The organism is Rhodococcus sp. NPDC054953, from assembly GCF_053609225.1.
This window is the reverse complement of record NZ_JBSGXD010000002.1, coordinates 221,400-275,462: the sequence shown is the minus strand read 5'-3', so window position 1 is coordinate 275,462 and position 54,063 is coordinate 221,400. Positions and strand designations below refer to the sequence as shown.

The 54,063-nt window shown below is 69.9% G+C and carries 49 protein-coding genes, 4 tRNA genes and 1 pseudogene; 25 read left to right on the top strand and 29 right to left on the bottom strand.

Annotation, left to right across the window (positions count from 1 at the left end):
- Positions 1–273 precede the first annotated feature (273 nt).
- Entirely contained in the window at positions 274–2,502 is a 2,229-nt protein-coding gene (gene katG, locus ACWF62_RS02960) for a catalase/peroxidase HPI (RefSeq protein ID WP_378570156.1), read from the top strand.
- A gap of 68 nt (positions 2,503–2,570) precedes the next feature.
- On the opposite strand, the gene ACWF62_RS02955 is transcribed toward katG, so the two are convergent.
- The 5 genes from ACWF62_RS02955 to ACWF62_RS02935 form a co-directional block, all read right to left on the bottom strand.
- Positions 2,571–2,647 (bottom strand) — tRNA-Phe (locus ACWF62_RS02955).
- A 36-nt stretch (positions 2,648–2,683) separates the two neighbouring features.
- Positions 2,684–2,757: transfer RNA gene (locus ACWF62_RS02950), tRNA-Asp, on the bottom strand.
- Positions 2,758–2,852: 95 nt separating this feature from the next.
- Positions 2,853–2,925: transfer RNA gene (locus ACWF62_RS02945), tRNA-Glu, on the bottom strand.
- Positions 2,926–3,006: 81 nt separating this feature from the next.
- The gene (locus tag ACWF62_RS02940) at positions 3,007–3,705 is read right to left on the bottom strand and encodes a ScbR family autoregulator-binding transcription factor (RefSeq protein WP_378570155.1); all 699 of its coding nucleotides are present in this window, start codon (positions 3,703–3,705) and stop codon (positions 3,007–3,009) included.
- A 246-nt stretch (positions 3,706–3,951) separates the two neighbouring features.
- Entirely contained in the window at positions 3,952–4,965 is a 1,014-nt protein-coding gene (locus ACWF62_RS02935; RefSeq protein WP_378570154.1) for a magnesium transporter CorA family protein, read from the bottom strand.
- Between the two features lie 94 nt (positions 4,966–5,059).
- On the opposite strand from ACWF62_RS02935, the gene ACWF62_RS02930 reads away from it, so the two are divergent.
- The 3 genes from ACWF62_RS02930 (at position 5,060) to ACWF62_RS02920 (ending at position 6,359) form a co-directional block, all read left to right on the top strand.
- Positions 5,060–5,135: transfer RNA gene (locus ACWF62_RS02930), tRNA-Lys, on the top strand.
- Between the two features lie 268 nt (positions 5,136–5,403).
- A complete protein-coding gene (locus ACWF62_RS02925; protein ID WP_378509056.1) occupies positions 5,404–5,793 on the top strand; it encodes a hypothetical protein in 390 nt (129 codons plus the stop codon).
- A 110-nt stretch (positions 5,794–5,903) separates the two neighbouring features.
- Positions 5,904–6,359 carry an SPW repeat domain-containing protein gene (locus ACWF62_RS02920; RefSeq protein WP_378509057.1) on the top strand — a complete coding sequence of 152 codons (456 nt, stop codon included), beginning with the start codon at positions 5,904–5,906 and terminating at the stop codon, positions 6,357–6,359.
- 13 nt (positions 6,360–6,372) lie between these two features.
- Here the strand turns inward: ACWF62_RS02920 and ACWF62_RS02915 are convergent, their stop codons facing one another.
- Positions 6,373–6,960, bottom strand: coding sequence for a hypothetical protein (locus ACWF62_RS02915; RefSeq protein WP_452629366.1), 588 nt, complete (start codon positions 6,958–6,960; stop codon positions 6,373–6,375).
- Positions 6,961–7,089: 129 nt separating this feature from the next.
- Between ACWF62_RS02915 and ACWF62_RS02910 the strand changes: the two genes are divergently transcribed.
- The 6 genes from ACWF62_RS02910 to ACWF62_RS02885 all read left to right on the top strand — a co-directional run bounded on the left by ACWF62_RS02910 (position 7,090) and on the right by ACWF62_RS02885 (position 14,026).
- A complete protein-coding gene (locus tag ACWF62_RS02910; protein ID WP_452629365.1) occupies positions 7,090–7,692 on the top strand; it encodes a DUF937 domain-containing protein in 603 nt (200 codons plus the stop codon).
- 188 nt (positions 7,693–7,880) lie between these two features.
- Positions 7,881–8,840, top strand: coding sequence for an acyl-ACP desaturase (locus tag ACWF62_RS02905; RefSeq protein WP_378570152.1), 960 nt, complete (start codon positions 7,881–7,883; stop codon positions 8,838–8,840).
- Between the two features lie 92 nt (positions 8,841–8,932).
- The gene (dusB, locus tag ACWF62_RS02900; protein ID WP_452629363.1) at positions 8,933–10,087 is read left to right on the top strand and encodes a tRNA dihydrouridine synthase DusB; all 1,155 of its coding nucleotides are present in this window, start codon (positions 8,933–8,935) and stop codon (positions 10,085–10,087) included.
- A gap of 116 nt (positions 10,088–10,203) precedes the next feature.
- Complete coding sequence (locus ACWF62_RS02895; RefSeq protein WP_378570151.1) at positions 10,204–12,192, top strand: LCP family protein; 1,989 nt, start codon at positions 10,204–10,206, stop codon at positions 12,190–12,192.
- A 104-nt stretch (positions 12,193–12,296) separates the two neighbouring features.
- Positions 12,297–12,968: a phosphate signaling complex protein PhoU gene (phoU, locus tag ACWF62_RS02890; RefSeq protein WP_378509063.1), complete on the top strand. Its 672-nt coding sequence runs from the start codon at positions 12,297–12,299 to the stop codon at positions 12,966–12,968.
- Between the two features lie 98 nt (positions 12,969–13,066).
- The gene (locus ACWF62_RS02885) at positions 13,067–14,026 is read left to right on the top strand and encodes an endonuclease/exonuclease/phosphatase family protein (RefSeq protein ID WP_452629362.1); all 960 of its coding nucleotides are present in this window, start codon (positions 13,067–13,069) and stop codon (positions 14,024–14,026) included.
- A gap of 71 nt (positions 14,027–14,097) precedes the next feature.
- Here the strand turns inward: ACWF62_RS02885 and pstB are convergent, their stop codons facing one another.
- The 7 genes from pstB to ACWF62_RS02850 all read right to left on the bottom strand — a co-directional run bounded on the left by pstB (position 14,098) and on the right by ACWF62_RS02850 (position 20,650).
- Positions 14,098–14,874: a phosphate ABC transporter ATP-binding protein PstB gene (gene pstB / locus ACWF62_RS02880; RefSeq protein ID WP_378509065.1), complete on the bottom strand. Its 777-nt coding sequence runs from the start codon at positions 14,872–14,874 to the stop codon at positions 14,098–14,100.
- Between the two features lie 48 nt (positions 14,875–14,922).
- Positions 14,923–15,825, bottom strand: a complete 903-nt coding sequence (gene pstA / locus ACWF62_RS02875; RefSeq protein WP_378570149.1) for a phosphate ABC transporter permease PstA — start codon at positions 15,823–15,825, stop codon at positions 14,923–14,925.
- A 1-nt stretch (position 15,826) separates the two neighbouring features.
- Positions 15,827–16,876 carry a phosphate ABC transporter permease subunit PstC gene (gene pstC, locus ACWF62_RS02870; RefSeq protein WP_378509067.1) on the bottom strand — a complete coding sequence of 350 codons (1,050 nt, stop codon included), beginning with the start codon at positions 16,874–16,876 and terminating at the stop codon, positions 15,827–15,829.
- 55 nt (positions 16,877–16,931) lie between these two features.
- A complete protein-coding gene (gene pstS, locus ACWF62_RS02865) occupies positions 16,932–18,056 on the bottom strand; it encodes a phosphate ABC transporter substrate-binding protein PstS (RefSeq protein WP_378570148.1) in 1,125 nt (374 codons plus the stop codon).
- A gap of 183 nt (positions 18,057–18,239) precedes the next feature.
- Entirely contained in the window at positions 18,240–18,965 is a 726-nt protein-coding gene (locus tag ACWF62_RS02860; protein WP_378509069.1) for a lysophospholipid acyltransferase family protein, read from the bottom strand.
- 2 nt (positions 18,966–18,967) lie between these two features.
- Positions 18,968–19,882, bottom strand: a complete 915-nt coding sequence (mshD, locus tag ACWF62_RS02855; protein WP_378570147.1) for a mycothiol synthase — start codon at positions 19,880–19,882, stop codon at positions 18,968–18,970.
- Entirely contained in the window at positions 19,883–20,650 is a 768-nt protein-coding gene (locus ACWF62_RS02850; protein ID WP_378570146.1) for a winged helix-turn-helix transcriptional regulator, read from the bottom strand.
- A 184-nt stretch (positions 20,651–20,834) separates the two neighbouring features.
- Here ACWF62_RS02850 and ACWF62_RS02845 point away from each other — a divergent pair, with 184 nt between their 5' ends.
- The 7 genes from ACWF62_RS02845 to ACWF62_RS02815 all read left to right on the top strand — a co-directional run bounded on the left by ACWF62_RS02845 (position 20,835) and on the right by ACWF62_RS02815 (position 26,149).
- Positions 20,835–21,614: an LmeA family phospholipid-binding protein gene (locus ACWF62_RS02845; protein WP_378509072.1), complete on the top strand. Its 780-nt coding sequence runs from the start codon at positions 20,835–20,837 to the stop codon at positions 21,612–21,614.
- The gene (locus ACWF62_RS02840) at positions 21,611–22,090 is read left to right on the top strand and encodes a thioredoxin family protein (protein WP_378570145.1); all 480 of its coding nucleotides are present in this window, start codon (positions 21,611–21,613) and stop codon (positions 22,088–22,090) included. Before ACWF62_RS02845 ends, ACWF62_RS02840 begins: the two co-directional genes overlap by 4 nt.
- A gap of 209 nt (positions 22,091–22,299) precedes the next feature.
- A complete protein-coding gene (locus ACWF62_RS02835) occupies positions 22,300–22,791 on the top strand; it encodes a DUF4395 domain-containing protein (RefSeq protein WP_452629360.1) in 492 nt (163 codons plus the stop codon).
- Positions 22,792–22,861: 70 nt separating this feature from the next.
- Positions 22,862–23,695 carry a sulfurtransferase gene (locus ACWF62_RS02830; RefSeq protein ID WP_378509075.1) on the top strand — a complete coding sequence of 278 codons (834 nt, stop codon included), beginning with the start codon at positions 22,862–22,864 and terminating at the stop codon, positions 23,693–23,695.
- Positions 23,696–23,700: 5 nt separating this feature from the next.
- A complete protein-coding gene (locus ACWF62_RS02825; RefSeq protein ID WP_378509076.1) occupies positions 23,701–24,006 on the top strand; it encodes a DUF1416 domain-containing protein in 306 nt (101 codons plus the stop codon).
- Between the two features lie 203 nt (positions 24,007–24,209).
- Complete coding sequence (locus tag ACWF62_RS02820; RefSeq protein WP_378509077.1) at positions 24,210–24,920, top strand: FABP family protein; 711 nt, start codon at positions 24,210–24,212, stop codon at positions 24,918–24,920.
- Between the two features lie 188 nt (positions 24,921–25,108).
- Positions 25,109–26,149: a hypothetical protein gene (locus ACWF62_RS02815; RefSeq protein ID WP_378570143.1), complete on the top strand. Its 1,041-nt coding sequence runs from the start codon at positions 25,109–25,111 to the stop codon at positions 26,147–26,149.
- Positions 26,150–26,474: 325 nt separating this feature from the next.
- Here the strand turns inward: ACWF62_RS02815 and ACWF62_RS02810 are convergent, their stop codons facing one another.
- The 6 genes from ACWF62_RS02810 to ACWF62_RS02785 all read right to left on the bottom strand — a co-directional run bounded on the left by ACWF62_RS02810 (position 26,475) and on the right by ACWF62_RS02785 (position 34,820).
- The gene (locus tag ACWF62_RS02810; protein ID WP_378570142.1) at positions 26,475–27,692 is read right to left on the bottom strand and encodes a lipase family protein; all 1,218 of its coding nucleotides are present in this window, start codon (positions 27,690–27,692) and stop codon (positions 26,475–26,477) included.
- 90 nt (positions 27,693–27,782) lie between these two features.
- On the bottom strand, positions 27,783–29,495 hold the full coding sequence (gene cydC / locus ACWF62_RS02805; protein WP_452629359.1) for a thiol reductant ABC exporter subunit CydC: 1,713 nt from the start codon (positions 29,493–29,495) through the stop codon (positions 27,783–27,785).
- Positions 29,492–31,210 (bottom strand): thiol reductant ABC exporter subunit CydD, encoded by a 1,719-nt coding sequence (cydD, locus tag ACWF62_RS02800; RefSeq protein ID WP_378570140.1) that lies wholly within the window; start codon positions 31,208–31,210, stop codon positions 29,492–29,494. Before cydD ends, cydC begins: the two co-directional genes overlap by 4 nt.
- Positions 31,207–32,250: a cytochrome d ubiquinol oxidase subunit II gene (cydB, locus tag ACWF62_RS02795; protein WP_378509082.1), complete on the bottom strand. Its 1,044-nt coding sequence runs from the start codon at positions 32,248–32,250 to the stop codon at positions 31,207–31,209. Before cydB ends, cydD begins: the two co-directional genes overlap by 4 nt.
- A gap of 9 nt (positions 32,251–32,259) precedes the next feature.
- Positions 32,260–33,756, bottom strand: a complete 1,497-nt coding sequence (locus tag ACWF62_RS02790) for a cytochrome ubiquinol oxidase subunit I (protein ID WP_378570138.1) — start codon at positions 33,754–33,756, stop codon at positions 32,260–32,262.
- A 191-nt stretch (positions 33,757–33,947) separates the two neighbouring features.
- Positions 33,948–34,820: an aminodeoxychorismate lyase gene (locus tag ACWF62_RS02785; RefSeq protein ID WP_378570137.1), complete on the bottom strand. Its 873-nt coding sequence runs from the start codon at positions 34,818–34,820 to the stop codon at positions 33,948–33,950.
- 52 nt (positions 34,821–34,872) lie between these two features.
- On the opposite strand from ACWF62_RS02785, the gene ygfZ reads away from it, so the two are divergent.
- From ygfZ to ACWF62_RS02765, 4 genes are all read left to right on the top strand, one after another.
- A complete protein-coding gene (gene ygfZ / locus ACWF62_RS02780) occupies positions 34,873–36,000 on the top strand; it encodes a CAF17-like 4Fe-4S cluster assembly/insertion protein YgfZ (RefSeq protein WP_452629358.1) in 1,128 nt (375 codons plus the stop codon).
- Positions 35,997–36,656 (top strand): MOSC domain-containing protein, encoded by a 660-nt coding sequence (locus tag ACWF62_RS02775; protein WP_452629357.1) that lies wholly within the window; start codon positions 35,997–35,999, stop codon positions 36,654–36,656. Before ygfZ ends, ACWF62_RS02775 begins: the two co-directional genes overlap by 4 nt.
- Positions 36,653–37,612 carry an asparaginase gene (locus tag ACWF62_RS02770; RefSeq protein ID WP_452629356.1) on the top strand — a complete coding sequence of 320 codons (960 nt, stop codon included), beginning with the start codon at positions 36,653–36,655 and terminating at the stop codon, positions 37,610–37,612. The genes ACWF62_RS02775 and ACWF62_RS02770 overlap by 4 nt, the downstream gene beginning before the upstream one ends.
- Positions 37,613–37,751: 139 nt before the next feature.
- Complete coding sequence (locus ACWF62_RS02765; RefSeq protein ID WP_378509088.1) at positions 37,752–37,958, top strand: DUF3073 domain-containing protein; 207 nt, start codon at positions 37,752–37,754, stop codon at positions 37,956–37,958.
- Between the two features lie 159 nt (positions 37,959–38,117).
- Here ACWF62_RS02765 and purM read toward each other — a convergent pair whose 3' ends face one another.
- The 8 genes from purM to ACWF62_RS02725 form a co-directional block, all read right to left on the bottom strand.
- Complete coding sequence (purM, locus tag ACWF62_RS02760) at positions 38,118–39,203, bottom strand: phosphoribosylformylglycinamidine cyclo-ligase (RefSeq protein WP_378570133.1); 1,086 nt, start codon at positions 39,201–39,203, stop codon at positions 38,118–38,120.
- Positions 39,204–39,306: 103 nt separating this feature from the next.
- On the bottom strand, positions 39,307–40,896 hold the full coding sequence (gene purF / locus ACWF62_RS02755) for an amidophosphoribosyltransferase (RefSeq protein ID WP_378509090.1): 1,590 nt from the start codon (positions 40,894–40,896) through the stop codon (positions 39,307–39,309).
- Between the two features lie 119 nt (positions 40,897–41,015).
- Complete coding sequence (locus ACWF62_RS02750) at positions 41,016–41,402, bottom strand: sterol carrier family protein (RefSeq protein WP_378509091.1); 387 nt, start codon at positions 41,400–41,402, stop codon at positions 41,016–41,018.
- Entirely contained in the window at positions 41,399–42,103 is a 705-nt protein-coding gene (locus ACWF62_RS02745; protein WP_378570197.1) for a CPBP family intramembrane glutamic endopeptidase, read from the bottom strand. Before ACWF62_RS02745 ends, ACWF62_RS02750 begins: the two co-directional genes overlap by 4 nt.
- Before the next feature lie 35 nt (positions 42,104–42,138).
- A complete protein-coding gene (locus ACWF62_RS02740) occupies positions 42,139–43,920 on the bottom strand; it encodes an alpha/beta hydrolase (RefSeq protein WP_378570196.1) in 1,782 nt (593 codons plus the stop codon).
- Between the two features lie 73 nt (positions 43,921–43,993).
- Entirely contained in the window at positions 43,994–46,273 is a 2,280-nt protein-coding gene (gene purL / locus ACWF62_RS02735) for a phosphoribosylformylglycinamidine synthase subunit PurL (RefSeq protein WP_452629355.1), read from the bottom strand.
- Between the two features lie 201 nt (positions 46,274–46,474).
- Entirely contained in the window at positions 46,475–47,845 is a 1,371-nt protein-coding gene (locus tag ACWF62_RS02730) for a DUF4185 domain-containing protein (RefSeq protein WP_378570131.1), read from the bottom strand.
- A gap of 204 nt (positions 47,846–48,049) precedes the next feature.
- A complete protein-coding gene (locus tag ACWF62_RS02725) occupies positions 48,050–49,336 on the bottom strand; it encodes a M18 family aminopeptidase (RefSeq protein ID WP_452629354.1) in 1,287 nt (428 codons plus the stop codon).
- 132 nt (positions 49,337–49,468) lie between these two features.
- Here ACWF62_RS02725 and ACWF62_RS02720 point away from each other — a divergent pair, with 132 nt between their 5' ends.
- From ACWF62_RS02720 to ACWF62_RS02705, 4 genes and pseudogenes are all read left to right on the top strand, one after another.
- Positions 49,469–50,425 (top strand): Dyp-type peroxidase, encoded by a 957-nt coding sequence (locus tag ACWF62_RS02720; RefSeq protein ID WP_452629353.1) that lies wholly within the window; start codon positions 49,469–49,471, stop codon positions 50,423–50,425.
- 114 nt (positions 50,426–50,539) lie between these two features.
- Positions 50,540–50,914, top strand: a pseudogene (locus ACWF62_RS02715) (5'/3'-nucleotidase SurE); the annotation flags it as partial.
- Entirely contained in the window at positions 50,841–51,443 is a 603-nt protein-coding gene (locus tag ACWF62_RS02710; protein ID WP_452629352.1) for a 5'/3'-nucleotidase SurE, read from the top strand. The pseudogene ACWF62_RS02715 and the gene ACWF62_RS02710, both read left to right, overlap by 74 nt.
- Before the next feature lie 96 nt (positions 51,444–51,539).
- The gene (locus ACWF62_RS02705; protein WP_378570127.1) at positions 51,540–52,262 is read left to right on the top strand and encodes a DUF1361 domain-containing protein; all 723 of its coding nucleotides are present in this window, start codon (positions 51,540–51,542) and stop codon (positions 52,260–52,262) included.
- Here ACWF62_RS02705 and ACWF62_RS02700 read toward each other — a convergent pair.
- Together ACWF62_RS02700 and ACWF62_RS02695 are read right to left on the bottom strand one after the other, a co-directional pair.
- Positions 52,259–52,738 carry a carboxymuconolactone decarboxylase family protein gene (locus ACWF62_RS02700; protein ID WP_378570126.1) on the bottom strand — a complete coding sequence of 160 codons (480 nt, stop codon included), beginning with the start codon at positions 52,736–52,738 and terminating at the stop codon, positions 52,259–52,261. The genes ACWF62_RS02705 and ACWF62_RS02700 overlap by 4 nt on opposite strands.
- Entirely contained in the window at positions 52,735–53,874 is a 1,140-nt protein-coding gene (locus ACWF62_RS02695; protein WP_378570125.1) for an NAD(P)H-dependent amine dehydrogenase family protein, read from the bottom strand. Before ACWF62_RS02695 ends, ACWF62_RS02700 begins: the two co-directional genes overlap by 4 nt.
- Between the last annotated feature and the right edge of the window lie 189 nt (positions 53,875–54,063).

Here is a 54,063-nt window from a genome sequence, read left to right as displayed (position 1 = left end):
GGGGGGGGGGGGGGGGGGGGGGGGGTGGGGGGGGGGGAGGGGGGGGGGCGGAGGAAAGGGGGGCGGGGGTCGGGGGGGGGGGTGGGCGGGGGTGGGGGGGTGGCCCCGCGCCGTTTCCGTGACCTCCCACGGCAGAACCGTTCCGCTCCGGGCCGAGACGACTGTTGACTGATTCCGGAAAAGTGCCATTCTGACTAGGTATCCACAACGTCTCGAAGGCCCCGCTCGCCTTCGTGAGCACGGGTCGATTCATCCGCTCCGGGAAGGAACGCCGTGTCCGAAGAACGCACGCCGAACGCCAAGGAACGCCGGTCCGAGGGTAGCGACAGCGAGAATCCGGTGATCGCCGCACCAACCCCCCGAGCACACCGCCCGTACACCAACCAGGACTGGTGGCCGAATCAGCTGGATCTGTCGGTCCTGCACGCGCATTCGTCCCGGTCGACCCCGCTGGGCGAGGACTTCGACTACGCGAGCGAGTTCGCGAAGCTCGACGTCGAGGCCCTCAAGCGCGACCTGTTCGATCTCATGACGACATCGCAGGAATGGTGGCCCGCCGACTACGGCCACTACGGTGGCCTGTTCATCCGGATGAGCTGGCACGGCGCGGGCACCTACCGCATCGCCGACGGCCGCGGCGGCGCCGGACAGGGCGCCCAACGCTTCGCCCCGCTCAACAGCTGGCCCGACAACGCCAGCCTGGACAAGGCCCGGCGCCTGCTGTGGCCGGTCAAGCAGAAGTATGGGCAGTCGATCTCCTGGGCCGACCTGCTCGTCTTCGCAGGCAACTGCGCGCTCGAGTCGATGGGGTTCGAGACGTTCGGCTTCGGGTTCGGTCGACCGGACATCTGGGAACCCGAGGAGGTCTTCTGGGGACTCGAGGACGAGTGGCTTGGCACCGACAAGCGCTACAGCGGTGAGCGCGAACTGGCGAAGCCGCTCGGCGCCACGACCATGGGCCTGATCTATGTGAATCCCGAAGGCCCTGAGGGACAACCGGATCCGATTGCCGCAGCCCACGATATCCGCGAAACGTTCGGGCGGATGGCGATGGACGATGAGGAGACCGCGGCACTCATCGTCGGCGGCCACACCTTCGGCAAGACACACGGCGCTGGCGACCCGGACCTGATCGGGCCCGAGCCGGAGGCCGCCCCACTCGAGGAGCAGGGGCTCGGCTGGAAGAGCGCCTACGGCACCGGCGCAGGCGCGGACGCGATCACCAGCGGGCTCGAGGTGGTGTGGACACCAACCCCGACGACGTGGGACAACACGTTCCTCGAGATCCTCTATCGGTACGAGTGGGAGTTGACGAAGAGCCCCGCGGGCGCGTGGCAGTACGTGGCGCGCGACGGTGCGGGAGCGGGCACGATCCCGGACCCCTTCGGCGGCCCGGGACGGGCCCCCACCATGCTGGTCACCGACATCTCGTTGCGCGAATCTCCGATCTACGCCGACATCACCCGGCGGTGGCTCGATCATCCCGAGGAACTGGCCGTCGCCTTCGCGAAGGCCTGGTACAAGCTGCTGCACCGCGACATGGGGCCGGTCTCGCGCTACCTCGGGCCGTGGGTGCCCGAACCGCAACTCTGGCAGGACCCGGTGCCCGCCGTCGATCACCCGCTGGTCGAGGCCGGGGACGTCGCCACGCTCAAGGCCGCCGTGCTGCAGTCGGGGCTGTCGGTGGACCGGCTGGTCCGGACGGCGTGGGCGGCGGCCGCAGGCTTCCGCAGCACTGACAAGCGCGGCGGCGCCAACGGGGCACGGATTCGGCTGGCACCGCAGAAGGACTGGGAGGTGAACCAGCCGACCGAGTTGGCCGAGGTGCTGCCGGTGCTTGACCGGATTCGACGGGACTTCAACGACTCGGCAGGCGGAGGACGGGCTGTGTCGCTGGCCGACCTGATCGTCCTCGCCGGGTCCGCGGCCGTCGAGCAGGCGGCGAAGGACGCCGGCGTCGAGGTGACGGTGCCGTTTGCGCCGGGGCGTACCGATGCCTCGCAGGCGGACACCGACGTGGCGTCGTTCGCGGTCCTCGAACCCCGTGCCGACGGATTCCGCAACTACGCCCGCGACGACGAAAAGGCTCCGCTGGAGCAGTTGCTGCGAGAGCGTGCCTACCTGCTCGATCTGACCGCGCCGGAGATGACGGTGCTCGTGGGTGGCCTCCGGGCCCTCGGCGCCAATCACGGCGGCGGCCCGCACGGCGTCCTCACCGACCGGCCCGGCGTGCTGACCACCGACTTCTTCGTCAACCTTCTCGACATGGGCACGGTCTGGACCCCGTCCGAGTCCGACGCGAACGTCTACGAGGGCCGGGATCGCGGGACCGGCGTGGCCCGGTGGACGGCCACCACGGTCGACCTCGTCTTCGGCTCGCACTCTCAGCTGCGCGCCCTCGCGGAGGTCTACGCCTGCGACGATGCGGGTCCGCGATTCGTGCACGACTTCATCGACGCGTGGGTGAAGGTGATGAACCTGGACCGATTCGACCTTCACTGAGCGCGGACCAGCACTGTCCCCGACAACGCAGAAACTCCCAACTCGGATGAGTTGGGAGTTTCATGGCCTGGTGGCCAGGGCCGGGATCGAACCGGCGACCTTCCGCTTTTCAGGCGGACGCTCGTACCAACTGAGCTACCTGGCCGGGCGGCACCCGAACCGAATGCCTTCGCTTACTAAGCGACCCTGACGGGACTCGAACCCGCGACCTCCGCCGTGACAGGGCGGCGCGCTAACCAACTGCGCCACAGGGCCTTGCTGTACCTCTTTATTGTGAGACCCACTGGCTGTGGCCCTCGGTCTTGCTCGGTTTGAAACCTAGCAGGCGAACCCGCTACTTCCCAAATCCGTACCCCCTACGGGATTCGAACCCGCGCTACCGCCTTGAAAGGGCGGCGTCCTAGGCCGCTAGACGAAGGGGGCCCGCCGGATCTCTCCGGCAAGTACCCTCAACGGCTGTTCCGTTGGGAGCTCGCATAGCTTAGGACACATCTTTCGGAGAACTCAAATCGGCTGGTCATCGCCGGTTTCCGAGGCGTTTTCGGCCGTTGCGGCGGCGGTGGCGAGCGATGCGAGGTCCTGCCAGCCCTCCCTGCGCCATGCCTCAAGCCAGTCCTCGGCCGCCATCGCCTGCAGCAGCACCTCGAATGCCTCGTCGAACCGCTCCCGCAGGCCGGTGCTGTCCGTGGTCAGGTCGAGCATGTAGCGCTGACCGGCAAGGCAGGCCCCCAACACCCGGGAGAACACCACCGGATCCGCATCCGGCCGCAGCAGACCCTCCCGCTGGGCCCGCAGCACCAGCTCGTGCGCGGTGTGTCCCCACACCTGACTGCCCCCGGCGCGCACGTCGGAGTAGAACTCCGGCTCGATGATGAGCCGGAACTCGGCCTGGACGATCACCTCGTCGGCGAATCGGTCCGCCAGTTCGGCGATGATCGCGTGCAGCACTTGAAGGGGGTCGGCATCGACGCGCTTCCACCGGTCGGTCGATTCGGTGTACCGCTCGAGCGCGGCAGCCATGACCGCGCGCGCGAGGTCCTCTTTCGAATCGAAGTGGAAGTACATCGCCCCCTTGGTCGCATGGGAGCCCTCAAGGATGGTGTTCACCGATGCCGCCGCGTATCCGCGTCGGGCGAACTCGACCGCCGCGGCCTCGACGATCGCCGCGCGGGTCCGCCGCGCGCGTTCCTGTTGACGTGCCATGTGAGCTTGTCCCGCCTCCGAAACCTGCAAGTCGAATTGGTGCGCCCCGACAGGCCACAGAAGACCTCGATCAACCCTAACCCCGGCAACCGCGATTTGGGCGCACCACCACACCGCCGAACGGGACGCAAGATGCTACCGGCAAGTAAGGTAAGCGACCTGCCGTAACACACCAGGTGGTACGCTTTGGTTGGCTCGGGTGCGCCGGAGGGGGGTGCGCACCCGAGTTCTCCGCCCCGCGGCCCGTCACAGCCAGTCCCGCCGGCGAAAGTTCCACCACAGCCCCAACCCCAGCACGAGCAGCAATGCCGCACTGAACCAGAATCCAGTGGTGTCGCCGTATCCCGGGAACGGGATGTTCTGTCCGAAGTAGCCGGTGACCCCCGTCGGGATCGCGATGATCGCCGCCCAGGCGGTCAGCTTCTTCATGATCTCGTTCAGCGAATTTCCCTGCATCGCAAGATGTGTCGCGAGAATCGACTCGATCGTGTCGCGCATCCCGTCGATCCGTTCGGTCGCGCGGAGCGTGTGGTCGTACACGTCCTGGTAGTACGGCACCAGGTCCCCGTCGAGTACATGCGCCCCCTGCCGGAGCAGTGCGCTCAACGCCTCGTTCATCGGCAACACCGCCCGCCCGAGGTGGGCGACCGCCTTTCGCAACACGAAACTGCGCAACTGGACCGCATTCTTCGGGCCCTCCCCGAGCAGCAGCGCGTCCTCGAGATTCTGGATCTGGTCGTCGAGCAGGTCGATCGCGGCGAAGTACCCGTCGACCAGGTTGTCGAGCACGCTGTGCAGCAGGAACCCCACCCCGTATGACGTCAGGTCCGGGTTGTCGTCCCAGTCATCCAGGATCGGGTCGATCGCGAATCCGTCGTCGCCGCGGATCGTGATGAGGGCCCGCGGCAGGATGAAGATCGAGACGTCGGTCCCGGCAAGGTCGTCGGACCCGGCCTGCATGCGGACCGCGCGGGCGTGCAGCAGATTGTGATCGCGGAACCGCACCAGTCGGGGGCGCTGCCGACCCGACACCGCGCCCTCGACCGCGAGCGGATGCAACCCGACCTCCCCGCCGATCAACGGCGACAACGCCACAATGTCGGCGACCGACGGGGCGAGCAGGTCCACCCAGATCAGGGCGTTCTGCTCGGACCGGTGCGAGGCGAGATCCGCGAGCGGCAGGTCAACCCCGGCCAGCGCCCCGTCGACGTAGAGCCGATTGCGGACCCGACAGGACACCTGCACGCTCGCTGACGCCATCGCCACCTCCTCGACCCGACCATCTTGACCCCGGCCCGCCCCGAAGCCCCGGAGGCCGACCGCCCCCGCGCGCCAACTAGACTGCTGCAGCACTGCCCCTTTAGCTCAGTTGGTAGAGCTACGGACTTTTAATCCGCAGGTCCTCGGTTCGAGCCCGAGAGGGGGCACCACCGCCCACCAGGAACCACGCCTGGTGGGATTTTTCGTTTTCGATGAACCTGCGCGGCACCCCACCAGGCGGACTCGACTTGGTAACGCTTTCCTCAAGTTCCGCGGGCGGGGATGTCCGTATCCGGCGGGGTCTGATACCACTTGGTGGGCGGCGATCGGTGCGAAATGGCCAACTTGGCCATGAATCAACGAAATTCGCGGCCGAGACCGACGCGATTGCATGGCACGGTCAGGGTTCGACGAGGGCAGAAAAGGCGGTGAGCGGAGATGACGTCTCCTCACGGGCACATCGGCATCGACCACACCCGGCCCGCATCCGCGACCCGTCCGCGTTCGGCGACGCTGCACCGACCGTGCACCGGTGCGCGTATCGCCGATTCCGCCGCCACCCGCTCCAGCGACACCGACCTGGGGCACGCCACCTTCCGGACCCTGGAAGACGCGGCGGAGTCCCCGCTCACCGACGACCAGGCAGCATCACTCGGGCGCCTGGTCCGACTGGTGGTCCGCCGGACCGCCGGGCTGCCCGGGGGCTTCGACACCGTCGAGGACCTGTGCCGCGGCCACCTGCAGGCGCGCGCCTGCGCTCCGACGGCCGAGCAGACCCGAGCTGCCGCGCAGCGCACCCTCGATCGACTGCGCGCCCCGGCCTCCTGATCTTTCGGGCCCGGATCCGGCAATCCGGGCGACCCCGGCGAAGTGGGTCGACATCCCACACGCTGCGGGATCAGAATGGTCTCCAGAGGTCCGGATTCAGGGAGGCCGCCATGACCGTGGATGTCGCTGACGCGAACAACATGTACACGCGCACCCGGGACACCGCACACGCCAGCGAGGTGCGTAGGGACGTCTTTGTGGTGACGACGGGTGTAGCCCTCGTCCTGCTCAGCCTGTGGCTACCGACCCAGGGCGATCAGGCGGTCACCGGGACCATCCTGATCCTCGGGCTGATCGCCTATTCGGCGGGGCTGTGGGCGATGACGACCGAATCACGCACCAGCCACTGGGCTCTCGTGGTCCTCGGGCTGGCGCTGCTCGTGACCCCGCTCGCGATGGCATTCCCCGACGGCACCACGGCGGCGACGGCCGTTGCCGTCGTCGCGGGCGCCGTCGTCCTCGCGGTCGGCGTGCTGGGACTGCTCGCGCGCCGGGACGAGCCCGCCCCGGCGCGACACCGTCGTCGGTCCCCGATCGCCGACCCGTGGGTGCCTCGCGGGCGGTGAGTCGATCCGGCCGTCAGGCCGACGGCGGCGTCTCCTCGCGGTCCTCCCGCTCGCGCTCCTCCCGTTGCCGGGCGTCCTCGCGCAGCCGGGACAGCTGGTCACCGCGCCTGCGGTACCGCAGCGTCAACCAGACCAGGACACCGAAGACGAGCGCGCCGACCACAACCCCGACCAGCGTTGCCCCGCGGAAGCCAGGGGCGTCGACGTCGAGGATCCGTTCACCCGCATGCGCGGCGGAGTTGGTGCCGACCACGACCGACAACGTCAGCAGGTTCGGCGCGGCAATCAGCAGGGCGGCGACGAGGGCCGCGACCACCGTCACCTTCGCGTACCGCCACCGTCGGGATCGCCACGCCGCAGCGAACAGAGCCAGCGGCACCAGCGTGCACACGAACCCGAAGGTCAGGCCCCACAGAATCCCTCGGGTCATGCTTGCCGCGGCGAGCGACCCGGCCTGCTGCGCCCACCACCGGGGCAGGAACGCGGCAAGAACGAAGTAGGTGACGACAAGGACGACGACGAGCACTAGGCCCCAGATCGTCTTCCGCAACCACGGCGGCATACCGGAGCGCGGGGCGGTCGGCACCTCATTCGTGCTCATCCGTCCATCCTCGCCCGCGGAACTGACACGCGCCACGCGACACGACGATCCACCTCTGCGCCGGATTCGTCCAATACGGTGCATCGAGAAGGTTTGTCCATCGCGAACCCCAGCACGAAAGCGAGCACCATGGCCTCCCTCGACGAACTTCTCGCCCAGATCCCGATCGCGGACATCGCCGCCAAACTCGGCGTCGACGAGGCGACCGCGACGGCGGCCGTGAAATCCGCGGTCCCGACGCTCCTCGGCGGCCTCGAAGCCAACGCACAGGACGCGAGCGGCGCCGCCTCCCTCGAGGCAGCCCTCGCCCAGCACCAGTCCAGCTCGCTGCTCGACGGCGGGGTCGATCTCGCTCAGGTCGACGAGGCCGACGGCGAGAAGATCGTCGGCCACGTCTTCGGCGACAACGCGAACCAGGTCGCCAGCACGCTCGGCGGCCTCGACGGGGCGAGCGGCAGTTCCCTGATGACCAAGCTGCTGCCCCTCCTCGCGCCGCTGGTCCTCACGTTCGTCGCCAAGCAGTTCGGTGGCGGCGGTGCGGGCGGGACGCAGGCGGCGTCCGCCGCACCGGGCGGCGGGCTCGGCGACCTGCTCGGCGGCCTGCTCGGCGGCGGAGGCAAGAGCGGCGGCGGGCTCGGCGACGTCCTCGGCGGCCTGCTCGGCGGCGGCGGCAAGAGCGGCGGCGGCCTCGGTGACCTGCTCGGCGGCCTGCTCGGCGGCGGTCGCCGATAGTCGCGCGTGGCCGGCGGCACCCGTGCTGCGCTGCCGTCGGCCACGTAACGACACGCCGCTCCACCGCGATGGTTCGCAGGGTGGTCGACGTGACCTCGTAGCGCCATGAGCGGATCGATCGGATCTCAAACATGGTTACGGTCCCGTAGGCTAGGTTGAGCCGATTCCGCGACGCATGGAGGCAAGTGATGGCCAGAGTTTTGACCCAGCTCGAGTTGCTGCAGGAACTGGAGCCCGTGGCCGAAGCGAATCTCAACCGCCACCTGTCGATGGCCAAGGACTGGCATCCGCACGACTATGTCCCGTGGGACGAGGGCCGCAACTTCGCCGCGATGGGCGGTGACGACTGGGACGAGGAGCAGTCCCGGCTCGATCCGGTCGCCAAGGCGGCGATGATCACGAACCTGCTCACCGAGGACAACCTCCCCTCCTACCACCGCGAGATCGCCGAGAACTTCTCCAGGGACGGCGCATGGGGCACCTGGGTTGGACGGTGGACCGCCGAGGAGAATCGGCACGGCATCGTGCTGCGCGACTATCTGGTCGTGACCCGGGGCGTCGACCCGGTCGCGCTGGAAGAGGCGCGGATGATCCACATGACCAACGGGTACGCCTCCCCCGCCGACACCGGCGGCCTGCTCTCGTCGGTCGCCTACGTAACCTTCCAGGAACTGGCGACCCGGGTGTCGCACCGCAACACCGGCAAGGCGTGCAACGACGACATCGCCGACCGGATGCTCACCCGCATCGCTGCGGACGAGAACCTGCACATGATCTTCTACCGGAACATCTGCGAGGCCGCGCTCGATCTGGCTCCGGATCAGGCCATCGCCGCGATCACGGATGTCATCACGAAGTTCCAGATGCCCGGCGCGGGCATGCCGAACTTCCGGCGCAACGGTGTGCTGATGGCCAAGCACGGCATCTACGACCTGCGGCAGCACCTCGAGGAGGTGGTGATGCCGGTCCTGCGGAAGTGGCGGATCTTCGACCGCACCGACTTCTCCGGCGCAGGCGAGGCCGCCCGCGAGCAGCTGTCCTCGTTCGTCGACGACCTCGGCCTGCAGGCCGCCAAGTTCGAGGAGCAGCGGGACCGCATGCTGGCCCGTGAGGCGCGCAGGCGTGAACTGGAGGAACCGGCCTCCTGAGGTCGGCGACCCCGGGGCATCCCCGGCGGAGCGGCTATCCTGTGCCCGGCACCGAACCCCGGTGCCGGGCACAGACTTTTCCGAGGTAATCGATGTCTTCCGCTGATCAGCATCTGCGTATCGGCTCGCTGGAGCTGCGCAGTCCCGTCGTACTTGCGCCGATGGCGGGTATCACGAATGTGGCGTTCCGCACCCTCTGCCGGGAACTCGAGCTCGAGCGGGCGGGCAGCACCTCCGGTCTGTACGTGTGCGAGATGGTGACCGCCCGCGCGCTGGTCGAACGCCAGCCGGGGACCCTGCACATGACAACCTTCGGCCCGACGGAGACGCCGCGGTCGCTGCAGCTGTACACGGTCGACCCGGACACCACCTACGCGGCAGCGAAGATGATCGTCGACGAGAACATGGCCGACCACATCGACATGAACTTCGGCTGCCCGGTCCCGAAGGTGACCCGTAAGGGCGGCGGCTCGGCGCTGCCGTACAAGCGGCGCCTGTTCGGGCAGATCGTCGCGGCCGCGGTGCGGGCCACCGAGGGCACCGACATCCCGGTGACGGTAAAGATGCGGGTCGGGATCGACGCCGACCACCACACCCACCTGGATGCCGGGCGCATCGCCGCCGGTGAGGGTGCTGCCGCCGTGGCGCTGCACGCACGGACGGCCGCGCAGCGGTACTCGGGTACCGCCGACTGGAGCGAGATCGCCCGCCTGAAGGAGCACGTCACCGACGTCCCGGTACTCGGCAACGGCGACATCTTCGCCGCCGAGGACGCGCAGCGGATGATGGCCGAGACCGGCTGCGACGGCGTCGTCGTCGGCCGTGGCTGCCTGGGCCGCCCGTGGCTGTTCGCCGAGCTCAGCGCCGCGCTGAACGGGACCGCGATGCCGACGCCGCCGACCCTCGGTGAGGTGGCCGCGATCATCCGCAGGCACGCCGAGCTGCTCGCCGCGCACCACGGCGAGGACAAGGGCATGCGCGAGCTACGCAAGCACGTCGCCTGGTACCTGCGCGGGTTCCCCGCCGGATCCGACATGCGGGTGGCGATGGCGCTGGTGTCGACCCTCGAGGAGCTGGACGGCCTGCTCGCCGAGCTGCCCGCCGACGTCCCGTTCCCAAAGGACGCCGAGGGCCCCCGCGGACGGCAGGGGTCGCCGGGCACGGTCGCGCTCCCCGACGGGTGGCTCGACTACCCCGACGACTGCCTCGTTCCCGCTGGCGCCGACCTCATGCACTCGGGCGGCTGACCTGCATCGACTCGGCGCGGCTGGAACCCACAGGTTCGATCAGTATCATGTGTGCACCGCCGCGAGCCGACGGCGACGACGCGTGCGTGTAGCGCAGGAGAGGTAGGGGCACCCCGTTGGGCGACGATCACGAACCGGGCACCGCGCCCGAAGGTCGCGCTCCCTGGGAGAGACCGATCTCCCGTGTCGGCAGGCCGGTGCCCCGCCCCCGCCCCGAGCCGAGCCCGCCCGAGCAGCAGCTCAGCAACCGCCCGGACCCCTCTGCGCCGCCGGAACGGCCGCGGACACCGCCGCCGAAGCCGCCGACCCCGCCGCAGCCCGGGCCGACGCCGCCGGGTGACAGCGGCCGGATCCGCACCGACGGCGACCCGAGCGACCGACTCACTGTCGCCGAGCTGATGCAGCGGGTCGGCCAGGACGACGGGCCCACCGAGGTCACCCCCGTCGCGGACAGCGTGTCGGAGGCCGAACCGAAGCCCGCGGGCACCAGTTGGTTGTATCGGGCAGCCCCGACGGCGGTTGCCCCCGATGATCCGGCCGAGTCCGACGCGACCAGCCGGCTCGTCGCGAGCAAGCGCCGCAAGCAGCGTCGACTTCGGGTGGCCGGCCGGACCGGGACCGCGCTGCTCGCCGTGGTGGTGCTCGCCCTGACCGGCGTCGTCTGGGGCTACCTGCGGGCGACGGACAACGGATTCAGTCAGGTTGCCGCCCTCGACCTGGAGAGCAGCGACGTCGTCGACCCCGGCGGGCAGTACGGCGACGAGACGTACCTGATCGTCGGCACCGATACCCGGGCCGGCGCGAACGGCGGGTTGGGCGCCGGATCGGTCGCGGACGCCGAGGGCGCCCGCGCCGACACCGTCATCCTCGTCAACGTCCCCGCCGACCGCAGCAGGGTGGTCGCGGTGTCCTTCCCCAGGGATCTCGACATCGTCCGCCCGGACTGCCAGGCCTGGGACAACAGCGCGGGCAAGTACACCAGCGAGACCAACTACGGCGCCGACAACGACAAACTCAACTCCGCCTACGCCTACGGCGGACCGAAATGCCTGGTGAAGGTCATTCAGAAACTGTCCGGACTGAAGATCGGGCACTTCATCGGCATGGATTTCGCCGGGTTCGAGTCGATGGTCAACGAGATCGGCGGCGTCGAGGTCTGCACCACGGCCCCGCTGATCGACGGCGAGCTCGGGACCGTCCTCCCGCGCGCGGGCAAGCAGACCGTCGACGGCGCGACCGCCCTGAACTACGTGCGCGCCAGGAAGGTCGAGGCGGAGGGCAACGGCGACTACGGCCGCATCAAGCGTCAGCAGATGTTCCTGTCGTCGCTGCTGCGGGGGGCGATGTCGAACAAGGTGCTGTTCGATCCGGGCAAGCTCAACGGGTTCATCAACGCGTTCACCCGCGAGACGTTCGTGCAGAACGTGGACACGAAGTCCCTGGTGACGCTTGGCCGGTCGCTGCAGAAGGTGGACGCCGGTGCGGTCACCTTCCTGACCGTGCCGACCGCGGGGACCAACGAGCTCGGCAACGAGATCCCCCGCCTCGACGACATCAAGTCGATCTTCCGGGCGATCATCGACGACGAGCCGCTACCCGGCGAGGAGCGGACCCCGGAACCGGCGGAGACGGAGGCGGCCGCCGCGCCGTCCACCGCGGTCACGCCCACCCCGGCCGCAGCGGTGCAGGCCCTCGATCCGTCGATGGTGTCGGTGCAGGTCTCCAACGCGTCCGGGGTGACCGGCATCGCCGCGCAGGCGGCGGAGGCCCTCGGCGCCAACGGCTTCTCCATCTACAGTGTCGGCAACTACAGCGGCACCAGTTCGTCGACGCTGGTGCGGTTCGGCCCCGGCGCGGAGGCGCAGGCCGCGACGGTGGCCGCGACGATTCCCGGCGCCCAGCTCCTCGAGGCGTACGACCTGGACGGCATCGTCGACGTCGTGCTCGGTTCCGACTTCGACGGCACCATCGTCGCGCCGCAGCAGGCGGGGGCGGCGCTGCACCCGAAGATCGCGCCGAAGTCGACGGTCATCTCGGGGACCACGATCGAGGAGCTGCCCGCCGACCTGGCCTTCACCAACGCGGGCGACGACGCCTGCGCGTGAGGCCCGACCGCAGGCCGTTTCACACCCTGACGTGCGTCGTCGTTCACCCCCCGTTCACCGGGAGCTCGTGACTTGGTCCCCTGCGCGAACTAGGCTGTGACCTCATGCGCGTGGCATACAACGAACAGATGACCGAACTCGCCGACACGCTCGGCGAGATGGCGGGTCTCGCGGGTGCGGCGATGGAGAAGGCGACGCAGTCGCTGCTGCAGGCCGACCTCTCCCTCGCCGAGCAGGTCATCAGCGACCACGACCAGATCACCGAGCTCAGCGTCGTCTGCGAGGAGCGGGCGTTCGCCCTGCTCGCGTTGCAGGCGCCGGTCGCCGGTGACCTGCGGCAGGTGGTCAGCGGAATCCAGATCGTCGCGGACATCGACCGGATGGGCGCGCTCGCCCTGCACGTCGCGAAGATCGCCCGTCGGCGACATCCGAACCACGTCCTCCCGGAGGAGGTCAACGGCTACTTCGCGGAGATGGGCAGGCTCGCCGTCGCGCTGGGTGCCGCGGCACGGGAGGTGCTTGAGACGCACGACCCGGAACGCGCCGCGCGACTCCAGGAGGAGGACGACGCGATGGACGACCTGCACCGGCACCTGTTCAGCGTGCTGATGGATCGGGAGTGGAAGCACGGCGTCGCCGCCGCGGTCGACGTCACCCTGCTCGGCCGCTTCTACGAGCGTTTCGCGGACCATGCCGTCGAGGTGGCGCGCCGCGTCATCTTCCTCGTCACCGGCAAGATGCCCGCCGAGCCCGAGGACGGCGGCGAACTGGCCTGACCGCACGACGCAACCACCGAACGGGCGGTTGCCGGGCCGCGCACCCGCGCGATGCCCCGGCAACCGCCCGTTCGCGTGACGGTGCCAAGATCGGTGCCGTGCCCCGCGACGACACCTACCGGTACGCGGCGGGCGTGTTCGCCGCCGGTTGCGGACTGCTCGGCGGCGCGGGCCTGCTCGCGTCGGTGCTGACGGTCGAGGTTCGGATTCCGGTCCTGCTCGCCGGATGGACCCCGATGCTGCTCGTCGTCACGATGATCGGTGCGGTGGCCGCCACCCTCGCGCGACGCTGGCTCGTTCAGGTCGGGTGCCTGCTGGTCTGCGCGCTCGGGGTGTGGCTGCTCGCGCCGCTCTACCTCGCCGGCCCGACCGTCACCGCGACCGGCCCGACGCTGCGCGTGCTGCAGGCCAACGTCAAGGTGGGGCAGGCCGATCCGGTCGCGTTGGTCGACACGATCCGGGACCGCGACGTGGACGTCGTCACCGTGCAGGAGGTGACGGACGAGTCGATCACCGGGCTGGCCGCAGCGGGCCTGGACGAACTGCTTCCGCACCGCTACCTGGTGCCGCTCGGTCCCGGCGGGCTCGGCGGCGGGATCTACAGCCGCTTCCCGCTGTCGAACACCCGGATGCTCGACGGATACCTGTCGGCGAACCTGGCCGCCGATCTCGATGTCGGCCGCGCCGAACCGGTGGCCCTGTTCGCCGTCCATCCGGCGCCCGCCTACCTGTTCCCGGCGCCGATGTGGGCCGCCGAACTGCGAGCCCTCGGCCGGGAGTTCGCCGCCGCCGACCACGACACGGTCATCGCGGCGGGCGACTTCAACGCGAGCTGGACGCAACGCCAGTACCGGGACCTGCTCACCGGCGGCTACGTCGACGCCGCCGACCAGGCGGGGGCCGGGCTGCTGCCCACGATGCCCGCGCACCGCTGGTATCCCGCGGTCACCGGCATCGACCGAATCATCACGCGGGGCGCGGCCGTCACCCACCTCGAGCGGGTCCCGATCACCGGCTCCGACCATCACGGGCTGATCGCCGACATTCGCCTCCGCTAGTTTGCGACCGCCGACCGGGCGGATGTCGGACACCGCTCGCGGCTGATGTTCCGGTAACCACCCGGTCGACGTCAGCCGAAGCGGCCCGAGATGTAGTCCTCGGTCGCCTTCTGCGACGGGTTGGAGAAGATCCGCTCGGTGTCGTCGATCTCGACCAGCCTGCCGGGCTTGCCGGTGGCCTCGAGGTTGAAGAACGCGGTCTGGTCGCTGACCCGAGCGGCCTGCTGCATGTTGTGCGTGACGATCACGATGGTGAAGTCCTGCTTCAGCTCGGTGATCAGGTCCTCGATCGCGAGGGTGGAGATCGGGTCCAGCGCCGAGCAGGGCTCGTCCATCAGCAGCACGTCGGGCGAGACGGCGATGGCGCGGGCGATGCACAGTCGCTGCTGCTGACCGCCGGACAGGCCGCCGCCCGGCTTGTCGAGCCGGTCCTTGACCTCGTTCCACAGGTTGGCACCGCGCAGCGACTTCTCCGCAACCTCGTCGAGTTCCTTCTTGTTGCGGACCCCCTGCAGCTTCAGGCCCGCGACGACATTGTCCCGGATCGACATGGTGGGGAACGGGTTCGGACGCTGGAACACCATGCCGATGGTCTTGCGCACACCGACCGGGTCGACCTGCGAGCCGTAGATGTCCTCGCCGTCGAGCAGGATGGCACCCTCGACACGCGCGCCCGGGGTGACCTCGTGCATCCGGTTGATCGACCGCAGCACGGTGGACTTGCCGCAACCGGACGGGCCGATGAACGCGGTCACGCTGCGCGGGTGCACCGACAGGCCGACGTCCGCGACGGCGTGGAACTTGCCGTAGTAGATGTTGACGTCCTTGAGATCAAGACGCTTGGCCATGATGGCTCCCTTGCATGGTGGTGACTCGAATGGCGGGAAGTCGGGGTGTCACTTGCGGACCCGGGACAGGTGCCCGATCAGCTTCGCGACGATGTTGAGGACCGCGATCAGCAGGATCAGGGTCAGCGCCGCGCCCCAGATCCGGTTGGATCCGGCCGCGGTGGGGTTGTTCATCTCCGCGACCATGACGCCGGGCAGCGACCCCATCTCCCCGCCCCACATGTCGAAGTTGATGAAGGACGCGTAGCCGACCAGGATCAGCAGCGGCGCGGTCTCACCGAGCACCCGGGCGAGGGCCAGCATCACGCCGGTGATGATGCCGGGCAGCGCGGTGGGGACGACGATCCGCATGATCGTCTTCCACTTCGGCACGCCGAGCGCGTACGACGCCTCCCGCAGGTCCTGCGGCACGATCCGCAGCATCTCCTCGGTGGAGCGCACCACCACCGGAACCATCAGCAGCACCAGCGACAGCGACACCGCGAACGCCGACTTCGGGAAGCCGAACGTCGCGATCCACAGCGCGAAGATGAACAGGGCCGCGACGATCGACGGGACGCCGGACAGGATGTCGACCATGAACGTGGTGAGCTTGCCGAGCTTCGAGCGGCCCGCGTACTCGACAAGGTAGATGGCGACGAACAGGCCGAGCGGGATCGAGATCGCCGCGCACACCAGTCCCTGCAGGATGGTACCGATCAGGGCGTGGTAGATGCCGCCGCCCGACGAGGACGCGGACAGGCCGTTGAGCGAATGCGTGAACCAGGTGGGGCTGGTGATCGCCGCGAAGCCCTTCTGGATCACCGTGAACAGCACCCACACCAGCGGCACCAGCGCCAGCAGCACCGACCCGGTGACCAGCACCCTGGCGACGAGGTCGCTGGTACGTCGCCGCGCGCTGACGCCCTGGAAGGTCGGCGCCTTGACCGGTCGATCCATCGTGGTCGTCATGTCAGTCCTTCTTCCCGGCAACCGCGGCGCGGGCCGCGGCGTTGACCACGAAGGTCAGCACGAACAGCACCAGCCCGGCGGCGATGTAGGCGCCGGCCTGGATGTCGTTGTTGAATTCGGCGTATCCGAGGGCGATCTTCGACGCGATCGTCGAGCCGCCGTCGAACAGCGACCAGGTGGCGCTGGCCGCGGTGGTCCGCAGGATCATGTACAGGGCCATCGTCTCGCCAAGCGCCCGGCCGAGGCCGAGCATGGACCCGCTGATGTACCCGGACTTACCGAACGGCAGGACCGCGGTCTTGACGACCTCCCACTTGGTGGCGCCGAGGGCGAGGGCCGCCTCCACGTGCGCGACGGGGGTCTGGTTGAAGACCTCGCGGGTGACGGCGGTGATCATCGGCAGGATCATCACCGCGAGCACGATGCCCGCGGTGAAGATCGTGCCGCCGCCCTGGATGGACCCGGACCCGTCGGAGAACAGCGGGATCCAGGCCAGGTTCTCGTTCAGCCACATCGCAAGCGGCCGGATCGCGGGCGCGAAGATCAGCAGACCCCACAGGCCGTAGACGATCGACGGGACCGCCGCGAGCAGGTCGATCACGTACGCGAGCGGCCGCGCGAGCCGCGTCGGCGCGTACTGGGTGAGGAAGATCGCGATGCCCAGCGCGACCGGCATCGCCAGTGCCAACGCGAACAGCGACACCAGGACCGTCACCTGCAGCAGGTCGAGCACACCGAACGCCAGGTGGTCGATGTCGGTCGTGACCCAGGACCGGCTGGTCAGGAAGTTGACCTCGTTGCGCGAGAGCGCGGGGACCGCACGCCAGATCAGGAAGACGCCGATCGCACCGATCAGCACCGAGATGAAGACCGCCGACCCCTTCGCCAGGGTGGTGAAGATCCGGTCGCCCGGACGGACCACCGCCTTGCCAGGTGTCGCGGACGGGGTACGGATCGGGTCCTCCGATGCTCCGAGCGGACCACCCGCCCCGGCCCCGGGGTCACCGGGGCCGGGTGCGGGCAGCGCCGACTGGGTTGGCGCGTCGCTCATCTGCGCTCGCAATCTGCTAGGTCCGAATATAGAGCGGTGCGGCGGTGGACCGCACTCAGGCGATCGCGGCGATCGACGCGTTCAGCTTGTCCTGCACCGTGCCGGGCAGCGGCACGTAACCCTGCTCCGCCAGATTCGCCTGCCCCTCGTTCGCGGCGCTCGTGAGGAACGACTTGACCGCGGCCGAGGTGTCCGCGTCGTACCCGGTGGAGCATACGATCGAGTAGGTGGCGAGAACGATCGGGTACGCCCCGGCCTCGGTGGTCCCGTAGATCGAGTTCAGGTCCAGGGTCAGGTCGCCGACACCCTCGGCCTTGAAGGTCGCGCCCTCGATGGCCTTGCCCGCGGACGCCTCGGTCAGCTCGACCGCACCGGCGCCGGAGTCGATCTTCGCCATGGCCAGCTTGTTCTGGTCGGCGAAGGACTTCTCGACGTAGGTGATCGACCCCGACGACCCGGCGACGGCCTGGGACACGCCAGCCGACCCCTTCGCGCCCTCACCGACGCCGCCGACGAAGTCGGACCCGGCGCCCTTGGTCCAGACGCCGTTCGAGGCGGCGGTCAGGTACTGCTGGAAGTTGTCGGTGGTGCCGGAGGAATCCGACCGCACGATCGGGGTGATCTTCTGGTCCGGCAGGGCGGCGTCGGCGTTGAGTGCCGCGATCGCCGGGTCGTTCCAGTTGGTGATCGCGCCGCTGAAGATCTTCGCGAGCACCTCACCGCTCAGCGTCAGGTCCGTCACGCCATCCAGGTTGTACGCGATCGCGACCGGCCCGAACACCAGCGGCAGGTTCCACGCGTCGCCGCCCGCGCAGCGGTCCTTCGCTGCGGCGGCCTGATCGCCCTTGATCGCCGAGTCGGAGCCGGCGAAGTCGATCTGCTCCGCGATGAACTGGGTGCGGCCGTCACCGGAGCCGGTCGGGTTGTAGGCGACCTTGACGTCCTTGCCCTTGTCCCGGCACACCGCGATGTAGGTGGCGACGAACTCGTCCATCGCGTTCTTCTGCGCGGACGACCCGGCCGCGGACAGCGATTCCTTGCCCTCGCAGGTCGCATTCGATGCGGCGCTGTTGACCGTGGTGCCGGACGACGACGAGTTGTCGTCGCTGCCGCACGCGACCAGGGTCATCGCCCCGACCGCAGCCACACCGAGCACGGCAGCATTGCGCTTGAAGTTCACGCTGGATCCCTCCGGGAGACTCGTCAGTCGGGCAGCACCGCGCCGCCCTGCCGTTGAAAGGTAGGGGCGGGGGGTGGACAGCCGGTCCCGAGGAGATGAACGGAAGGTGAACAGCTGCTGATGGCGTCGCCGCCGGTGCGTGATCTGCACCCCAGTGGTGGTGCACATCACGCACAGTTCGGGTCAGCCCGCCTTGGACTCCGGGGTACGGAAGTCGCGGACGACGTCGGCGTCCGCGGAGGCATTCTTCAGCGACGCGGCATACACGTCGACATACTCCTGCCCGGACATGCGCATCAGCTCGTACATGATCTCGTCGGTGACGGTCCGCTCAACCCACCGATTGCCCGCCATCCCCTCGAAGCGGGAGAAGTCCAGCGGCGCGCCGTACGTGACCTGCACGCGCTTCCGACGCCAGCGGAACGGCCCGGGCGGGCAGATCTCGTCGGTGCCGACCACCGCGACCGGGATCACCGGGATCCCGGTGGCCAACGCGAGCCGGGCGGCACCCGTCTTGCCCTTGTAGAGCCTGCCGTCGGGCGAGCGGGTGCCCTCCGGGAACAGGCCGACCAGCTTGCCCTCGTCGAGCAGGCGGCGGGCGGTGTCCAGCGCGGCGTTCGCGGCGTTCGCGCCGCTGCGGTCGATCGGCACCTGGCCTGCCCCCGCGTAGAACGCCTTCTGCAGCGCACCCCGGAAGCCGGGGGTGGTGAAGTATTCGCTCTTCGCCAGGTAGGTGATCCGCCGCGGGGAGGACAGCGGGGCGAACAGCCAGTCCGCGATCGACAGGTGGTTACCCGCGAGAATCGCGGGCCCGGAGGTCGGGATGTTCTCCAGCCCCTCGACCTTGGGACGGTTGTACAGCCGGATGAACGGACCGACGAACACGTACTTCAACAGCCAATAGAACATGCTTACCCTTCGTACCCTGCGTATGCGACGTCGACGTGGAACCGCTCGAAGGCGAGCCGGTCGTACGTGTGCAGCGCCGACGTGTTGTCCGCCTCGGTGTAGAGGAGCACCGAGCCGAGGCCCCGGTCCCGCAGGTATCGCAGACCCGCGACCGTCAGCAGGCGGCCGAGCCCGCGTCCCTGCGCGGACGGCGCGATCGCGACGACGTAGACCTCCCCGATCGCCGGGTCGGCACCCGACGCGTCGTGCACCTTCGTCCAGTGGAAGCCGAGCATCTCGCCCGTCACGGAGTCCGCGGCGACGAACAGTCCGGCCGGATCGAACCAGGGTTCGGCGACCCGCTCGTCGATCTCCCGCTGCGTCCAGGAGCCCTGCTCCGGGTGCCAGTCGAACGCGGCCGCGTTGACGCGCAGCAGCCCCGCATCGTCCCCGGGTCCGGCATAGGTGCGCAGGGTGACCCCGTCGGGGACCGGGACGTCCGGCAGCGGCGGCGTGTCGAGCCGCCGACGCAGCTGCAGCAGCTCACGCGCCGGGGTCAACCCGAGCCGGCTGGCCACCGCACGGGCGGCGGGCAGGTCCCCGTGCGCCCAGACCCGGGCGCCGGGGCCGCCACGGCGCAGGGCCGCGGACACCAGCGCCCGACCGATGCCGCGCCCGCGGTGACCGGGATCCACCACGGCCTCCACCATCGCGGGATGCTCACCGTGGGCGGGTTCCACGCCCGCGTACCCGACGACCGCGCCGTCGGCGGTCCACAGCAGGTGCTCGGTGTCCGATCGCCCGGACAGCCGGTGCACGGCCTGCTCGGAGACCGGCTCGGTGCCGTCCACCCCGGCCGCCCGGTCGATCAGGCCGCGTATCTGCTTCTCCTGCAGCGAATCCAGGTGGTCGAATCCGCGCGGCGCCTCGTCTGTCATCTATCGAACCGACCCGTTCGTCGTGCTGAGCTCGCTGTCGTCGGGATCGTCACCGAGGTCGTCCTCGTCGTCGGGACGGGCCGCACCGGCGCCCGCCTTCCTGGTCGGCCGGACCGCCTTGTAGCCGACGTTGCGAACGGTGCCGATCAGCGACTCGTACTCCGGGCCGAGCTTCGCGCGCAGCCGCCGCACGTGCACGTCCACGGTCCGGGTGCCGCCGAAGAAGTCGTACCCCCACACCTCCTGCAGCAGCTGCGCTCGGGTGAACACCCGGCCCGCGTGCTGCGCGAGGTACTTGAGCAGTTCGAATTCCTTGTAGGTCAGGTCGAGTGGCCTGCCCCGCAGCCGGGCCGTGTAGGTGCCCTCGTCGATCGTCAGCTCACCGAGGGTGATCTTCCCCGACGCCTCCTGGCTCGCGTCACCGCCGCTGCGACCGACGAGCAACCGCAGCCGGGCATCGAGTTCGGCCGGGCCGGTCCCAGGGAGGAGAATGTCGTCGAGACCCCAGTCGGAGTTCACCGCGACGAGTCCGCCCTCGGTGAGCACCGCAACGACGGGAATCGCCGACCCGGTGCTGCCGAGCAACCGGCACAGTCCGCGCGCCGAGGCGAGATCCGTCCTGGCGTCGACCAGCGCGACGTCCGCGGATCCGGCGTCGAGCAGGGACGAGACCTCGGTCGGTGCGGGGCGGACGGTGTGCGCCAGCAACGCGAGGGAGGGCAGCACCGACTCGGGATTGGGGTCGGAGGTCAGCAGGAGCAGCTCCACAGCCTCCCCTTCTTGCCGCTTTGCGTGCCGGAGCACGGCCGACAGTAACGTTCCGAGCCGGGGGCGACGCTGACACCGGACGTGACGTCAAGTACGCGGTACAGACTAGCGCGTCCCAGAACACACCCACCGCTACCTGCCCGCGGCCTGCGGCCGGGTCACCCCGGTCGGTCACAATGTCAGGGTGCGGAAACTGATACTCACCGTCGCGTGCCTGCTGGCGCTGGTCGTTGTCGTGGACTTCGGCGCGGCCGCGTACTCGGAGTACCGGGTGTCCCGGAGCCTGCGGGCCGGGGCGGGCCTGAACTCGGACCCCGACGTGACGATCACCGGATTCCCGTTCCTGGCGCAGGTCGCGGACGGCCGCTACCGGCATGTCGAGGTCCGGGCGCGGGGGGTGCCGAGCGCCGAACTCGGGGACGTCTCGATCGAGGCGGACCTGCACGGGGTGCAGATCCCGGCGTCGGACCTGCTCGGCGGTTCGGTGGGTACCGTCCCGGTCGAGCGCCTCGACGGACGGGTCAAGATTGAGGCAACCAGCCTCGGCGCCTACCTGGGCATCCCGGACCTCGAGGTGTCCGCTCCGCCCGCCGATCGATCCGACGGCACCGGCGGGTCGGGCGGGTCCGGCATGAGCACCGGCGGGGGCATCGTGCTCACCGGAACCGTGCCGGTGGGCCCGGTGCGTGCGACCGTCAGCGTGACCGCCGACCTCGTCCTCGACGGCGAGAACGTCACGATCGTCGCCACCGACCTGTACTTCGGCCCGGAGGGGCAGGCCGACTTCACCGTTCCCGCACCGCTCAAGCCCGCCGTACTCGGGCTGTTCACCCGGCAGATCGACGTCGAGAAGCTGCCGTTCGGGGTGCGCCCGACCAAGGTCTACGCGGAGGGATCCCAGGTCGCGATCGAGGGTTCCGGCGACAACGTGGTGATCAACCTGGACGAGATGGTGACCCAGTGACCGGGATCGTGGTGCTGGCGGTCGTGCTGGTCGCGGCGTTGGTGGTCGCGTTGATCCTGCGGTCGCGGTCGGGCACGGTCCGGGCGACCACCCCCGCCGTCGACCCAACCGACACCCGCGCCGCCCTGCTCGCCGCGGTCGGCGTCCCCGCCGCAGGCCCGACCGTCCTGCACTTCTCGGCCGACTGGTGCGGCCCCTGCGCGGCGGTGCGCCGCGTCGTCGCCCAGACCCTCGGCGCGCTCGACGGGCGCCTCGCCCCCGATGCGCCCCGCCCCGTCGACCTCGAACTCGACATCGACGAGCACCCGGCCCTGGCACGTGAACTCGGCGTGCTGTCCCTTCCGACGACGTTCATCCTCGACGGGTCCGGCGAACAGCGGTTCCGGGTGTCAGGGGTGCCGACCGCGGCGGATCTGGAGGCCGCGCTGGTCCCACTGTGCGAACCGAAGGGTTCAGATTCCAGCGAAAACCGGTAAGCTCGCCGACGTGCACACCGCCAAGGAGCTGCTGCTCACCCGACGCCGCGCAGTCGATCTGTGCCGCATCGGCGGTTGTTGCTGTCCCTGCTGTTGATCCGCACGTTCCCCCGGCCCGCCCCCGCCTGAGCGCCGCGAGCCCCCCGATCGGATCGACACTCCCTGCCCTGGACCACACGTCCACGTCGCATGAATGCAGGAGCAACACGATGCCAACCCCCGTCACCACCCCCACCCCGACCGGGTCCGCCGTCGACGCACAGGTCGACGTCCGCGGCCCCCGATTCGCGGCCTGGGTCACCACCGCGGTGCTGGTCGCCGTGCTCGTGGTATCCGCCGTCTCCCCCGTCGCCGCGGGCCTGCTCCTCGCCGCTCAGGCGGCCGTCTTCGCGGTCGGCGCCGCCGTCGGGCCGCGCCGCAGCCCCTACGGCCGACTGTTCGCGCTGGCCGTCGCCCCCCGCCTCGGCCCGGTCACCGAACGCGAACCGGTCGCGCCGCTGAAGTTCGCGCAACTCGTCGGCGGCGTCTTCGCAACGGTCGGGGTCGTCGGGTTCCTCACCGGACTGACGCTGCTCGGCACCTTCGCCACCGGGTTCGCCCTGTTCGCCGCGCTCCTCAATGCCGCCATCGGCTTCTGCCTCGGCTGCCAGATCTACCCCCTGGTCGCCCGGTTCCGCAGGCAGGCCCCGATCGTCTCGTAGCCGCACCGGTCCCGGACCGCGACACGGTCACCCCATCCGTTCCACGCAAGTCACGTACGAAAGGAAACCCATGGCACGCTCCGACGTTCTGGTCTCTGTCGACTGGGCCGAGCAGAACCTCGATGCGCCGAAGACGGTGTTCATCGAGGTCGACGAAGACACCTCGGCCTACGACATCGGCCACATCGAGGGCGCCATCCGCCTCGACTGGCGCAAGGACCTCCAGGACGGGGTCCGTCGCGACTTCCTCGACCGGGAGAAGTTCTCTGCACTGCTGTCCGCCAAGGGCGTCGCCAACGACGACACCGTCATCCTCTACGGCGGCAACAACAACTGGTTCGCGGCCTACGCGTACTGGTACTTCAAGATCTACGGCCACAAGGACGTCAAGCTGATTGACGGCGGCCGCAAGAAGTGGGAGCTCGACGGCCGTCCGCTGTCCAGCGCCGAGGTCGTCCGCCCGGCAACCGACTACAAGGCCGAGGAGGCCGACACCTCGATCCGCGCGTTCCGCGACGAGGTGATCAACGCGATCGGCGCGAAGAACCTGGTCGACGTCCGCTCCCCCGATGAGTTCGCGGGCAAGATCCTCGCGCCTGCGCACCTGCCGCAGGAGCAGGCGCAGCAGCGTGGCCACGTCCCGGGCGCCATCAACATCCCGTGGAGCACCACCGCCAACGAGGACGGCACCTTCAAGTCCGACGCGGACCTCACCAAGCTGTACGCCGACAAGGGCTTCGACGACAGCCGCGAGACAATCGCGTACTGCCGCATCGGCGAGCGCTCGAGCCACACCTGGTTCGTGCTGCAGGAGATCCTCGGCAAGCAGAACGTCAAGAACTACGACGGCAGCTGGGTCGAGTACGGCTCACTCGTCGGCGCACCGATCGAACTGGGAGCGTAGTCAATATGTGTGGAGCACCTGTTCAGGGTCAGACCCTGCCCGCCGGCGTCGACGCGTCGAAGGAAACCGTGATCACCGGCCGCGTGCTCGCCTCGGACGGGCAGCCCGTCGGCGGCGCGTTCGTCCGGCTGCTCGACGGCACCGGTGAATTCACCGCCGAGGTCGTCGCGTCGGGCACCGGCGACTTCCGGTTCTTCGCCGCCCCCGGCACCTGGACCGTCCGCGCCCTGTCGAGCACCGGCAACGGCGACAGCACCATCAGCCCCGAGGCCAACGGTATCCACAACGTGGACATCACCGTCAGCAAGTAGGGACGAATCGTGTCGGCCCCGCACCCCGTCCCCGGGCTGCGGGGCCGACCTCGTTCCGCGGGGCATCCCGCCGTCACCACCCGAATGATGGCGGTCTAAACTGTTCTCGTGGTCATCTTCTTCGAGGTGCTGCTGGTTCTCGCAGCCATTCTGATTACCTGGTTCTCGCTGTACGTCGTGTACCGACTGGTCACCGACAAGCCGTGAGCCGGACCGGCGACGACGCCGACGGCGCCGTCGATCCCCAGGACGAGTCGCCCGCTCCGACGGTACGCCGCGGCAGCGGCGATCAGGCCGTGGCCGACGCGATCGAACGCGCCAAGGACACCGCGGCACTGAACGTACCCACCCTGCCCGGCCTCCCCCTGCCCGAGGACACCGCGAACCTGCGGCTCGGTCCGGACCTGAACGAGGAACTGCTCGCGGTCCTGCCGCTGGTCGGGGTGTGGCGCGGCGAGGGTGAGGGGCACGACCCCGAGACCGGCGACGACTATCCGTTCGGCCAGCAGATCGTCGTCTCGCACGACGGCGGCAACTACCTGCACTGGGAATCCCGGTCGTGGGTGCTGGACTCCGACGGGAACTATGTCCGCCCCGGCCTTCGCGAAAGCGGATACTGGCGGGTCGCAGGCGACGGGATCCCCGGCAGCGTCGACGAGGAGGTCGTCGAGCTGCTCCTGACCCACGCGTCCGGTGTCGTCGAGCTGTACTACGGCACCGCGCTGACCCAGTCCAGCTGGGAACTGGCGACCGACGTCGTGATCCGCAGCAAGCACGGCGCCCTGGTCGGCGGCGCAAAGCGCCTGTACGGCATCGTCGAGGGCGGGGACCTCGCCTACGTCGAGGAACGCATCCTCGCCGACGGTGAACTCAAGCCGCACCTGTCGGCGCGGCTGTCCCGTTACATCGGCTGACGGCGGCTCCCCCGCCACCGTCGAGCTGGCGCCTGATCACCCCGCCGCGCTCCGCGCCCGTGCGCGAATTTCACCCTTGTCGGGGTACACATCACGCACAGTTCCGCGAGCATTCTTATCCACAGCCTTCTGTGGATAACCGGGTCTCGTCGTCGAACCTGTCGGGCCGTCGCGGTGCCCTTGGCCGCATGATCACACCAACGGACGCCTCGCTCCAACGACTCCTCGACACCCAGCACGGCCTCCTGTCGGCCCGGCAGGCCCGCCGCCACGGCTATACCCGCAAACACGTGCAGTACCTCGTCGAATCCGGCCAGTGGTCCAATCCGCTGTTCGGCGTCTACGCGGCAACCACCGGACCACTGACCCGGACGATGACGCTGCAGGCCGCGCTGCTGTTCGGTGGCGACGCCGCTGTCCTCAGCCACGACACCGCCGCCGAGGAGTGGGGCTTTCAGCCGGTCACACCGGATGAACAGGTCCACATCACGGTGCCGTACGGGCGTTCGGCCGTCGGCCAGCTCCCCAGGCAGGTGTCGTGCCCGACGCGCCAACACGAACCGGTGCCCCGGATCGGCGACCAGCTGCATCCAGGGGTCGCGGTGCACCGGTCGCGGGCGTTCAACCACATCGCGGTGGCAACGTGTCCGCCACGGACGTCGCTCGCCGACACCGCACTCGACCTCGCGGTCGCGATGCCGACCGCGCAGCTGGCGTACGGGTCGGTGATCGCCAGCGTCACCAATGCGGGCATCAACCTGGCCCGACTGCAGACACGGATCATCGAGCGAAAGCCGCGACGCTACAACCGGGCCATCGCGGCGGCCTGCGTGATGATCGCGGATGGAATCCAGTCCGTCCTCGAGTTCCACTACGCCCTCGATGTCGAGGACGCGCACGGCCTGCCGCGCGGAACCAGGCAGGGCCCGGTCGTGGTGGACGGAGTGACGCTGTACGAGGACGTCGTGTACCGGTTCGGCCGTGGCGACCTCATCGTCCGGCTCGACGGTCACCGCTGGCACCGGACCCGAACGATCCGGCGTCGGGACCGGAGACGCATCAACGCCGCGACGCTCGCTGGCACCGATCAGCTGGTGTACGGGTGGGACGAGGTTCACGACGAATCCTGTACGGCGGCCGCCGAGGTCCGGGTCATGCTTGAGGAGCACGGATGGCGGGGCGCACATCCGTGCCCGAACTGTGCGCGATCCGTACCCCAGGTGGGGTGAAATTCGCGCACAGGCGCGAAGCGCAGCGGAGCCGCCCCTCGGCACAGGCGCGAAGCGCACAGAACGGCCCCCGAGCCGTGTTCCACGATGGACGCTTGTCGTCGTGGACTCCCGATCGGACGGACCGGGGGCTCGGGGGCCGGGTGGCTGCTGGGATTCGCCCGCCGCGGGCGCGGTTGGGAACCCCCTCGGCGTCGTTGGCTAGCGGACAGCCACCTCACGCGTCCTGTAGTTCTTCAACTTCAGACCACCTCCTTCCTCGTGTACCGCCGAACGTACGCCGCTCCCCCGACCGGGGGCAACGGAATTGTTCGTTGGACGAGCGTCAGCAGGTGGATGGCGCCGGGACTCCGCGGAAGCGGGCGTCGAGCCAGTCCAGGGCCTGCGGGAGGCCGAGGACAGCGGCCGACAGGTGGTCGGGGCTCGGCGTCAGCAATGTCTGCACCGGCACCCCGGCGTCGCAGTAGCGGCGCATCGTGTTCTCGATCGCGTCCACCGGGACGAGGGTGTCGGTGGGGCTGTGCCACTCGAAGATCGGGGTCTTCGGGATCCCGGGGTACAGCTCGAGGCTGTTCTCGTCCATCACCTGCCATGCCACCGGGTCGTCGAGGAAGTTCCGGTTATCGGTCATCTCGTTCGCGGACCGTCCCAACCCCCAGAACATGATCTCGTTGGTGCAGCCGTTCCCGATCATCGACAGCAGCCACCGCCCGGTGTCGTTGAGCTGGTCGGTGACGTTCATCCGCTCCGGGTATTCCCGCTCCAGCCCGAGCGCCGCCGCCATCGCGAGACCGAACGCCGGATGCGGATTGGTCCCCAACGCGGTCGCCATCTTCCCGAGGTTCATCGGCGCGCCGCCCTCGGCGGCGCCGACGATGTTCAGCTCGGGTGCATAGGTCGGGGCGAGCGCGGCCGCCCAGCTGGTCGCCATGCCGCCACCGGAGTAGCCACCGAGTCCGACGGGGCTGTCGGTCACCTGAAGTTCCGGCGTTCGCTGGATCGCCCGGATCCCGTCGAGCGTGATCTGGCCGCCGAGCTTCGCCGCCCCGTACGCCATCCTGGGACCGAGGTGGTCCGGCAGTGCCACCGCCCACCCCCTGGCGAGGGCAATGTTCAGCCCGGGGGCCTCGCGAATCTGGGTCAGCGGGTCGGTGGTGTACAGCTCGGTGGCGATCTTGCACTTGTGCCCGAGCGCGTTGATGATGTGCTGATACGACACCAGTGGACTGTTCGGCTGGTGGTTCGGCGGTTTCAGGAACGTCGTATTGGCCGCGATCGGTTTGCCCTGCGAATCCGTTGTGCGGAACAGTAATTCCCACACCTCGCTGCCGGGGAAATACAGATTGGGCGGCATCTTGCGGATTTTGAGCACATCACCCGGCTGGTGATTCGCGACGTCCGGTGGCGCGGTGAAGAACGGGTCCGGATCCGACGCCGGGTACACCGGAAGGGCGGACGCGGTCACCGCGCCCGTGACTGCGGTGGCCACCGCGAGCACACCGACCGCGATACCGGCGATAGACCTACGAATCCACGTTCCCATCAACAACTCCCGGAGTCGAATGGACGGTTGACCGCGCATACCGACGGATCACTATGCCAGCAGGCCGGACCACCTCAGCGGACCAACATGTCACCGCTTGGTTTCGACCTCGTCGGATTCGGTATCGACTTGGTAACGGCCTCCGTTGACCTCGACGACACGGTCGGCAGAGGTCCCCGGCGGCAGGTGGTGCGTGACCACCACAATGGTGCGATCCGGGTCGACGAGCCCGCCGGCCCGGTCGAGCAGGGCCCGCAGGACGCGCTCACCGGACCTGGCGTCGAGATGCTCGGTCGGTTCGTCGAGGAGCAGGACCCGGGCGGGCGACACCAGCGCCCTGGCAAGCAGGATTCGGCGCCGCTGCCCACCCGAGACCGACCGGCCGCCCGCCTCCAGGGTCGTGTGCAGGCCCCTCGGCAGCGACGCCACCCACTCCCCCAATCCCACCGTGTCGAGCACCGCCGCCGCATCCCCCTCGTCGAGATCACCGCGCGCCACCCGGAGGTTCTCGAGCAGCGAGGTGTCGAACAGGTGGGCGTCCTCGGCGAAGTAGCCGACCTCGCGACGCAGCGCATGCTGGTCGACCCCCGGGAGGTCGGTGCCGTTCGCCTGCACGGTGCCCGCCGCGGGCGGCAGCAGTCCGGCGAGGGTCATCAGCAGGGTGGACTTTCCCGCGCCGGACGGCCCGACGACGGCGGTGCGCGACCCCGGAACCAGGTCCAGGTCGAATGGCCCCGACACCGCGGAACCATCCCAGCCGCACCACAGTTCGGATGCCGTCAGATGCACGGGTGCGCGCAGGTCGACGGTGCCGGACGGGACGTGGTCGCCGGAGCGGTCCAGGAGGTCCATGACCCGAGCGGCCGCAACCCGGCCGCGGGTCAGGGCGATCGCGGCGGCGGGCAGCGTCGAGGTCGCCTCGAAGGCGGACAGCGGCAACAGCACCAGGATGCCGAGGGCCATTGGTGTCATCCCACCCGGGCTGCCGCCGTCGGGACCGTAAGCGACGATGCCGATCAGCAGCGCGCCGAGGACCGTTGCACCGATCGCGAGCGGGGTCGCGGCCGCGGCGAATGCCGACGGTGCCGCCGCCCGGTCCGTGGCCCGGACGGCCTCGGCATCGTATCCGCCAGCGCGCGTCACGACGCCGTCCAGACGCCCAGCGACCCGCAGTTCCGCCGCATGGTCGAGGGCAAGCACCGAGGTCGCCGCGTACCGGGCGGTGGCCTCCGCCCCAGCGGTCTCGGCCATCCGGGAGGCCCGGGCCGACAGCATCGGGGCGAGCACGCCGGACACCAGGAGCGCGACGGCCAGCACCCCGGCCGCGGCCGGCGAGATCAGCGCCAGACCGACCACCGCAGCACCGGACAGCACCAGCGCCACGGCGATCGGAACCAACGCGCGGATCACCACATCACCCAGTGCGTCGATGTCGGATCCGGTGCGCGCCAGCAGATCTCCCCTTCGCAGACCTGCGGGGGCTGCGGGGTCACCGGTTGCGAGCCTGCGGTACAGGTTCGCCCGCGCCGAGACGGTGCCGCGCAGGGCGGCGTCGTGGGTGGCGAGCCGCTCCAGGTAGCGGAACAGCCCGCGCGAGATGCCCAACGCCCGCACCGCGACGACGGCGACGGTCAGATCGAGCACCGGCGGCATCTGCCAGGCCCGGGTGATGAGCCACGCCGACAGTGCGGCGAGCGCCAACGCGCTGCCCAGGGTCGCGACCCCGGCCGCGACGGCGTACAGCACCCGCCGCGGGCTGAGTTCGAGCAGCGGCAGCGCTCGACGCAGGGGGTCCCGGCTCATGCGGGCACCCCGGATTCGACATGCACGACGCTGTCCGCGGCGGCCAGCACGGACTGTCGGTGCCCGACGAGCAGGACGGCGCGGCCCGCCGCGGCGAGGTTCCGGACGGCGGCGAGCACCCGGCGTTCCGACTCCGGGTCGAGATGTGCGGTCGGCTCGTCCAGCAGAATCACCGGACTGTCGGTCACCAGCACCCGGGTCAGGGCCAGCCGCTGTCGCTGCCCGAGGGACAGGCCCAGACCTCCGACGCCGACCATGGTGTTCCAGCCGTCGGGCAGTGTGCGCAGAACCGCGTCGAATCCTGTCTCGGCGCAGGCTCTTTCGAGCCGTGCGGGGTCGACGGTCACGGGTCCGGTGAGCTCAAGGTTCTCGCGGAGGGTGCCCGGGATCAACACCGGATGCTGGGGAAGCCACGCCACCGAACGCCACCACGCGTCCGGGTTCAGGTCGCGCACATCGGTACCGCCGACCAGCACCCGCCCCTCGTCGGGTCGGGACAGCCCGAGGATCGCGTGCAGCACAGTCGACTTGCCTGCACCGTTCGGTCCGGTCACGCCGGTGACCCGGCCGGGGGCGATCACCAGGTCGACCGCTCGTGGCGCCCAGCCGGACCGACTGCGCATCCCGACGCCGTGCAGCGTGACCGGGCCGGACGGTACCGCCGACGTTCCGCCAACGCCCTCAGTCCGATCGTCGAGCACCCCGAATGCCTTGTCCGCGGCGGCCATCCCGTCCTCGGCCGCATGGAACTGCGCACCGACCGTGCGCAACGGCAGGTAGACCTCCGGCGCGAGGACGAGGGCGATCACCCCGGCCCGCAGGGCCATGTCGCCGTACACCAGGCGCAGGCCGATGCTGACGGCGATCAGGGCAACGCTGAGGGTCGCCAGCAGTTCGAGCACCATCGACGACAGGAACGCGATCCGCAGCGATGCCATCGCGGTGCGCCGGTGCTCGTCACCGAGTTCGCGCACCCGCGCCGCCGGACCGCGTTCACCCGCCTCGTCCGCGGTGCCGACCTCCCTGCCCAGCGCGCGCAGCGTCGGTAGTCCAGCGATCAGGTCGAGCAGTTGCGCGGACAGGGTGGTCATCGTCCGCAGCGCCGCCGCCGCCTTCCCCTTGGTGAGCAGGCCGATCAGGATCATGAAGATCGGGATCAGTGGCAGGGTGATCACCACGACCACCGCGGACGTCAGGTCGGTGAACAGGATGACCAGCAGGGTCAGCGGGGTGACCGTGACGGCGAGCAGCAACGCGGGCAGGTAGCCCGTCAGATACGCTCGCAGGCCCTCGATTCCGCGGGTGAGGACCGTTGCGGTGGCATCCCGTCGCGGGTCGAGGTCACGCGGGGGCAGGGTGGTCGCGGCGGCGAGGACCTCGCCGCGCAGTTCCCCGATCACCCGTGACGCGGACCGGTGCGCGTATCGGGCCTGCAGCCAGGTCGCCACCGCCCGCACCGCGACCGCGACGGCGAGGACCGCCAGTTCCCCGGCCCAGTGCCCGACGGTGCGGGCATCGGGATCGGTGATCACGCCGGCGAGCACGGTGCCGATCATGATCGCCGACACGATGACGGTGGCCGCAATCACCACCGAGAACGCAACGGAGAGGACGAGATATCCACGCGCCGAACGCGAATAGCGCCAGAGTCGGGGGTCGACGGGACCGCGCCTGCCGGTGTCCGCTGCAGGCGCGGCCGGTGCGTCGCCGATCATCGGGTCCTGATCGGCAGACCGATCGAGGGCGGAATGTGCTTGGTGGAGATCCGCTGCCGGAACACCCAGTACGTCCAGCCCTGGTAGATCAGGACCACGGGGGTCATGATCGCCGCCGCCCACGTCATCACCTTCAGCGTGTACGGACTCGACGAGGCATTGTGGATCGTCAGGCTGTACGCATCGGAGATCGTCGACGGCATCACGTTCGGGTACAGCGACGCGAATAGCAGGACCACCGTTGCGATCACGGCGATGGTGGTAAGCACGAAGGCCCACCCCTCCCGCACCGCCGCGGTCAGCGCGACCACCCCGAGCAGTGCCGCGGCCGCGATCCCGACCAGGATCCAGGTCCAGCCCTTCCCGTAGGCGAGTTGGGTCCACAGCACGAACGCGCCAGCGACAACGACCGCCGGAATCGACAGTCGGGACGCAAGTTTGACGGCGTCCTCGTGTACCTCGTCGGCGGTCTTCAGTGCGATGAACACGGCACCGTGCAGCGCGAACACCAGCGCCGTTGTTGCCCCGCCGAGCAGCGCGTACGGGTTGAGCAGGTCGAAGAAGCCCGACACCACCTGTCGATTCTCATCGATCGCCACCCCCCGGACGATGTTCGCGAAGGCGACGCCCCACAGCACGGCAGGCACCCAGGAGCCGAGGATGATGCCCCAGTCCCAGCGTGACCGCCACGTTGCGTCGTCGATCTTCCCGCGGTACTCGATCGCGCAGACCCGCACAATCAGCGCGACCAGGATGAGCAGCAGTGGCAGGTAGAAGCCGGAGAACAGGGTCGCGTACCACTCGGGGAAGGCCGCGAACATGGCGCCGCCTGCGGTGAGTAGCCACACCTCGTTGCCGTCCCAGACGGGCCCGATCGTGTTGAGAACGGCCCGTCGACGGGTGTCGTTGTCGGCGGACCCGTTCTTGCTGCGCCCGAGCACCGGCATCAGCATCCCGACGCCGAAGTCGAAGCCCTCCAACACGAAGTACCCCACGAACAGCACCGCGATCAGGATGAACCAGAGTTCCTGAAGTCCCATCTCGTCCTCCTAGTACGCGAACGACAGCTGCTTGGGCTCACCGGAGTCGTCCGGCTCGTCGGGGCCCTCGCCCGGCGGGTGCGCGTCGTGCGGCAGCGGCCCCTCGATGGTGTAGCGGCGGATCAGCCAGAACCACACGACGCCCAGTGCCGCGTAGAGCAGGGTGAAAACGATCAGCGACGTCCACACCGTGGCCACCGAGTGATTGGAGACGCCCTGATCGACGGTCAGCCGAATCATGTCCACCCCGGTGGGATTCGGGTGCACGACCCACGGCTGACGACCCATCTCGGTGAAGATCCAGCCCGCGCTGTTCGCGAGGAACGGGGTCGGGATCGCGATCAGGCTGAGCAACGAGTACCACCGCTGGTCCGGCACGCGGCCGCCCCGGGTGACCCACAGCCCGGCCAGTGCCAGCGCGGCGGATCCGGCGGCGAGGCCGATCATCGCGCGGAACGACCAGTAGGTGACGAACAGGTTGGGACGGTAGTTGCCCGGGCCGAACTGCTCCTCGTACTGCACCTGCAGGTCCTCGACGCCCTGCAGGGTGACGCCGGAGAAGCTTCCCTCGGCGAGATAGCCGAGCACGTACGGCACCTCGATGACCCTGGTGACACTGTCACAGTTGTTCTGGGTGCCGATGGTGAGGATCGAGAAGCTGGGGTCGGTCTCGGTGTGGCACAGCGACTCCGCGGACGCCATCTTCATCGGCTGCTGCTCGAACATCAGCTTGGCCTGGATGTCTCCGGTGACGATCAGGCCGACGCCAGCGATGATCATCACCCACAGCCCGAGCCGGGCGGCTGGGCGGAACATGGTCCGCGCCTCGGACTCCATGCGCTCGGCCTCGGCGGGTGCGGCTGCCTTGGCTCGCCGCATGTTTCGGACCATCCACCAGCCGGCGATGCCCGCGACGAAGGTTGCGGCGGTGAGCAGGGCCCCCGCGATCACGTGTGGGAACGCGGCCAGCGCGGTGTTGTTCGTCAGGAGTGTCCAGATGCTGGTCAGTTCCGCGCGGCCGGTGTCCTCGTTGTAGATCGCGCCGACCGGATGCTGCATGAACGAGTTCGCCGAGATGATGAAGTAGGCGGATGCGTTGACGCCGATCGCGACGAGCCAAATACAGCCCAGGTGAATGAGTTTCGGCAATCGACCCCAGCCGAAGATCCACAGACCGAGGAAGGTCGACTCAAGGAAGAAGGCCACCAGGCCCTCCAGGGCGAGCGGGGCACCGAACACGTCACCGACGAAGCGGGAGTATTCGCTCCAGTTCATGCCGAACTGGAACTCTTGCACGATGCCGGTGGCGACGCCCAGCGCGAAGTTGATCAGGAAGAGCTTGCCGAAGAACTTCGTCAGCCGGTACCAGTGGTCCTTCTTGGTGACCACCCACATCGTCTGCATGATCGCGATCAGGGGGGCGAGACCGATGGTGAGCGGGACGAGGATGAAGTGATAGACCGTCGTGATGCCGAATTGCCAGCGCGAGACGTCCAGTGCATCCATGGCTACTCCCTGTGCAGGGCCCGTGGGACAGGCGTGCCGGGACGTCCGACGTGGGCTAACGCCTGAAGTCCCGGTTCAAAAGGTAACCCCCACAGCGTCACGCCGCAGGCCTTCATCTACGACGGACAGTAGTAGATGAAGGCCGGTTCGCCCACCCGCCGCACCCAACCGTGCCGGGAGTCACACCGCGATCAGGCGGCGTCTTCCTCAACACCGACGGTGTCGACCGCGAGATCGACCAGGCCGGACAGTTCGTCGGCGATCTCCGGGACGGGCAACGCCAACCCGTCGAGGGTGTGCACCCGTGCTGCCAGGGTGACGCTGGACAGCAGCCAGATCCCGTCCGCGGCAATGAGGTCGGCGGGTCGCAGCGGCGCCGTCTCGCACCGGAACCGGTGCGCGCCTGCCACCTCGAACAGCGCCTGCTGCGTCGTGCCCGGCAGAATCCCGTGTTCGACCGGCGGCGTCACCAGGGTCCGTCCCCGCGAGATCAGCACGGTCGACCGCGGACCCTCGAGCACCAAACCCTCACTGCTGGTGAAGATCACATCGTCGACACCGAGTCCGTGCGCGTGTCGCAGTGCGGCCATGTTCATCGCGTAGGACAGCGTCTTCGCCCCGTGCAGCAGCCACGGCGCCGTCTCGGTGACGTCCACCGAGAATCCCCGCTCCAGCGTGCACACCGAGATCCCGTCGCGCCGGGCGGCAGCAACCCGGCCGGCGACCGGGCCGACGGTGAGGAACGCCGTCGGCTCGCCCGCGCCCTCACGGCCCCTGCTGAGCACCAGCCGCAGCACGCCCTCGCGGCCGGAGTCCCATTCGCCGACCGCGACCGCGATCGCCGACCGCCACGCATCCAGGTCGGGCCGCGGCAGGTCCAGCGCCGACGCCGAGGTCGTCAACCGCGCCAGGTGCAGCTCGACCGTGCGGGCCGCGCCGTCGCGGACCAGCAGGGTCTCGAAGACGCCGTCACCCCGCACCGCGGCGAGGTCGTCGGCGTGCAGGAACGGGACGTCCGCGTCATGCACCGCGCCGTCCAAGGTCACCAGCACCTGATCAGCCATGCCCCCACCCTACGGCGGCGGACCGCACCGAACCGGCTCCTACACTGGAACCGTGTCCGAGTCCGTGCGCGCAACCCCCAGTCCGCTGCTCACCACGCCCGGGGCCGTTCCCAGCCCCGCCGATGCCCCCGACGCGGGCGTCGCCTGGCACTACGGCGACCCGCTCCGCGAGCAACGCAGCGCCGAACGCGCCGCCGCCATCGTGGACCGCTCGAACCGCGTCGTCCTCTCCATCACCGGAGCCGAACGGCTGAGCTGGCTGCACACCATCTCCAGCCAGCACATTGCGAACCTGGCCGACGGCGCGGGTGCCGAGAACCTCAGCCTCGACATCAACGGGCGCGTCGAACACCACTTCGTCCTCACCGACCTCGCCGACGTCACCTGGGTGGACACCGAACCCGGCCGCGGCGCCGACCTGCTCGACTTCCTGCAGAAGATGGTGTTCTGGGCGAAGGCCGAACCGACGCCCGCCCCCGACATGGCCGTGCTCGGCCTGCTCGGCCCCGACGTCCGACGCCCCGCACTGCTGTCCGCGTTGGGCATTCCGGAACTGCCCGGCATGTACCACGCGGTCGCGCTGCCCGGCGGCGGGTTCCTGCGCACGATGCCCTGGCCCGGCGAGCACGCGTGGGACCTGGTTGTCCCCCGCGAGCGGCTGGCGCACTGGTGGGCAACCCTCACCGAGGCGGGTGCGGCACCGGCGGGCACCTGGGCGTTCGAGGCGCTGCGGGTCGCGGCGCAGCGCCCGCGTCTCGGAATCGACACCGACGAACGCACCATCCCGCACGAGGTCGGCTGGATCGGCGGGATCACCGAGCACGGCGCCGTGCACCTCGACAAGGGCTGTTATCGCGGCCAGGAGACGGTCGCGCGGGTGCACAACCTGGGGAAGCCGCCACGCCACCTGGTGCTGCTGCACCTCGACGGGTCGGCCGACACTCGCCCGACACCGGGCGAGGACGTCACCGCGGGCGGCCGCACCGTCGGCCGCCTCGGCACGGTGGTCGACCACCACGAACTCGGGCCGATCGCGCTGGCGCTGGTCAAGCGGTCCGTCCCCGTCGACACGCCGCTCGCCGCTGGCGGTGCGGCCGCCGCGATCGACCCGGACTCGGTGCCCCGGCACGACGAGTACCAGGCGGGCCGGGCCGCCGTCGACCGGTTGCGCGGCCGGTGAGCGGGCCAGGCACGGTCGCCGCCGTCTGCGTCGTCCACACCGAACGGGACAGCGGCACCCGCCGGGTGCCGCGGACCGCGATCGACAAGCGGCCGGTCACCGGCCCGGTCGAGGTCGGCGCGCAGGGCCTGGCCGGCGATCACGTGTGCGACACCGAGCACCACGGGGGCGTGTTCAAGGCGGTCTACGCCTACCTGGACGCGGAGGCCGTGCGCTGGGAGGCCGACCTCGGACGGGATCTGCCCGCCGGCTGGTTCGGGGAGAATCTGCGGGTGCGTGGGGTCGCGACGAGCGACGCCGTGATCGGCGCCCGGTGGCGGGTCGGTGCCACCCTCGAACTGGAGATCACCGGGCCGAGGACACCGTGCGGCACGTTCGGCGTGTGGGCGGCCGAACCGGGCTGGGTCAAGCGCTTCGCCGAACGCGGCGACACCGGCGCCTACCTGAAGGTGCTCACCCCCGGACCGGTCGCGGCGGGCGACCTGATCACGGTCACGCACGTGCCGGAGCACGGAGTGACCGTGCGCGACCTGTTCACCGGGCGCGACCCCGATGGCCTCGCCGAGTTGCTCGCGCGCCAACCGGGACTGTCGCCTAGTGTCGAGGACAAGGCACGCAGACGCATCGCCGGGCTGAAGGTGCGGGTGGAGTATTGAGCGTCGAACTGGTCGAGGTGGTCCGGTCGGGCTTCCGCGAGTGCGTGCACCGCGGATCCCTGGTCGTGCTCGACCCGGCAGGCGCGACCCGCCTCGCGCTCGGCGAGGTGAACACCCCGATCTATCCCCGCTCATCGAACAAGCCACTGCAGGCGGTCGCGCTGCTCCGCAACGGATTCGCCCCAGCGGACCCCAGGGAGCTCGCGATCGCCACCGCCTCCCACGAGGGCGAACCCGAGCACGTCGCGGTGGTGCTCAACCTGCTCCGGCGCCGGAACCTGTCCGAGCACGACCTGCTGTGCCCACCGGACCTGCCCGCGAACGAGGCGGCCCGCGCGCGGGTCCTCACCTCCGGCGGGCACGCCCGCCGGGTCTTCATGAACTGCTCCGGCAAGCACGCCGCGATGCTCGCGGTGTGCGCGGAACGGGGCTGGCCGCTCGACACCTACACCGACCCGTCGCATCCGCTGCAGCACGAGATCCTCGCGACGATCGCGGAACTCTCCGGGGAGGACGACGAGAGCGAGGTCGGCATCGACGGCTGCGGCCTGCCGATCGTCCCGCTGTCGCTGACCGCGCTGGCTCGGGCGTTCACCACGCTGATCACCGCGGCGCCGGGCAGCCCGGAGCGGGCGGTCGCCGATGCGGCCCGGGACCAACCGTGGCTGCTGTCCGGCACCGGCAGGGACGACGCGGTGTTGATGTCCACCGTCCCCGGTCTGCTGTGCAAGGCGGGTGCGGACGGGGTGCATGCGGGCGCACTGCCGGACGGCACCGCGTTCGCCTTCAAGATCGACGACGGCCACGAGCGGGCCCGGCTGCCCCTGACCGCCGCGCTGCTGCACCGGATCGGCGTCGAGCGGAGCGAGGAGCTCGCCGATCTCGCGTCCCGGCCGGTGCTCGGCGGCGGCGTCCGCGTCGGCACGATCCGGGCCGTTCCCGACGCGATGAGATGAACAAGACACCCCACCTGTGCAGGGGAAGGAGCGCCAGATCCATTCGCACGCTAGAGTGTCTGTCAGGAAGACATAAACACTCAAACGGGGCCGCCAAAAATTCCCAGGCCGCCCCGCTTAAAGCGCGAGGGGGTTGGCCATGGGCCGCGGCCGGGCTAAGGCAAAGCAGACCAAGGTTGCACGCGAGCTCAAATACAGCTCGCCCACGACGAACTTCGACAGCCTCCAACGCGAGCTGTCGGGTGGCTCGTCGAGCTCCCACCGGAACGGGTCCTACAGCGATCAAGGTTCCGAGGACGGCGCATCGCGCTGGGACGACGACGACTCCGACGACTGGCGCCGCTGACTCAGCTGAGCATCGAATGAGGGGGAGCCCCACGGCTCTCCCTCATTTTCCGCATGTGCACCCCACCGGGTGCCGCGCGGTGTCGACGAGGTTCGGAACAACGCGAACCGCCCGGATCCGATCGGATCCGGGCGGTTCGTCGTCTGTCGTGACTCGGCGTCAGAAGCGCGGGTGGTCGCCGACCAGCCGCACCAGCTCACCGTCCTGCTTGTCCGATGCCTTCGCGACGGTGCCGAGCGTCCAGCAGTCGATGTGGCGCGCCGTGAGCACCGCAAGGGCGCGGTCCACGTCCTCCGGAGCGACAATCGCGACCATGCCGACGCCCATGTTGAAGGTCGCCTCCATCTCGGCACGCTCGACCCGGCCACGCTGACCGATCATCGTGAACACCGGTGCGGGACTCCACGTTCCGCGATCCAGTTCGGCAACGAGACCCTTCGGCATCACCCGGGCCAGATTGTTCGCGAGGCCCCCGCCGGTGACATGGCAGAAGGTGCGCACGTCCGTCTCGGCGATCAGCGCGAGGCAGTCCTTGGCGTAGATCTTCGTCGGCTCGAGCAGTTCCTCGCCGAGCGTGCGGCCGAACTCCTCGACGTGCCCGGTCAGCGACATCCGGTCGATCTCGAGGAGCACCTTCCTGGCCAGCGAGTAGCCGTTCGAGTGCAGACCCGACGACCCCATGCCGATCACCACGTCACCGGGACGCACCCGGTCCGGGCCGAGCACCGCGTCCGCCTCGACGACGCCGACACCGGTGGCCGACAGGTCGTAGTCGCCGTCCGCCATCACCCCGGGATGCTCCGCGGTCTCGCCGCCGAGGAGTGCACAGCCCGCCTGGATGCAGCCCTGCGCGATGCCGCCGACGATCTCCGCGACCCGCTCGGGGACGACCTTGCCGACCGCGATGTAGTCCTGCAGGAACAGCGGCTCGGCGCCGCACACGACGAGGTCGTCGACGACCATCGCGACCAGGTCGAGGCCGACGGTGTCGTGCTTGTCGAGGGCCTGCGCGATCGCGAGCTTGGTGCCGACGCCGTCGGTGGACGCCGCGAGCAGCGGCTCCCGGTAGCCGCCCTTGAGCGCGAACAGGCCGGCGAATCCGCCGAGCCCGCCGAGCACCTCGGGACGGCTGGCCTTCTTCGCGAGCGGGGCGAACAGCTCCACCGCCCGGTCACCTGCCTCGATGTCCACACCGGCGGCGGCGTAGGAGGCACCGGCGGGGCGGGCGTTCTGGTCGTCGGTCATCGGGTTTCTCAGCTCCAGCTGTGATCTCGCCAGTGCGCCTGGCACTGTCTGGGTGTACGGGGCGCCGGATGCACCGGCGCAAGTATGCGGCCTCGGCGGCCGATCAGGGGCGACTCAGCGCACTCGCGTTGTCGTTGTCGGACCTCGGCGCCGCTCCCGCGGTGCTGTCGAGCATGCCCTCGAGCACGTTCTTGCCGATCGACGTCTCCGTCGGCAGCGCGATCGGGTACTCGCCGTCGAAGCAGGCCATGCACAGCCGGGACGCGGGCTGCTCCGTCGCCGCCACCATGCCGTCGATCGAGATGTAGCCGAGCGAGTCGGCGCCGATCGAGCGCCGCACGCCCTCGACCATCTCCTCCACGTCGCCGGGCTCGTGGCTGGTGCCGCCCGCCCCGTTCGCGATCAGCTCCGCCGGTGACGCGAAGTCGATGCCGTAGAAGCAGGGCCACTTCACCGGCGGGGACGCGATCCGCACGTGGATCTCCAGTGCGCCCGCCTCCCGCAGCATCCGGATCAGTGCGCGCTGAGTGTTGCCGCGGACGATCGAGTCGTCGACGACGATCAGGCGCTTGCCGCGGATCACGTCGCGCAGCGGGTTCAGCTTCAGGCGGATGCCGAGCTGGCGGATGGTCTGCGACGGCTGGATGAAGGTGCGGCCCACGTAGGCGTTCTTCATCAGGCCCTGCCCGTAGGGGATGCCGGAACCCTGCGCGTAGCCGACCGCGGCGGGGGTCCCCGACTCCGGGACCGGGATCACCAGGTCGCCGTCGATCGGGTGTTCCTTCGCCAGGCGGCGGCCGATGTCGACGCGGGTCGCATGCACCGACCGTCCCGAGATCGTCGTGTCGGGGCGGGCCAGGTAGACGTACTCGAAGACGCAGCCCTTCGGCGTCGGGGCGGCGAACCGGGACGACCGCACGCCGTCCGCGTCGATCGCGAGGAGCTCACCCGGCTCGATCTCCCGGACGAACGAGGCGCCGACGATGTCGAGCGCGGCGGTCTCGGAGGCGACGACCCAGCCGCGGTCGAGACGGCCAAGCACCAGCGGCCGGACACCGTGCGGGTCGCGCGCCGCGTAGAGGGTGTGCTCGTCCATGAAGGTCAGGCAGAACGCGCCGCGCAGGGTCGGCAGCAGCTCCATCGCGGCCTGCTCGATCGTCCGGTCCCCCGCCGCGTGCGCGAGGAGCGCGCCGACGATGTCGGAGTCCGAGGTCGCACCGCCGGGCCGCTTGCTGTTCATCAGCCCGGCCGCCCGCGCCCGGTCGGCGAGCTCGGCGGTGTTGACCAGGTTGCCGTTGTGCCCGAGCGCGATGCCGGTGCCCGCGGTGGTGGTCCGGAAGATCGGCTGCGCGTTCTCCCAGGTGGTGGAGCCGGTGGTCGAGTAGCGACAGTGCCCGACGGCGACATGCCCGGGCATCGCGCCGAGGGTCTGCTCGTCGAACACCTGACTGACCAGGCCGAGGTCCTTGAACACCAGCACCTGCGCGCCGTCGGCGACGGCGATGCCCGCGGCCTCCTGGCCGCGGTGCTGTAGCGCGTACAGGCCGTAGTAGGTGAGCTTGGCCACATCCTCGCCGGGAGCCCAGACGCCGAAGACGCCACACTCCTCGCGGGGCGGCTGCTCATCCTGGTCGGACAGGTCTGCGGGTGCGAGAAGATTCGGGCTGTTGACCGACAGGTCGGCTGAAGTCACCGGGGTGCTCCCTTTGGGGGTGGGTGCGGGGGGCAGGCCCAGTCTACGGCCAACGAGAGGGTGCACCTACCACGGGTGCCGCGCTGTCGTGCCGGTCACAGCGTTCACCGCGGGCATCGTCACATCGGCAGCAGCGGCAGCCAGTGGCCGAGGTCACCGGCCCGGCTGCCCGACGCCGTCACAGTTCCCGCCGCAACCGCGTCCTCGAACGCGAGCGCGCCGGTGACGAGGCGCAGCCAGGTCCGCGGGTCGGTCTCGACGACGTTCGGCGGCGTGCCGCGCGTGTGGCGCGGACCCTCAAGGCACTGCACGGCAACGAACGGTGGAACCCGGACCTCGACGGAGGACCCGGGTGCGACGTTCTCCAGGGTGCGCGCGCTGAGCCGGACCGCGGCCGCGAGTTCCGGACGGGGCGGCGGCGCGGCGTCCGCGTCGGTCAGCCAGTCCCGGACCGCGAGCACCGCGGTCCGCATTTCGGCGGGGTCGATCCTGCGGCGGGCGGTCACCGCACCACGCTACCGGCACGCCCGCGCACCGCCCGGCCCGCCGCCGCCTCCGCGGCGACGGCCCCGCCCGCGTTCACCGCGAGGTGCAGCAGGGCAGGCGCGAGCACGCTGCCGCTGCGCCCCCGCAGCAGGTCGAACAGCACTGAGGCCGCGGCCGTCAGCGCGACGGTCCCCGGCACCGAGTCGCCCGCGTGCCTGGCGGGGGTCACGTGCCACAGCCCGAACGCCGCGGCCCCGAACGCGGGCGCCCACCGGGGCGAGGCGCGGCGGGCCAGCGCGTACAGCACGGACCGGAACGCCAACTCCTCCGCGAGCACGGTGCCGACCGGGATGTGCACGAACACCCATTCGGTGTGGTCGGCGCGGCGCGCACCGGACGCCATCCGGGTCCGCACCGGCGGCGTGGCGAGCATCGCCGGGTAGGCCACCGCGGGGACGATCGAGGCCGCCGCCCCCCACCGCAGACCGGCCCCCGGCGCGCGCCAACCCAATTCACGATCATCGACGCCGCAGGCCCTGGCCGCCGCGGACAGCCCGACGGCGGCCAGCCCGTTTACCGCCGCACGACCACGGGCCCCCAGCCCGAGCCTCGGCAGGACCGCGGTGTTCCAGCCGACGAGCAGCGCCGCACACCCCACCGCGACCGCCCCGTCCCGCGCCCGCCGCCCGCCGAGTGAACGGAACCGTTCACTCGATCTAATCGACTGAACGGTTCCGTTCACTCGGTCGTGGAGGGTCACTTCTCGGGGCCCTGACGACCCGCGTTCGCGTCCAGCACCGCGCGGACGCGTTCGGTGTCCGCCTGCGTCCAGCCGTCCGGGGCGGCGACCGCGACCCATCCGTCGAGCACCGTGGTTCCGTAATTGTGGCCGTGCCCGTCCGGGACCCCGGCCGCATTCGCCAGGTCTGCGGCGACCTGCCAGAACGTGACAAACGGGAACCAGCGCATGCTCGGCAGCCGGTCGTAGCCGGGCGGCTCGGATAGCCAGTCCGGGCGGTTGAAGATCAGCTCCGGGCTCCACCACACCACCGGATCGGACGGGTGCTGGAGGTAGAGCACCCGCGGGTACAGCCAGGGCCCCGGCTCCGCGCCGATCGCGGCGGCGTCCTCGGCGAACCGGACCACCAGCCCGTCCGAGTACACCGGCTGAACCTCGGGGCTGCCCGGGTCGCGGCGCGCGACGAGGGTGCGCCACAGCGGGTTCGTGTTCGGCGGCCCCACCCACAGCACCCCGTCGACCATCTCCCGGATGTCGGCGAGCCCGTCGAACGCCGCCTCGCCCGCCTGGGTTCCCAGCGATTCGCCGTACACGAACAGCTTCGGCCGGGTCGCGGCGGGCTCCTGCAGCCAGCGGTCGTGCACCCGGTGGACCAGCGCCCGGCCCGCCTCGGCGGCCTTCTCCCGGTCGGCGAGGAACGAGATCCAGCTCGGCAGGTACGAGTACTGGCTCGCGACCAGTGCGGTGTCCCCGTTGTACATCAGCTCGACGGCGTCGGCGGCGGTCGGGTTGACCCAACCGGTGCCGGTGGTCGGGATGACGACCAGCGCCTCCCGCTGGAACGCGCCGGTGCGTTCGAGTTCCCGGATCACGACGTCGAGTCGGGCATTGGTGTCGTCGGCGGTACCGAGACCGGCGTACACCCGGATCGGCTCCTGCGCTGGGGCGCCGTTGTACGCGGCGAGCTGGTCCGCGTGCAGCCCGCGGTAGACGAACTCGCGTCCCTCGTATCCCAGGGTGTCCCACGGCGCGTACGACTCGACGCTCCCGGACCGTTCCGGCCGGATCGGCCGCACCACGCCCTCCCTGGTCTCGTCGTTCTGCAGGCTGAACGCCGAGTTCACGAACGAATACGCAGCGTTGACGAGCACATCGGTGACGAGGGTGTAGCCGAGGAACGCGACGAGGGCGAACCCGATCGGCGCGGCGGCGGACCGGGGCACCCGCAGCCAGGTGTTCAGGTAGCGGGCGATCAGCCGCACCAGGTCCCGCAGCACCCGCCACAGCGAGATCAGCAGCGCGGCGACGAGCACGCTCAGGCCGAGGGTCCGCAGATAGCCGGTGGTCGTGGTGCCCTCGGCGCCCATCAGCGCGGCCAGCTCCCGCTGCCAGCTCGCCGAGTACACCAGCATCACCAGCGCGGCGATCACCGACAGCACCGGCACGGCCACCTTGATCGGCGTCGTCGCCCGCGTCGGGGGCGGCCACCACGACAGTTTCGACAGCCAGTACCGGTGCGCACCCCAGCCGAGGACGCACCCGACGGCGTAGCCGATCGCCGCGGTGATGCCGCCGATCAGGCCCTGGTACAGCCAGTCCCGCGGCAGCAGCGACGGGGTCAGCGACCAGCAGAAGAACAGGGCACCGAACGCGATGCCGGTGAAGTCGAGGCTGAGCAGGCCCCACGCCCACGCGACGAACGGATGCTTGTCGGCGAGCCGCTCCGGCGCCCACGGCGCCGTCCACTCCCGGACCCGGTTGACCCACCGATCGAGGGCGCGGACCTCGCCCGAACGCACCGGAACCCGGGACGGTTCGGCGGCTGCCTGGTCCGTCCCGGGTTCCCGGGTCGCTTCCGTGTCGGTCACATGGCTATCCAAACAGCGCAGGCAGCGTTCCTTCGGAGGTCGCGCGCAGCGTGTCGAGGGTGACGGAGAAGTGCCCCTGGACCTCGACGGAGTCGGAGCCCTCGTCGACGACGCCGATCCGCACCCACGGCAGGTCACGGGCCGAGCACATGCCGGTGAAGCGGGTCTCCTCGGTGCGCGGCACCGCGACCAGCACCCGGCCTGCGGACTCGGAGAACAGCGTGACGAACGGGTCGGCGTCCTCGGGCAGCAGGATCCGGCAGCCCGTCTCCCCCGCCAGCGCGGCCTCGACGACGGCCTGCGCGAGACCGCCCTCGGACAGGTCGTGGGCGGCGGAGATCAGCCCGTCGCGGGACCCGGCGAGCAGGATGTCGGCGAGCAGGCGTTCGCGTTCGAGGTCGACCTTCGGCGGGACACCGCCGAGGTGGTCGTGCTCGACCTGCGCCCAGATGGAGCCGTCGAACTCGTCGTTGGTGTCGCCGAGCAGGATCAGCGTCTCCCCCGGCTCCAGGCCGAGACCGGTGGGGATGCGGCGGTGCACGTCGTCGATGACGCCGAGCACGGCGACGACAGGGGTCGGCAGGATCGCGGTGGCGCCGGTCTGGTTGTAGAAGCTGACGTTGCCGCCGGTGACCGGGATGCCGAGCTGCGCGCAGCCGTCCGCGAGCCCGCGCACCGCCTGCTGGAACTGCCACATGACGCCCGGATCCTCGGGGGACCCGAAGTTGAGGCAGTTGGAGACGGCCTTCGGGGTGGCTCCGGTGACGGCGACGTTGCGGTACGCCTCGGCCAGCGCGAGCTGCGCGCCCGTGTACGGGTCGAGGGCGGTGTAGCGGCCGGACGCGTCCGTCGCGAGGGCGATGCCGCGGCCGGTCTTCTCGTCGACCCGGATCACGCCGCCGTCGGCGTTCTCGGCGAGGACCGTGTTGCCGCGGACGTAGCGGTCGTACTGCTCGGTGATCCACTTGCGGCTGGCCAGCTGCGGGGAACCGACCATCTTCAGCAGTGTCGCCTCGAGCTCGGCGTCCGTCTCCGGACGCTTGAGCCCGGCGGTGGTGTTCGCGACCAGCGCGTCCTGGCTGTCCGGGCGCTGCACCGGACGCTCGTAGACGGGGCCCTCGTGGGCGATGGTGCGGGCGGGGGCGTCGACGACGGTCTCGCCGTGCCAGTCGATGACGAGGTGCTCGCCGTCGGTGACCTCGCCGATGACGGTGGCCAGCACGTCCCACTTCTTGCAGACGGCCATGAAGGCGTCGACGTTCTCCGGGGTCACCACGGCGCACATGCGCTCCTGGGACTCGCTGGAGAGCACCTCGGCTGCGGTCATCCCGGTGGCGCGGGTGGGCACCCGCTCGAGGCTGATGTGCATGCCGCCGTCGCCTGCCGCGGCGAGCTCGGACGTGGCGCAGGACAGCCCGGCGCCGCCGAGGTCCTGGATGCCGACGACCAGCTTCTCCCGGTACAGGTCGAGGCAGCACTCGATGAGGACCTTCTCGGTGAACGGGTCGCCGACCTGGACGGCGGGCAGCTTCTTCGGGCGCCCGCCCGCGCTCTCGTCGAAGGTCTCCGATGCGAGGACGGACACGCCGCCGATGCCGTCGAGGCCGGTGCGGGCACCGAACAGGATGATCTTGTTGCCGACGCCGGACGCGAACGCCAGGTGCAGGTCCTCGACCCGCATCGCGCCGGCGCACAGCGCGTTGACGAGCGGGTTGCCCTGGTAGGACGCATCGAACACGGTCTCGCCGCCGACGTTCGGGAGGCCGAGGGAGTTGCCGTAGCCGCCGACGCCGCGGACGACACCGTCGACGACGCGGCGGGTGTCGGGGTGGTCGACCGCACCGAAGCGCAGCTGATCCATGACCGCGATCGGGCGGGCACCCATCGCCATGATGTCCCGGACGATGCCGCCGACGCCGGTCGCGGCGCCCTGGTACGGCTCGATGTACGAGGGATGGTTGTGCGACTCCACCTTGAAGGTGACCGCCCAGCCGTCGCCGATGTCGACGACGCCCGCGTTTTCCCCGATGCCCGCGAGCATCGACGCCCGCATCTCGTCGGTGGTGGTCTCCCCAAAGTACTTCAGGTGCACCTTGGAGGACTTGTAGGAGCAGTGCTCGGACCACATCACCGAGTACATCGCCAGTTCGGCGTCGGTGGGACGGCGGCCGAGGATCTCCCGGATCCGGGCGTATTCGTCGTCCTTGAGTCCCAGTTCCCGGTAGGGCTGGGCGACGTCGGGGGTCGCTGCGGCGTGGGTGACGGTATCGACCTGCGGTGACACGGGGAGTCGGGTCCCTTCCCTGGAGGAATCGAATGGGCAGTCCGGCGAGGCGCTGCCAGCGCAAAGTCTAGCCCGCTGCCCCGACACCTTCCGCACTGGTCACCGCACGTGGGCACGGTCACGTCAGCGCGGGGTCACCGTCGAGCCGAACGGACCGGCCCGGCAGGACCTTCGGGTCGCTGCCGGGCCGGCGCCGGTCGCTCAGCCGTCGATCGTCTGCCCCTCGGCGGGGACGTCGACACCGAGGAGCTCCGCGTCGCCGGTCGTCGCCGGGTCCGGCCGGTCGACCTGGTCCGTCGACGCCATCCGCAGCCCGCTCAGATCGGTGCGCATGTAGATGACGTTGTAGCGATCCCAGGTGGTGATGACGTACTCGAGATGCTGCCCCCGCGTCCACGGGTGCATGAACCCGCCGTACAGGCCGGGCAGCAGGACCGAGCTGACGATGGTCTGCTTGCCGGACCACGGACCCTCGAGCCGGTCCGCCTGCCGGATGACCAGCCCGGTGACGTCCGTGGACATCGCGACGTACTTGTTCAGGTAGTCGTTCCACTGCACGGACAGCTCGCTGACCGGCGCCGGGATGACCGGCACCGCCCGAGTCATCTCGGCGACCCACGCGCTGCCATCCCAGTACCGGTACGCGGTCAGGTCCAGAATCTGGTTGCTCGGCACCCGTGCCAGTCGGGCACCGCCGCTGCGGCCGGACTGGGTGCCGTACTCGTAGACGAAGCCGTCCTTACCGTCCACGAACGCGCTCTGCTGGAAGTTCGCATTGCCGGGGTCCACCGCGGGGATGCCGGGGATGCCGAGACCGTCGACATTGGCCCGCACCGACGCGACGTCCGATGTCCAGGTCTCCCCGTCGTTGCCGGAGACGGCGATCGCGGAATAGTTGACCGTCCACTCACCGGGGGTGTCCCAGCTGCGGACCGACATGTACCGCACGTACTGCTTGCCGCCGATCGCGATGCCCGCGGTCGGGATGGTGGTGTACTCGCCGGGGATGCCGAAGCCGGGGATGATCTCCTTCGAGTGGTTGGGCCGGTCCAGCGGCGAACTGTCGATTCGCATCCCGTCGGCGAGCGTGGTGTCCGAGCTGCGGAACAGCACGTTGCTGCGCCAGTCGTCGTCGTCGACACCGCACTCGCCGACGGTGTCGCCGAACGCCATGAGCACGCGGTGATCGGCGCCGGCGCCCCCGTTGTCCCACATGATCCCGAGATCGGTTCCGGAGACGCTGAACCGGTTGATGGTGTCGTTCGGGCTGCCGGGCCCGGTGACCATCTCGATCGCCTTCGTTGCGCCGGTCAGCCGGGGCACCGCGCCGTCGGGCGACCCGGTGATCCACGGGAGCGCCCTGCCGATCGAACCGGCGGAGCCGCCGGAATTCTGGCCGCACGGCCCACCGGGCGGGGTGATCGACGACCCCGAGGACCCCGAGGACCCGAGGGACTGCGCCGACGACGGCGCCGCTGCGGTGGCGGCGATCAGCACCGCGACCCCGGTGGCGACCGCCGCGGCCCGGCCGCGGCCGAGGACGGACGACTTCGACTGACTGGGACTGTGCACGAGCGTGTGTCCTCCCGATCGACGGACGTGACCCGCGGACCCACCCGGCCCCGCCGCACCCACCCAACCACGACATCGGAGTGGCTGCTGGGACTGATGGGGCAATTGTTATCTGGAGTGGGTCCCGGTACGCACATCGTCACCGGGTCGGCGGGCGGACGCCATCCGATGTTCGATCGACAGTCACGGTGCGGGCGCCGGTGGTCACTCCTGCGGCGTGAGGAACGCGGCGAGCGCGTCCGCGTACGACGCGACGTCCGCAGCGCCCATCAGCTCCCGCGCCGAATGCATCGCGAGTTGCGGCGCCCCGACGTCGACGGTGGACAGCCCGGTCCGGGATGCGGTGATCGGCCCGATCGTCGATCCGCACGGCAGGTCCGCGCGATGCACGTACCGCTGCAGCGGAACCGCGGCACGATCGCACGCCAACGCGAACGCGCCAGCGCCCGCGGCGTCGGTGGCGTAGCGGAGATTCTGATTCACCTTGAGCACCGGTCCCCCGTTCACCAGGATCCGATGGGCGGGCTCGTGCCGGTCCGGGTAGTTGGGGTGGGTGGCGTGCGCCATGTCCCCCGACGCGCACACCGACCCCGCCATCGCACGCAGGAAGTCCTCGCGGCCGCCGCCGCGACCGAGCACGATTCGCTCGAGCACCGAGTTCAGCAGGTCCGAGAAGGCGCCCCGGTCGGACATCGACCCGACCTCCTCGTGGTCGAACAGCGCGAGGACGGGGATCGCCTCGCCAGGGGCCTCGGCCGCGGCGAGCAGCGCCCGGCTGCCCGCGTAGCAGGTGCCCTGGTTGTCCAGCCGAGGCGCGGACACCAGCTCGTCGTGCAGTCCGACGACCACGCTCGGCACCAGGTCGTGGGTCATCAGTTCCCAGCCGAGCACCGCGTCCGCGTCGACCCCGGCCTCCCCGGCGAGGAAGGCGAGGAAGCTGCGCGGCGACGACCCGACCCCCCAGATCGCGTTCAGGTGCCGCTGCGGATCGAGGCTGACGCCCTTGCGCTCCTCGGACAGGTGAATCGCCAGCTGCGGCACCCTCAGGATCGGTCGATCCACCCGAATCAGGTGTTCCCGCAGTCCGTTTCCCTCCCGAACGCTGAGTCGACCGGAAATGCCGAGGTCGCGGTCCAGCCACGAGTTCAGCCACGCACCGCCATACGGTTCGAGACCGACCATCTGCCAGCCAGCTGAGTCGAGGTCGGGGTGCTGCTTGACCCGCAGATTCGGGCTGTCGGTGTGCCCCCCGACGATCCGGAACGGCGCCGCCCCGGACCCGGCCTCCTCGGTGCTCCACGCGACCAGCGACCCGCCGCGCACCAGGAAGTACCGGCCCGGCGCTGCGGGCCAGCCATCGGTTTCGCGCAGTTCGACGAAGCCGGCCGCGGCCAGCTCGGCCGCCACGGTCGCGCACACGTGAAACGGGGACGGCGAGGCATCGACGAAGGAACAGAGCCCGGAAGCGGTGGCATCGGTCATCGTGGACATGACCGTGATCCTAGAACCGTCCGGGCGCCTGCCCCGATACGCGGAAACCGATCCCGTCCGGCCGGTCCGGGCTCGACTAGGGTTGACGGACCGGATCAGCTACCCCGCCCGCCCCAATCACGGGAGTACCGAATGCCTGAAACATCGTCCGCCGCAGCCACTCCCGAACCTCAGACGGTGTCCTACCCGCTGACACCTGCGGCGGTCTTTCTGGTCGTCACGATCAACGACGACGGCGAGGATGTCGCCCGTCGGGTGCTCGCCGAGGCCGCCGGGCTGCGCCGGTCGGTGGGACTGCGGGTGCCCGGCGCTGGCCTGGAACTGATCGCCAGCATCGGCTCGGCCGCGTGGGACCGGCTGTTCACCGGCCCGCGTCCGGCCGACCTGCATCCGTTCCCGGCGCTGCGCGGCGGCAAGCACCAGGCACCGTCGACACCGGGCGACCTGCTGTTCCACATTCGGGCGATGACGATCGACGCGTGCTTCGAACTGGCGCACCAGATCACCAAGCGGCTCGGCGACGCCGTCACCGTCGTCGACGAGGTGCACGGCTTCCAGTACTTCGAGAACCGGGACCTGATCGGGTTCGTGGACGGAACCGAGAACCCGAGCGGGACGAAGGCGGTCGCGGCGGTGACGGTCGGCGACGAGGACCCGCTCTTCGCCGGCGGTTCCTACGTGCACGTGCAGCGGTACGTGCACGACCTGGTCTCCTGGGAGGCGTTGCCGGTGCCCGAGCAGGAAAACGTGATCGGCCGAACGAAACTCGAGGACATCGAGATGGGTGACGATGTCAAGCCTGCGAACTCGCACGTGGCGTTGACCGCGATCAAGGACGGGCAGGGCAGCGCGCTGGAGATCCTGCGCGCGAACATGCCGTACGGCCGGGTCGGCGGCGAGATGGGCACCTACTTCATCGGCTACTGCAAGGATCCGGCGGTCACCGAGCGCATGCTGGAGAACATGTTCCTCGGCGATCCGCGCGGCAATTACGATCGGCTGCTGGACTTTTCGGTCGCGGTGACGGGCTCGGCGTTCTTCACTCCGAGCGCCGACTTCTTCGAGGCGCTGCCCGCCGCCCCGGCGTAGCCGCCGTACCGCGGCGAGCCTGCCCCAGTCCCACTCAGTGACACGGATCACGAATCCGGAGGCGAAGACCCGTACCTTCGCATCCCCGTTGTCATTGAGAAGGGACACACTCCCGTGCGATTCACCCGCCCGCTGATCGTCACCGTTGCCGCCGCCGCGGTGCTACTCACCGCCGCGTCCGGCGCCTCGGCCTTCGAGGGATCCAGTGCGGCACCGCCGTCCGGCGACACCACCCCCGCCCCGCTTCGGATCCTGCTGACCAACGACGACGGCTGGGATGCGCCGGGGATCACCGCGACCTATCGGGCACTGACCGCGGCCGGTCACGACGTGACGATGGTCGCGCCCGCGCAGAACCAGAGCGGGAAGTCGGCGGCGATCGACTTCCAGGGCAAGCTGACGGTCGCCCACCCGAGTGGCGATCCGAAGGTGTACTCGGTCACCTCGACACCGGCCGGGTCCGCGATGTTCGGGATCAACGAGGTGTTCAAGGACGCCAAGCCCGATCTCGTCGTGTCGGGGACAAACGTCGGGTCCAACGTCGGGCTTCGACACCAACTATTCGGGGACCGTCGGCGCCGCCGTCGTCGCGAGCGGCGGCTTCGGCATCCCCGCGATCGCGATCAGCACCGATACCAGCCGCGACCCGGAGCTCGTCCCCGCATACGACCAGACCGCGGCGCTGCTGGTGCGGATCCTCGACGGCGGGATCCCGCGCACCTCCCCCGGCACCGTCCTCAACATCAACTACCCGCTGCTCAAGGACGGCGCCACCACGCCCAAGGGCATGAAGTACACGCCGATGTCGTCCGCGTCCGCGGCGGACATCCGGTACTCCCGGATCGACGACACCACCTACGAGATCAAGCCCGGCCGGGCCGCGACCCCGCCCGCGGCGGGAACGGACTTCGCCGAACTGGACGCCGGGTTCGTCACCTTCACCCTCCTCGACGCCGACCGCACCGCGGACCGCGCCGATGCGGCAACGATCACCCGCCTGGTCAGGTCCCTGAGCTGACGCGCCTGCGGTGGGTCCGCGTCCCATCCCGGATGCCGGCCCACCGCCCGAGTGTCGCCGACCCGATGAGATCGCGGCGGCGGGTAGGTTGCGATCATGTCGGCCGGCACGCTGCTGTTGTACGCCATCGGGCTCAATCTGTATGCCCTGCTGCTGATCTACCTGCGGTCGTGGATCTACCGGGCTCCGGTGTACCGACCGATGGTGAAGAATTTCGTCCTGTCGGCGCTACCACTGCTGATCCTCGTCGTGGTGCTCACGGTCTTCGTTGCCGCCAGCGGACTGGGTGCGCGTCCGGTGGCGATCGTGGTGGCCGTGGTCGGATTCGTGACATGGCTGCTTATGCTGCCCAATTCGGGATACTTGATCACCGAACTCAACCTCAACCACCGCCGCGACCACGAATCGGTTCCGCTCTGGTACGACATCATCGCGGTCCTGACTTTCGCGATGTCCGGGGTGGTGAACACCGTGCTCGGTGTGCTCGCTGCGCAACTCGTCTTCACCCTCGCGATATACGGCGACTCCAACACAGCACTGCGGTCGGCGCCGGTGCAGTCGGTGCCGGTGGTTCTCGTCGCGCTGGTGTCGGTGGGCATCTATCTGGGCCGTTACCTGCGCCTGAACAGCTGGGACGTCCGGTCACCGCGCCGCATGTACGGCAAGGTGCGGGACCATTTCGACTCCCGAAGCGCGTGGGCCAATTTCCTGCTGTTCTGCCTCACCCACACGGTGTTCCTGCTGCTGATCTACGGGCTGATCGCCGGACCGCTGCTGGACGCGGTCGCGAACTCGCCGGACCTCGTCGTCGAGGACTAGTGCCCCGGCAGCACGCAGGCGGTGTCCAGGCCGAGCACGTGGTTGAGCCTGCCAAACGCCAGCCACGCGCCGATGCTCATCGACAGTTCGACGATCTCGGCGTCGGTGTACCGCGCCTTCATCCGCGCCCAGAACTCCTCGTCGAGGCCGTGATGGTCGAGTGCGTAGCGTTCGGCGTACTCGGCGGCGAGCCGGGTGCGATCGTCGAAAGTCTCGGTGGTGCGCCAGCTCTCGACGGCCTCGTCGAACCCGTCCTCGACCTTGACGCCGTCGCGTTCGGTGCGCCAGTCCTGGCAGAAGATGCACCCGTTGATCTGCGCGATCCGCAGCCGGGCCGCCTCGAAGGCGCGCAGGTCGATCGTCGAATGCTCGTACACGGACAGCGAGAACTGGGAGGCGGGGATCCCGATGCCGGGCACCATCTCGCCCCACACGTAGCCGATCGGGTCCTTGTCCTCGGGGAGGTCAATGATCATGCCGGGGTCCTTTCCGGTGCCGGGGTCCCGTGCGTTGCCCGGGTCCCGCGAGTTGCCGATGTGCCGTGCGCTGCCAGCCTGCCGACCGCGGGGCGCAGCGGCACGTCGAGTGCGTCGTAGAGTCCCGGCTCGTGGTCGACGAGCCAGTCGATGGCCCCGACCAGCCGCCCGACCGCGGTCGCGTTGCCGCCCGCCGACCGGTTGCCGCCCTCGTCGGTGGCCTCGACGGCGACCTCGATCCGGGGCCTGCCCTCGATGATCACCCGGTGCGCGCCGTCCCCATCCGGCGGCGTCGGCCAGTCGGGGGCGCAGGAGGGATGGATGCGGGTGACGTGTTCGATGACGATGACGGGGTCGCCGTCGACGATGCCCTGCACCTCGAACCGCAGGGCGCCCTGGGTGCCCGCCTCGAAGTCGCCCATGGCCGGGGTGGTGACGGTGGCGTCGAGGGCCCGCCGGTCCAGGGTTTCGCGGATCTCGTCGAGCTCGACGCCCAGCGCCCGCGCGATCATCCGAACCTGGCCGCCCCACACCATGGTGGGAACGGACGGCGCGACCATCGGCGGCAGGTAGTCCATCGGCTGCCCCATCCCGACCAGGTAGCGCACCGAATCGGGCTGGTCGTAGGTGGTGTAGTCGAAGATCTCCTGGCAGCGGATCGCGTCGATCCGGGTCGCGAGGCCGCTGAGCAGGATCGGCAGCACGTCGTTGCCCCATCCGGGGTCGATGCCGGAGGCGAAGAACGAGCCGCCCCCCTCGTCGATGGCGGCGCGGATCGGGTCCCGCAGCTCCGGCGGGGCGCTGCGGTGGTCGTAGAGCGGATACAGGGCGGGGCTGACGACCACCGCGCCCGCCCGGATCGCCCGGCAGATGTCGGCGAGCGCCTCGGCCGGACGAACGTCCCCGGAGGCGGCGTACACGACGGCGGCTGGCCCGGCGGCGAGGACCGCGTCGATGTCGTCGGTCGCCGCGACCCCGAGGTCGCGCCCGGCATCGCCGAGGTCGCCCGCATCGCGACCCACCTTGTCGGGGTTGTGGACGAGGACGGCGGTGAGATCGAGCGCGGGGTGCGCGTCCACGGCACGGATCGCCGCCCTGCCGACGTTACCGGTGCCCCACACGACGGTGGTGATCATGCCGGGAACGGTACCCACCTGAAACAGGTTCCCGCAGAGGTTCAACCAGATCACCGGCCGTGGAGGGGGTTCCCCCGCACCCCCCGCCCCTCGCGCTTTGTGCTTCCGTCTCCCAGGTCGGACGGGCACCCCCCCCCCCCCCCCCCCCCCCCCCCCCCCCCCCCCTTCCCCCCCCCCCCTGCCTGGATA

Excerpts from the sequence above, each read along its gene's own strand:
- ACWF62_RS02940 (WP_378570155.1), bottom strand. The coding sequence starts at position 3,705 with ATGGCACGTCAACAGGAACGCGCGCGGCGGACCCGCGCGGCGATCGTC.
- ACWF62_RS02935 (WP_378570154.1), bottom strand. The coding sequence starts at position 4,965 with ATGGCGTCAGCGAGCGTGCAGGTGTCCTGTCGGGTCCGCAATCGGCTC.
- ACWF62_RS02925 (WP_378509056.1), top strand. The coding sequence starts at position 5,404 with ATGACGTCTCCTCACGGGCACATCGGCATCGACCACACCCGGCCCGCA.
- ACWF62_RS02920 (WP_378509057.1), top strand. The coding sequence starts at position 5,904 with ATGACCGTGGATGTCGCTGACGCGAACAACATGTACACGCGCACCCGG.
- ACWF62_RS02915 (WP_452629366.1), bottom strand. The coding sequence starts at position 6,960 with ATGAGCACGAATGAGGTGCCGACCGCCCCGCGCTCCGGTATGCCGCCG.
- ACWF62_RS02910 (WP_452629365.1), top strand. The coding sequence starts at position 7,090 with ATGGCCTCCCTCGACGAACTTCTCGCCCAGATCCCGATCGCGGACATC.
- ACWF62_RS02905 (WP_378570152.1), top strand. The coding sequence starts at position 7,881 with ATGGCCAGAGTTTTGACCCAGCTCGAGTTGCTGCAGGAACTGGAGCCC.
- dusB (WP_452629363.1), top strand. The coding sequence starts at position 8,933 with ATGTCTTCCGCTGATCAGCATCTGCGTATCGGCTCGCTGGAGCTGCGC.
- phoU (WP_378509063.1), top strand. The coding sequence starts at position 12,297 with ATGCGCGTGGCATACAACGAACAGATGACCGAACTCGCCGACACGCTC.
- pstB (WP_378509065.1), bottom strand. The coding sequence starts at position 14,874 with ATGGCCAAGCGTCTTGATCTCAAGGACGTCAACATCTACTACGGCAAG.
- pstA (WP_378570149.1), bottom strand. The coding sequence starts at position 15,825 with ATGACGACCACGATGGATCGACCGGTCAAGGCGCCGACCTTCCAGGGC.
- pstC (WP_378509067.1), bottom strand. The coding sequence starts at position 16,876 with ATGAGCGACGCGCCAACCCAGTCGGCGCTGCCCGCACCCGGCCCCGGT.
- ACWF62_RS02860 (WP_378509069.1), bottom strand. The coding sequence starts at position 18,965 with ATGTTCTATTGGCTGTTGAAGTACGTGTTCGTCGGTCCGTTCATCCGG.
- mshD (WP_378570147.1), bottom strand. The coding sequence starts at position 19,882 with ATGACAGACGAGGCGCCGCGCGGATTCGACCACCTGGATTCGCTGCAG.
- ACWF62_RS02835 (WP_452629360.1), top strand. The coding sequence starts at position 22,300 with ATGCCAACCCCCGTCACCACCCCCACCCCGACCGGGTCCGCCGTCGAC.
- ACWF62_RS02830 (WP_378509075.1), top strand. The coding sequence starts at position 22,862 with ATGGCACGCTCCGACGTTCTGGTCTCTGTCGACTGGGCCGAGCAGAAC.
- ACWF62_RS02825 (WP_378509076.1), top strand. The coding sequence starts at position 23,701 with ATGTGTGGAGCACCTGTTCAGGGTCAGACCCTGCCCGCCGGCGTCGAC.
- ACWF62_RS02815 (WP_378570143.1), top strand. The coding sequence starts at position 25,109 with ATGATCACACCAACGGACGCCTCGCTCCAACGACTCCTCGACACCCAG.
- ACWF62_RS02810 (WP_378570142.1), bottom strand. The coding sequence starts at position 27,692 with ATGGGAACGTGGATTCGTAGGTCTATCGCCGGTATCGCGGTCGGTGTG.
- cydC (WP_452629359.1), bottom strand. The coding sequence starts at position 29,495 with ATGAGCCGGGACCCCCTGCGTCGAGCGCTGCCGCTGCTCGAACTCAGC.
- cydD (WP_378570140.1), bottom strand. The coding sequence starts at position 31,210 with ATGATCGGCGACGCACCGGCCGCGCCTGCAGCGGACACCGGCAGGCGC.
- cydB (WP_378509082.1), bottom strand. The coding sequence starts at position 32,250 with ATGGGACTTCAGGAACTCTGGTTCATCCTGATCGCGGTGCTGTTCGTG.
- ACWF62_RS02790 (WP_378570138.1), bottom strand. The coding sequence starts at position 33,756 with ATGGATGCACTGGACGTCTCGCGCTGGCAATTCGGCATCACGACGGTC.
- ACWF62_RS02785 (WP_378570137.1), bottom strand. The coding sequence starts at position 34,820 with ATGGCTGATCAGGTGCTGGTGACCTTGGACGGCGCGGTGCATGACGCG.
- ACWF62_RS02765 (WP_378509088.1), top strand. The coding sequence starts at position 37,752 with ATGGGCCGCGGCCGGGCTAAGGCAAAGCAGACCAAGGTTGCACGCGAG.
- purM (WP_378570133.1), bottom strand. The coding sequence starts at position 39,203 with ATGACCGACGACCAGAACGCCCGCCCCGCCGGTGCCTCCTACGCCGCC.
- ACWF62_RS02725 (WP_452629354.1), bottom strand. The coding sequence starts at position 49,336 with ATGTCCACGATGACCGATGCCACCGCTTCCGGGCTCTGTTCCTTCGTC.
- ACWF62_RS02720 (WP_452629353.1), top strand. The coding sequence starts at position 49,469 with ATGCCTGAAACATCGTCCGCCGCAGCCACTCCCGAACCTCAGACGGTG.
- ACWF62_RS02705 (WP_378570127.1), top strand. The coding sequence starts at position 51,540 with ATGTCGGCCGGCACGCTGCTGTTGTACGCCATCGGGCTCAATCTGTAT.
- ACWF62_RS02700 (WP_378570126.1), bottom strand. The coding sequence starts at position 52,738 with ATGATCATTGACCTCCCCGAGGACAAGGACCCGATCGGCTACGTGTGG.
- ACWF62_RS02695 (WP_378570125.1), bottom strand. The coding sequence starts at position 53,874 with ATGATCACCACCGTCGTGTGGGGCACCGGTAACGTCGGCAGGGCGGCG.